We start from the raw sequence: 57,671 nt of genomic DNA, 5'->3' as shown, positions 1-57,671 counted from the left end.
TTATTCAATCTGATGAAATCATTTTTGTTCCCTATGCGCGTCCTTCGGGAATTTCGTACGATGATTATACGCAAAATGTAAAAGATGCTTTGCAAACGGTTGGAATTTCTGTAAAAGGTTTGCATACTTTCGAGAATAAAAAAGAAGCAATTTTGCATGCTAAAGCGATTTTTATTGGTGGAGGAAATACATTTTTATTGCTAAAAACGTTGTATGAACTTGGTTTGATAGAAGAATTGAGAAGCGTTGTACATAATGGAACACCATATATTGGAACGAGTGCAGGAAGTAATTTGACAGGTTTAACAATTGGAACAACAAATGATATGCCGATTGTTTATCCACCAAGTTTTGATGCGTTACAATTTTTACCTTTTAATATTAATCCGCATTATTTGGATCCTGATCCTAATTCTACGCACAAAGGAGAAACAAGAGAAACGCGTATCAATGAATTTCACAAGTTTAATCATCAAGTTGTAGTTGGATTGAGAGAAGGAAGTTGGCTTCGTGTAGAAAATGGAGTGGTGGAGTTGAAAGGAAAATTATCTGCCCGAATTTTTAGACAAAATGAACAACCAATTGAGTTTGAATCTGGTATTTTAGAGGAAAAAGTTTATAGAATATAGAAAAACCCTTCACTTTTCAGTGAAGGGTTTTTTGGTTATATTTGATTGATTTAAAATTGAATAATGAAATATTTGTTGATTCTCATAATTGGTTTAATGAGTTGTTCGCAACATAAAATATCTAAAAGTGTAAAGGACAAAGATTATATCTTTTTTCTCCATAATAAATATTTAGAAACACATAACGATGGTGATTATGATACAGTTTATAAAACTAAAATTGAATATTCTAAAGTTTTGAATTCATTCAGGAATGACGGATTTATTGTGATTAGCGAGAAAAGAAAGCCAAAAACAGACGGAATAATATATGCAAAAAAGGTTGTTAATCAAATTGATAGTTTGATTAATATAGGAGTTGAACCTAATCATATTACGGTTGTAGGAACTTCCAAAGGTGGTTATATTGCGCAATATATATCAACTTTTAAAAATAATCCTCAAATCAACTATGTATTTATTGGTTCGTTTCAAGAAAGTGATTTAGAAGAAATGCCTGACATAAATTTTTCTGGAAACGTTTTAACTATTTACGAAAAGTCTGATGTTTATGGTATTTCTGCTATAAAACGAAAAGAAAATTCAACCAATAAAATCAATCATTTCAAAGAAATTGAATTAAATAATGGCTTAAAGCATGGTTTTCTTTATAAAGCTCTTGATGAATGGATTGAACCAAGTAAAAAATGGGCGAGAAGAAATTATGATTTTAAATAAATAATTCATTAATAATTTACAAAGTAAAAATAGTACGATATTATCTTTTTTAACTATTTATAATTATTAAAATACAATTATTTGAAAAAAAGGCATATGGATTGATAGAGAGAGAAAAACAATCTACACCTATGCTTACCAAATTATACCCTTTTTACATTTTTTTGTTTGGTTTTAACTTTCTTTATGGACAACAAACAAGTTGTGATGTAACCAATCCAAGCCCTATTGATAATTATGTTTTTCCTGCAAATAAGAGAGTTTGTTTTACGGAAAACACGACTTTTAATGATGTGAAATTAGAAGATGGTGCAATAATACATATAGCACCAAACACTAAATTAATTTTTAATACCAATCTATCAACTACTACAGGTTTCAAAAATGGATTTGAGATTGAAGGTTCATTAGAATTTAATAATAATCCGAACTTTTCTTCCGATTTGGATATTAATATCTCAACGACAGGTACTTTAAGTAATCAATCTGGAATTACAATTCGTAATAATGCGACAAATCTTATTAATAATGGAACTGTAGATATCAGAAGTACCTTAAATTTTGGTTCTCCTACAGCAATTAATTACATCGAAAATAACAAAGAAATGAAGGTGGTTCGATTTAATTTGAGCGAAGGTAATAATACATTTTTGAACAAAGGGCGAATTGATGTTTCGAATACAATAGATAATAATGCGACAACTTTAATGGTGAATTGTGGCGAAATTTATTCATTATCAAGTTTTAATATGGGAGGTTCGCGTATTGTTAATACTGGAACAGTAACAATAGAAGGAGGAAATAGTGATTTGAGTGGAACAAGCCGAATTGAAAATTATGGAACATTTATTTTTAATAATGGAATAAATGGCAACACACAAGCGAGTATATACAATGCAGGTTTGGTAAAATTGAGTACAGTCAATATGAATGGAATGTCATTAGAAGGACCAAAAAATAATTCGAGCAAAGGATATTTTTATACAAGACAACCTTTAAATCCAAATGGTTCTAAAGTTGGTCCAAATCTTAACTTTACAAAATATGATTCTTATAATCCTGATCAAAAAAGTTATAATCAAGGTGAAAATTATGTTTTTAGTAATTTACCCAATTATGTAGATGCAAATGGAACAATTGTTAATTCAACTGTTGCCAATGTTACTTTTGATTGTGAATCGGCAGGAAATTGTAGTGCTCCAATGATAGCGCAATTAAAGAAATGTGCGGACAAAAATGGGGACTTTACTACAGAATGCGTCAAAATAGCCAATACATCATCTGTCGGAGATCCGAGTAAAATTGGGATAAGCACATACAAAAATAATAATGTAAATTGGCCTTCAAATATTCCAAATGGTGCAATTGTTTTGTCTTCTAAAGAAAAAGGATTCGTAATTAGTAGAGTTCTCAATACGGATCAAATTAAAACACCAGTAGAAGGAATGTTGATATATGACCAAACAGATTTATGTATTAAGTTGTACAATGGGACGACTTGGCATTGTATTGAACGAAGTTGTAATGAATAAAAAAATGATTTGAAATCTCAAATCTATTTCCAAAAATTCCAAACTTTACCATCATAAATGCAAATCGTTCTTGATTTTGTATCGTAACAAATCATGCCTGGATACGGAGATTTTACATTACTTACAGGATCATTAATACGTGGTAAAATCAATGATTTGTCATCCGACTCTAAGACCAAAACTCCTTTTGCATTAGACGTTTCAGAGCCTAAAATTACACCATCTCCTAAGTCATCAGATGGATTTGAAATTATATCAGATAAATTTCCTTCATATGAAAGATTTTTCCATTGATTGTTCTCAAAAACTTTTACTCTTTTATCAGATTGGTCTAAAATAAAAGTTCCATTTGTAGCATTTATAGGAGCTTGATCGTTCGCTGGTAAGATGATTCCGTTCGTATATCCATCTTCAAACTGCATTAATGTAGATTCAGAAAGTTGGACATTATTCTGATTATTTGCAATAATTAATTGCGCATTAACATTATTCATTGAAAAAATGAATAGGCTAACATAAATATATTTCTGCATGGTAGTATAGAATAAATATTTTAATGTTTTGTTTTAAGTTTATGAATTAAGTTGTTTTATATCAAATTGTTAAAAAATAAATTCTATTCGTAATTAAGATATTTAAAATGAAATCAATCGATAAATGATAAATACTTACATATTTTACTTAAAACTGTAGCTAAATTATTAATACATTATGTAACAATATATTATGAGAAGTGTTAAACTTTAAGTTAAAAATCAATCATTTATAACTGATTAACATAAAAATAGAAAGAGTTGAAAAAGAGTTTTAATTCAATTTGAACAAGAAATATCTTATACAAAAAAAGGTTAGACTCTAAAAATAGAATCTAACCCAAGTTTATTTTTGTTACTTAAATACTATAAAAAATAGTGATACTTTCTTATTTCAATTTTTTAGCAACATACATTTTTTCTGCTAATTGAACAGCTTTGTACGCATCAACGACACCGCCTGTTACAGAAATATCTGTTAAAGCAGGATTTTTATTGACAGATTCTAACAAAATTTGTTTGATATCTGTTGCAGTTAATTTGGGATAATGAGCCCAAACCAGAGCCGCAACTCCTGCTACAACTGGGGAAGCCATAGAAGTTCCACTTTCGTTTTTGTATTCCCCATCTTTATTAGGAACAGTAGAATATATTTCATTTCCTGGCGCAAAAACGTCTACAGACTTTTTACCAAAATTAGAGAAACTTGCTCTTAAATTGTTATTATCCATTGTGTTTGCTCCAACTGTAATTACGTTTTTAGAAACTTCTGCGCCTTTGTTATCATAAACAGTAGGGAAGTGAATTTCGTCATCAATATTTACGTTTTCATTTCCTGCAGCTTTAATCAATAAAAGACCTTTTTTCTCAGCATATTTAAATGCATCCCAAACAATTTGTTTATCTGGAGAATAAGCTTTTCCAAAAGACATGTTCAAGATTTTTGCTCCATTATCTGCAGCATAACGAATGGCATTTGCAACGTCTTTATCGCGTTCGTCACCATTTGGAACTGTACGAACTGACATGATTTTTACATAACCATTTCCTGCGATTCCATCCATTCCAATTCCGTTACCAGATTTTGCCGCAATAATTCCAGAAACGTGCGTTCCGTGCATAGAATCAGGACCGTCTACATCATTATTTCCGTAAAAACGTTCTGATTTATCAGCATAATTATCACCAACAATTGGACGAGGATCTAATTCTGTATTCAAGTTAATTTCAACTTGTTCTTTGTAATATTTTGTTCCTTCTGAAATTTCATTTCCAACTTCTGTTAAGAAATCTTTCATCGATTTTCCTTCCCAAGCTTCTTTCGGAACCATACCAAAAATAATCATCCCTTGTTGTGCCTCTTTAGAAGCAGGTTTAAAAGACATCATATTTTTTTCATTCAAATCTTTTTCGCCCCATTCTTTAATCAAAGCAGGAAATGCAACAGAGAAAATATCATTCATCTGTACATATTGCGCTGCATTTTGTTTTGCTTCGGCTAATTTATTTTCGAACTCAGGTTTTATTTTTTGATATTCTTCAAATTCTTTTGGGAATTTCGTTTTGTTTGAAGCAGCATCTTTACTTTTTTCGAATAAATCGCGGTATTTTACAAAAAGACGTGTTAACTCTAATGTATCTCCATCAACATTTTTACCATCTTTTCCTCCGATAAAATTCCAACCGTGAATATCATCTATATAACCATTTTTATCATCGTCAATTCCATTCCCAGCAATTTCTTTGCTATTTGTCCAAATATTATCTTTTAAATCTGGATGAGTAATCTCAACTCCAGAATCTAAAACACCAACAATTAACTGTGATGGTTTACGTTTTTTTGATTCTAAAAATTGTAACGCTTTTTGAGTATTAACACCATAAACACCACTTTCTTCGAAAGATTCGTGTTGCCAATATTTTTGATCAACTTTAGGTAAAGGTAGAGCAGTTGTCGTTTCTTGTGCGAACGATGTCACACCAACAAATATGGCAACTGATATACTTAATAAGAATTTTTTCATAATTGATTTTATCTATATGTCGAGAAACAACCGAAATTGTTACATCTAAAATTATCCCGAGTTTAAACGCAAAAAAGGCTCCAAAATTTGAAGCCTTTTTATAATGTTGTGTTAAATTTAAAATTATTTCAACTTACGTTGTTTGTAAATTTCTTCAGCTTTTTTTACAGCTTTGTAAGAATCTACAACACCTCCAGCAACAGAAATATCTTTTAATTGCTCGTTTTTATTTACTGTTTCCATTAAAATAGTACGAATATCTTCTGCCGTTAATTTTGGATAATGTGACCAAACTAACGCTGCAACACCAGCAACAGCAGGTGAGGCCATAGAAGTTCCGTTTAAGAAGCGATATTGATCAACCCCTGGATATGTTGCATAGATCTCTTGTCCTGGTCCAAAAACATCTACCGATTTTTTACCATAGTTTGAGAAACGAGCTTTTAAGGCATTTGGATCTTTAGTAGAAGCACCAACTGTAAGGACAGATTTAGAAACTGTATTTCCATTTCTGAAATTAGTTGGATAATGTACATGAACATCAATGTCTTCGTTGCTATTTCCTGCCGCTTTAACGATTAAAACACCTTTATCAGAAGCATATTTGAATGCATCCCAAACTAAATCTGCATCAGGAGAATAAGGTTTTCCGAAAGACATGTTCAAGATTTTTGCTCCATTGTCAACTGCGTAATAAATAGCATTTGCAACATCTTTATCGCGCTCATCTCCATTTGGAACTGTACGAACAGACATAATTTTTACATTATTTCCTCCTGTTGTTCCTTCAGAACCGATATTATTTCCTCTTACAGCACCGATAATTCCAGCAACGTGAGTTCCGTGAGAAGACTCAGGTCCGTTAGAATCTCCATTTCCATAAAAACGTTCTTTCTTATCATTTGGATTGTCAACATCTTTACGATCAACCAAATCTAGATTTAAGTGAGAAGATAAAGCATCTCCCTTCGCAGCACGACGAGCAGCTCCTAAATAGGTATTCGAAACTTCTTTCATCGTTTTTCCAACCCATTGCTCTTCTTTTAACTCACCAAAAATCCACAAAGCTTCTAAGATTTGAGAATCTGTTGGTTGATAATTCTTTAAAATATCTTTTGATAATTTAGTATCACCAAATTCAAGAACCATTTTATTTATACCACCTTCAACTGCATTCAATTTAGATTGAGCAACTTGTTGGTTATATTTTGCTTTTCCTACAGCACTTAAATATTCTTTTTCAATTTTTTGAAATTCAGCATATTCAGTAGGATTTTTTACAATAGCTTCGTGATTTTTCTTTTGATCAAAAGTTGCGTATTTAGATGATAAAGCTTTGTAAAGACGTGTTAATTCAGTTGTATCATCATTGTAATTGATTCCTTTTGCAGTTCCTAAAAAAGACCAACCATGTACGTCGTCAATGTAACCATTTTTGTCATCATCGATTCCGTTTCCTGGAATTTCTTTTGGATTTGTCCACATATTTGCTTTCAAATCTTCGTGAAAATTCTCAACACCACTGTCTAAAACTCCTACAATAATTGTATTCGCTTTTCTTTTGTTGTCTTTTAAGAATTGTAAAGCTTGATCGGTATTTACACCATAAATACCTGTTTGTTCAACACCTGCATGATACCATTTTTCTTTTGGTACTTCTGTTGTTTGTGCTTGAGCAAACCCTAATGTAAAGGCAAATCCTAAAGCAATAAATAATTTTCTCATGTTGTTATTTTATTAAGTTTTTTAAATATACTGCGGCACTTGGTCCTTCGCTAAAAAGTAAATCTAAGATACTCAAACCTTCTATAAACTCAAATTTATCATCAAAAACTTGCGCATATTCTGGTAAGTTATATTGAGGAGCTTTTTTAGCAGAAAATTGATTTCTGAAATCATTTTCAGGGTTTAGATCTTGATAGGTTTCAGTTTTAGAAATATCCAAATCTAAGCTTAATTTTTTGTTGATGAAATCAATTGTTTTTAGATTAAAATCTAAAAGAAATTTCTCTTTTTGTTCTAAAATCGGAATAACTTCATCTTCATAATATTCGAAATATGGAGAACTTTGATAAGCTGATTTTAATGATTTGATGTGTTCTTTTTGCCAATCATATTCGTAAGAAGGTTGCAAATCTTTGAACAAACGCGTTCCGTTGTGTAAGATTGGAATATTCAACATCAATTTACCATTTGCGCCCAAAATATACATGCGGTTACGGTAAGTTTGCTTTTGAAAATTTTCTTGAACTTCGATATCCAAAGTTTGGCTTTTTACCATTTCTGCATAGTAATCAATCGGTCCAAAATAAAAAGCTGCAAACGTATTTTTCATTCTATTATTTTATATGGAAATGTGCATTACAAGTAGCTTATAATGCACATTTATAGTGTTGTTAATTTTATAATTTAGAGGATTTTAATCGCTCTTTTTATTAATATTTGTTTTTCTTCTTCTCTTTACGAGCTTTTACAATATCGTATCCAATCCAACCAATTAAGGCAATTAAAACATAAATTCCGTACGAAGTTTTGTCTGGATTATCATTATTGATTGATGTAAAGAAACGGTTCCAAATAAATTTCTTAGGAGCAGCAGGCTCAAACATTCCGTTCATATTTGCCCAAATCATAATTGGACGACCAATGATATGATCTTCTCCAACATATCCAAAGAAACGCGCATCTAACGACTGATTTCTATTATCTCCCATCATGAAGTAATAGTTTTGTTTGATTTCGTATTTATTTGTTTTTTGATCGTTAATGTACACATCAAACTTACCATTCGCAGAATCTACACGCAAACTATTATGCTCGTATTTACGAATTACATTGATGTATTGTGCTAAGGTTTCTTTGTTTACATCAACTACATCACCTTTTTTCGGGATATATAAAGGTCCGTATTGATCTGTATTCCACGTTTTGTTTACAGGGAAAATAGTATTTGTACTATCAATTTTTCCATTTACAATGTGCTCTGTTTTTTCACCAACTGGTTGTAAAATTGGTTCAACAGAAACGACATTTGCATTAGATTTCATTGCTGTAACATGAGCATCAGTCAAAGCAGCAAATTGATAAATAAATGTTCCGTCACCTTGTTTTGCAGCATTATAATCTGTACTTATGATTCCAAAATTATCGTATAATAATTTATCGCTGAAAGGAGTTTTCACAATAACTGTATAAGCATGTTGAACTTGTGCATCTTTTTTCGGAATGAATTTTTTATCGTTTACATATAAAACTCCATTACGAATTTGTACAGTTTCTCCAGGTAAACCGATTAAACGTTTTACATATGCATCTTTACGATCAATAGCATTGTAAATAGAATCTGTAGGATAGTTGAAAACTACAATATCATTTGATTTTAAATCTCTCCAACCCGGAAGACGCATATAAGGTAAGCGTGCTTTGTTGATAAAACCATCACGGTAAATAAACTCAGAGAACGGAATTCCGATTGGCGTCATAGGAACACGCGCTCCGTGACTTACTTTTTCTACAAATAAAGCATCACCAATTTTGATTGTATTTTCCATCGATCCTGTTGGAACAATCATTGGTTGAATAAACCAGTTATGAACCAAAGTAGCCAGAACAAGGGCAAAAATCAATGAAGAAACAAACGTTGGTTTGCGTTTTTCTGGTCCTAAATATTTTGGATTATCAGAATAATTAACTGCAAAAATGTATAAACCTAAAGTCAAAACCATAATGACTTTGTCTTTTGTTTCAATTTTTCCGTAAGAATCTCCTAAATCAACAAAGAATACTAACCAAAAAATAGGACCAACAATTGGCAAATAAAATAGAATAATCCACCATTTTGGACGGTGAATAATTTCTAAACCTTTCCAAATATTTAGAAAAGGAATATAAGCTTGAATTGCTTGCTTTCCAGCATTTTTATATAATTTCCAAGTTGCAGCTCCAAAGATTATATTGGCAATAATAAAACCAATTAACCAGTAAATTAGTACATGCATAAGTTTTTGATATTTAGTATTTTAATTTAGTTTAGTTCAAGTACATCTTTCATTGTGAAAACACCTTGTTTATTCCAAATCCATTCTGCAGCAATCACGGCTCCAAGAGCAAAACCTTTGCGTGAATGTGCAGTATGAGAAATCTCAATAGTGTCTACATCAGAGTTATATTGTACGATATGTGTTCCGGGAACATCTTCAATTCTTTTTGCTTCAACTGGAATAATATCTTTTGCTTTTTCGTCCATCGACCAAGAATTATATGTTGAATTGTCAATAATTCCTTCTGCAATTGTAATTGCTGTTCCAGAAGGTGCATCAAGCTTTTGTGTATGATGAATTTCTTCCAAATTAATTTGGTATTCATTGCGGTATTTATTCATCATTCGAGCTAAAATAGAATTTAATTCGAAGAATAAATTAACGCCCAAACTAAAGTTAGAAGCATATAAAAAAGCGGTGTTATTTGAAATTGCTAAATGATTAATTTCTTCTTGTTTATCTAGCCATCCTGTTGTTCCACAAATTGTTGCGACTTTATTTTTAAGTAATACTTTAAGGTTGTCGTAAGCAAATTCTGGTCTAGAAAATTCTATTGCAACTTCAACATCATTTAATTCTTCCGCAAGTGGAGTACGAGATATTTTAAGTACAACTTCGTGTCCGCGTTGAACTAAAATTTCTTCAATGGCTTTTCCCATTTTTCCGTATCCTATTAATGCAATTTTCATCTTTAATTTCTAAAATTTTAAGTTAAATGCCAATCCTAAAACTGGCTCTAATGTCATTTCATCTTGAATGACTGTTGGTTTGAATGACATTTCAGTGTCATTACGAACTGTATATAAATGCGCATCAACAGTTGCATCAACAATATTTAATAAATAAGCTAATGCTGTTAAAGCGACACTATAATCGCGTTTTCGTTTGTAATCGTCTTGAATAACTGCCAATTGTTCTGCAGATAAAATTCCTGAGAATTCATTTGGTGTTCCTTCTCTTACTGCGATGTACGCTTTTCGGTATTTTTTGTACAAATTATTGTAATAAATAGTAAAACCAGTTCCTGTTCCTACTAAACCTAAAGCGATTGGCGCTTTCAACCATTTTTTGTTGTACAATTGTCCTGCACCAGGTAAAATAGCCGAATACAAAGAGGCTCTAATTGGACTTTTTTCCATCAAAACTTCTTTAGTCACGCTCATCGTATCATTTACAATAACATTATTTTCGACAACTACTAAAGAGTCAGTTTTAACTTGACCAAAAGCAAACGTCGATGAAATCGTTAATCCAAGTAAGAATGTTTTAATTTTCATTTAAGAATTTTCTTAATCGTTCAAACTCATCATCAGAAGTAAAATTCAAAATGATTTTACCTTTTCCATTATTTGCACGTTTTATTTCAACTTTTGTATTCAATGAATTTGAAATAGAACTTAACGCTTCCTTGTACAGAGAAGGCAATTCATTTGTTGCTTTTTTCTCTGGTTTTCCTTCTTTTATCGATTTGATTAAACGTTCTGTATCACGAACAGATAAATTATTTTTGACAATTTTTTCGTAAATATCAAATTGTAAATCAGTATCATCAATCGCCATCAAAGCACGACCGTGTCCCATTGAAATCATTCCGTCACGAATTCCTGTTTGGATGATTGGATCTAATTTCAATAAACGTAAATAATTGGTAATAGACGTTCTGTCTTTTCCAACACGTTTACTTAATTCTTCTTGTGTTAACTTGATTTCATCAATCAATTGTTGGTAAGAAAGTGCAATTTCGATCGCATCTAAATCTTGACGCTGAATATTTTCGACCAATGCCATTTCTAGCATTTCTTGGTCATTTGCTAAACGCACATAAGCTGGAATTGTTTTTTTACCAGCTAATTGCGAAGCGCGAAAACGTCTTTCACCAGAAATTAATTCATATTCTCCAGTTGGTTTTTTACGAATCGTAATCGGTTGAATAACGCCTAATGTTTGAATAGACGAAACCAGTTCCTCTAAAGCTTTTTTATCGAAATTAGTTCGTGGTTGCCAAGGATTCGCGGTGATTTTTTCTAAATCTATTTCCAAAATATTTCCAACCAATTTCTTAGCACCTTCATCTTGTGCTGTTTTTACAGTTGGTTCATCCTTTAATAGAGCAGATAATCCACGTCCCAAGCGATTATTTTTATTTGGCTTTGCCATTTTATTTAAACTGTATCGTTGTTGTTAATTAAAAATTCACGCGCTAAATTTAAGTAATTTTCTGCACCTTTACTTGCTGCATCGTACTGAATAATTGTTTCGCCAAAACTTGGTGCTTCAGACAAACGTACATTTCGAGTAATAATTGTTTTGAAAACCATTTGCGGAAAATGATTGTTTACCTCGTCTAAAACCTGATTAGAAAGGCGTAAGCGAGAATCATACATCGTTAACAATAAACCTTCGATATCCAATTCCTTGTTGTGATGTTGTTGAATTCCTTTTATCGTATTTAATAATTTTCCTAAACCTTCTAACGCGAAATATTCGCACTGAATAGGAATAATCACAGAATCAGCAGCAGTAAGCGCATTAAGTGTAATCAAACCAAGTGAGGGCGCGCAATCTATAATAATATAATCATATTGATCTTTGATTTCTGATAACGCGTTTTTTAACATGTATTCGCGGTTCTCGTAATCCACAATCTCAATCTCGGCAGCAACTAAATCTAAATGAGCAGGCATCATGTCTAGGTTTGGCGATTCTGATTGTAAAATAGCTTTGCTCGCAAGTACTTCATTTTCCAATACTTCATACGTTCCTGCTTCGATTTCATCCAAATCAAAACCCAAACCAGATGTTGCATTTGCTTGCGGATCTGCGTCAATTAATAAAACTTTTTTTTCTAAAACACCTAATGAAGCGGCAAGGTTTAACGAAGTTGTCGTTTTACCAACACCACCCTTTTGGTTAGCAATAGCAATAATTTTACCCATAATTTACGTTCAAAACGATTTCAAAAATACAATATTTAACCTTGCTAAACCTTAAAGAAAAAATAAATTTTTGAACAATTGTTGATTATTTGTCCTACATCATAAAACATCAGTTCTGTAAAGCTAAATTTTAATATTATTTTATCTTTTTAACAGAATTAAAAAACTTATATTTGCGACAAGTATTTTTATAATTTTTTTAATAAAAAAAGTTGATGAGTTTTAACCTTTTATTCGAAAGCGTTGAGAATAGAAAGAGCTTTAACGCAGTAGTTTTAATGAATAGAAACGAATTTAAGAATTATTCTTTCCCCTTATTGCTTCGCAATGTATATTATGCGATACGTCTGTAATACCCTAAATTTTTTCTCGCAAAATTTTTAGAATTATTCAACACACGTAACATTTATAAAGCATAATGAAAACTAAATACATAGATTTAATCACGCAATCATTTGACTTTCCACAAGATGAATTTGAATTAGATGGAGAGTACTTAAAATTTAATGGAATTGACCTAAAAGCTTTGGTCGAAGAACATGGTACGCCATTGAAATTTACTTATTTACCTAAAATTTCGCAAAATATACAAAAAGCGAAAGGTTGGTTTGAGAAAGCGCGTGAAGAGTTAAACTATGAAGGAACTTACAATTATTGTTATTGTACAAAAAGTTCTCACTTTCGTCACATTTTAGGCGAAGCATTAAAAAACGATATTCACATCGAAACATCTTCTGCATTTGACATTAATATTGTCGAAAATTTGATTGGAGAAGGTTTGATTACAGACGATCAATATGTTGTTTGTAACGGTTTCAAACGTGAGGAGTATGTAGAAAACATTGCTCGTTTGGTAAATAGCGGACATCGTAAAACAATCACAGTGATTGATAATTACGAAGAAGTTGATCTGTTTTCGGAAGCGATAGAAGGCGATTTTGAAATCGGAATTCGTATTGCATCGGAAGAAGAACCGAAATTTGAGTTTTATACCTCTCGTTTAGGAATTGGATACAAGGATATTGTACCGTTTTATCAAACAATGGTAAAACCAAATGAACGCATTAAATTGAAAATGCTTCATTTCTTCATTAATACAGGTATTAAAGATAATTCGTATTATTGGAATGAGTTGACAAAATGTTTGAGAGTTTATGTAAACCTTAAAAAAGTTTGTCCAGAATTAGATAGTTTGAATATTGGTGGTGGATTCCCAATCAAAAATTCGTTGAATTTCGAATACGATTACGAATACATGGCGAAAGAAATCTTGTTGCAAATTAAAATGATTTGTGATGAAGAAGGAATTCCTGTTCCAAACATTTTTACAGAATTTGGTTCGTTTACAGTAGGAGAAAGTGGAGGAGTAGTCTACAAAATTCTTTATCAAAAGAAACAAAATGATAAGGAATATTGGGATATGATCGATTCTTCTTTTATGACAACTTTGCCAGATGCTTGGGCAATTTCGAAACGATTTGTCATGTTGCCAATTAACCGTTGGTACGATAAGTATGAGCGTGTATTATTAGGAGGTTTAACGTGTGATTCTGATGATTATTACAATTCAGAACAACATGTAAATGCCATTTATCTTCCGAAATATGATCAAGCAAAACCATTGTACATTGGTTTCTTTAATACAGGAGCATATCAAGATAATATTAGTGGATTTGGTGGAATTAATCACTGTTTGATTCCTCAACCTAAATATATTTTGATTGACGAAAATTATGAAGCAAAAGTATATTCTGAAGAGCAAACGCATCAAGATGTGTTGAATACTTTGGGGTACAAATAATTAAATTTTAAATAAATAAAAAACAAATAAAATGAGTAAAGGACCAATCAGTCAGTTTATAGAACATAACTATAGACACTTTAATGCAGCTGCTTTAGTTGACGCTGCAAAAGGATATGAGCAACACTTGTTAGAAGGTGGTAAAATGTTAATTTCTTTGGGTGGAGCAATGTCTACTGCTGAATTAGGAATTTCATTAGCTGAAATGATTCGCCAAGATAAAGTGCACATCATTTCTTGTACAGGAGCAAATTTAGAAGAAGACGTAATGAATTTAGTTGCGCATTCTCACTATAAAAGAATTCCAAATTACCGTGATTTAACACCAGAGCAAGAGCGTGAATTGTTAGATACGCACTTTAACCGTGTTACAGATACTTGTATTCCAGAAGAGGAAGCTTTTCGTCGTTTACAAGAGCATTTAGAAAATGTTTGGCATGCAGCAGAAGAAAAAGGTGAACGTTATTTACCACACGAATTTTTATACCAAGTTGTAAATTCTGGAGTTCTAGAACAATACTACGAAATTGATCCTAAAGATTCTTGGATTGTTGCTGCAGCTGAGAAAAATTTACCTATCGTTTGTCCAGGTTGGGAAGATTCTACAACAGGAAACATTTTTGCATCTAATGTAATCAAAGGAAATTTAAAAGCGTCTACGGTAAAATCTGGAATTGAATACATGATTTACTTAACAGAATGGTATCGTGCAAATTCTGATGGTAAAGGTGTAGGTTTCTTCCAAATTGCAGGTGGTATCTCTGGAGATTTCCCTATTTGTGTTGTTCCAATGATGTATCAAGATTTAGAGTGGACAGATGTTCCTTTCTGGGCATATTTCTGTCAAATCTCTGACTCTACAACATCTTACGGATCTTATTCTGGAGCTGTTCCAAACGAGAAAATTACTTGGGGTAAATTAGATATCGATACACCAAAATACATGATCGAATCTGATGCAACAATCGTAGCACCATTGATTTTCAACTATATTTTAGGAAACTAATCAATAGAATATATAAACCAAAAAAACCACATCTCATGATGTGGTTTTTTTTATGCTATATTTTAGAATATTCTTCTAGAAAAAAGAGATAATATTTTTCTAGAGATTTAAATCGTTTTTTACTTAATAAACTATATAAATTTACATTTTTAGCTCTATTATCTTCATATATATTAATTTTGGATAAATACTCTTCGTTAAATTTATTCCAAAATTCATTTGCTTCATCAGATAAATTAGCAGTTTTAGAGGCTAAATAACACGATATTATTTTTTCTTGGCATTCTGATAATCTTTCTTTTGAGTTGCCTGAAGAAATATATAATTTTTCGACTAGTGAGCAGATTTTTTCATTATAATATTGAGACATAATTAATCTTTCATTGCTTCACCAGCTTTTCTATGTGTAAATTTTCCATAGATATGTCTTCTAGCAAAACGGCTTGGAGAGTCAGAATTTACCATTTTGATGTACGTGTTTTTAGGAACACCGAAATATTCGTAATGATTTCCATCTAAATGTTCTACTTTCAAAATTTGTTCATCCATATAAAAATCATGAATGTTGGATTTTGCAGTTGTAATCGTATATTCTTCTTTGTTTTTTTCGTGCGTTTCAGGATTAATACTTACTAAAAAGTGGTATGCTTCGATCACAACTTTACTTTTTTCTTCGGCTTCTATTTTACCTGCTTCGTCGTTGATAAATTTATCAGGATGCGCATCTTTCATCGTATTTCTGTAAATTGTTTTCAACTCTTTTAGAGTAACATTTTTATCAACTCCAAGTAATTTTCTGTGTTCTACAACGCTTTTCATAATTATAATCCTTTTTTCGGAGTGCAAAAGTACGGATTATAAATCACGAAATACGTTTAATATCCATAAGTTTCGTTAAGATTATGATAAATAATTTTCTTTTTGTTGAGAATTTGATATTCAATGCCAATACTATCCTTGTTTACAGAAACCAATTTAGCTTGTTGAATAGGTTCGTTTTCGTATTCATATAACTTTGGATCATCAAAATTAATATTTAATGTTTCAGAAACAATGTCACTATAATCTGGTCTCGCAATATTTTGTGATTTTTCTAAAATAAGAAATTTAGATTCAGAATTGTAGATATAGGCACGTTTCTTTGCCATAACTTTTTTCATAACCACTATTTTGTATTCGTCGTTCATTTTAATGGTTTGAATTGTATCCAAATTAAATAAAAAACTAAGGATTGCAATAAACGGAATTGCCATTGGTAAAATGCTTAATCCAACTAAAGCAAAAAGCAAAAATCCATAAATTTTGATATAGATGATTTTCCAAAATTTAATAATGATGTAAAAGGTGAAAATAATCCAAGTCCAAGCTAGAATTTGATAGGTATATTCTCCTTTTAAATTCAAACCAATAAGGCTTAAACTCAACAAAAAAAGAATGAAAAGAACAGAGGAAATGATGTAGGTTTTGAGTGATTTTGGCATTTAGGTTATGATTTATTTTTTCGAATATACATTATTTATATGATTTAATCGTTTTGGATAAAACGAATTTTCTCGAATATTTTTGTAATTTTAAACAAGCTAACAGCAAACAAAATAAGTATGAAATTGAAAGACGTTCCTGAATTGAAAAATTCTATTTTAGATCTTCCTTCAAAAGAAAAGGATAAACTTCTTTTACGTCTTATCAATAAAGATGAAACCTTGGTAGAGCATTTACATTTTCAATTATTAGAAGATGAAAGTGATTTGCAGGAACGTGTAAAAAATATTTATGAAAAGATTGATTTACAGTTTAAAAAGTCTCATCACTTAATTAATCAGATTAATATAAATAGAAGTCATCGTCAATTGTTGTTGACGCTAAAAACATTGAGTGGAATTGTGAATTATCATGTTCAAATTACGAAAGATAAAGTGTCAGAATTTGAATTGAGAAAATATATCATTCAAGAATCTTTTAGTCGTTATCCTTATCTTTTTGAAACTTATACAACGGGAGATAATGCAGAAAAATTATACAACTATCAACTTGGGAGATTGAAATTGATTTTTTCTATTTTTGAAAAATTTCATGAAGATTTAAAATTTGATTACCAGAACGATGTTGATGAAATTAATAATTTTTTAACAAAAACTCCTATAAATTTCAAACCTCAATAGCTCTTTAAAACAAAAGGTTGTTTATATAATATTGTGTAAAATAATAATTAATTATGCTATAATAGCTTTATTTTTAATTTGTTTGGTCTATTTTTTGTTAGGATTTTAGGTATGAATTAACAAATTATTAATTTAATTAATTGTTAAATATCGAAAAAAGTATAGTTAGTTCTGTGTAAACCGAACTAACTATTTTATATTTGCATGGTTTTGTAGATTATACACATTATGAATATAAAAAATCAAGCATGTAATTCGGATCTTTTTTGCAGCTTTAGCGCTTTTCTGGAGAGAACCTATAGTTTTCCTCCATTGACGGCTAAATTGCAAGCATACATGATTTTAGAATCGGATGAGGAGGGGTTTACGTTTGAAGAACTTCTTGAGATTTTTAATGTTAGTAAAAGTTCCTTATCAAACTCTATTAACTACTTACTATCGATGAAACACATCGAATACATAAATAAAATTAACTCTAGAAAAAGATATTTTAGATTAAATTTTAATTATTTGACAGAGAAATTAGATTTTTTATTTGAAATGATTTCTCAAGATATAGGTTATACAAATCGAATAAAAGAACATAAACTAGCGAATAATACGCTTTCTAAAAATGTTGAAAATAGAGTAGTTGATATCTATTTGGAACATCTTAATCAAACGAAAGTGATATTAGACGAAACAATACAAAAAATAAATAAAATTCAACTAGAAAATAAGTAAAAGTAATATGAAAAACGTTAACGTTATAATGGTTGGTGCTTTGGCAATAGCTTTGAGTTCTTGTGGAAAGAAAGACAATGCTGCTGCTCAACAAGCACAAGGTCCAACACCTTATCCGGTAGTTGATGTGCCTACGAAAGTGGTGACGAGTTATGATGAATACCCTGCAAATATTCAAGGTATCGTAAATAATGATGTTCGTGCAAAAATCCAAGGATACATTACAGAAGTTTATGTTGATGAAGGTCAATATGTACAAGCTGGTCAACCTTTGTTCAAATTAGAAACAAATGTTTTAACTCAAAATGCGGATGCTTTAAAATCTGGTGTTGGTGCAGCGCAAGCTAATGTAAAAGCGGCTCAGGCTAATGTAAGTGCAGCGCAAGCGGCAGTGCAAGCAGCTCAAGTAGAGGTGAACAAATTGACTCCGTTGGTACAAAAAAACATTATTAGTAATGTACAATTAGAAACTGCAAAAGCTAATCTAGCAAAAGCACAAGCGAGTTACAATCAAGCTTTAGCTGCTAAGTCTCAAGCGCAGGCTGGTGTTACTCAAGCTCAATCAAATTACAAAGGAGCTCAAGCAAATGTAGATTATTCTGTTGTTAGAGCACCTATTAGTGGAGTGGTTGGTTCTATTAATTCTCGTCAAGGGACATTAGTTGGTCCTACGGATCAAACTCCAATTACTACAGTCTCAAATACAAGTAGAGTATATGCTTATTTCTCTATGAATGAGAAAGAATATTTAAACTTTATTTCTAAATCAGAAGGAACTACTTTAAAAGATAAATTAAATAAAATTCCAGCAGTAGAATTAGTATTAGCTAATGGAGATGTTTATCCTGAGAAAGGTAAAATACAAACTGTAACTGGTCAAATTAACCCAACAACAGGAACAATCGATTTCCGTGTTACGTTTAACAACGAGGCTAAGCTTTTGGCAAATGGTAATTCAGGACGTATTCGTGTTCCAAAAACTTATGTTGATGTATTGGTTGTACCAGAAGCTGCAACATTTGAACAGCAAGGTATGACTTATGTTTACAAAGTAACAAAAGATACAGCTTATGCAACTCCAATTACTGTTGTAGAAAGAGCGAACAATATGGCAGTTGTAAAAGACGGAGTGAAGAAAGGTGATAAAGTTGTTGCACAAGGTGTAGGTAAATTACGTGATAAAACAGCTGTTAAACCAACTCCAGCAAACTTTGATCAAATCGTAGAATCTACAAAAACGGTATTCTAAATTGTAAATAGATATGTTAAAAAAGTTTATTGAAAGACCCGTACTATCTACGGTAATTTCTATCCTTATATTGATATTGGGGATACTGGGGCTTATATCGCTTCCAGTAACACAATATCCAGATATTGCACCCTCTACTGTAAAAATTTCTGCTTCGTATCCTGGAGCAAATGCAAAGACAGTAATGGAGTCTGTAATTATTCCGATAGAGGAACAGGTGAACGGGGTTGAAGGAATGGATTATATTTCTTCTACTGCCTCTAATAACGGTTCTGCTTCTATCGATGTTGTATTTAAACCAGGTGTAGATGGAGATATCGCACAGGTAAACGTACAAAACCGTGTGGCACGTGCTACACCATTATTACCTTCGGAGGTAACTCGTTCTGGGGTTGTGACACAAAAACAACAGACATCAGCATTGATGTTTGCTTCGTTTAGTTCAACAAACCCTAAATATGATGAGATTTATCTTCAGAATTATTTGAACATCAACATTATTCCAGCCTTAAAACGTGTAAACGGTGTAGGGGATGCAACTGTGTTTGGTGCGATGACTTATTCTATGCGTATTTGGTTAGATCCTTCTCGTATGGCTAGTTATGGTTTAGTTCCTTCTGAAGTTTCTGCAGCTTTATCTCAAGAATCTCTTGAAGCTGCTGCTGGTTCGTTAGGGGAAAACTCTGGACAATCATTCCAATATACAATCACATATTCTGGACGATACAAGACAGAAGATCAATATCGTAATATTGTTATTAAATCTTTACCAAACGGACAGGTTCTTAGATTAAAAGATGTAGCGAATGTAGAATTTGGTGCTCAATCTTATGCAGGACGTTCTGCAATGGATGGAGATCCTTCTGCTGTATTTGCTGTTTATCAAACGCCAGGATCTAATGCACAAGAAATTATTGTAAACTTAAGAGCTGAGTTAGAAAAAGCTTCTAAATTATTACCAGAAGGAGTTTCTTACACTATCTTAATGGATACAAATACATTCTTAGATGCGTCTATTTCTAAAGTTGTTCACACAATGATAGAGGCGTTTATCTTAGTATTTATTGTTGTATATATTTTCTTACAAGATTTCCGTTCTACATTAGTACCATTGATTGCGGTACCAGTGTCTATTATTGGTACATTCTTTTTCCTTAATTTGGCAGGATTCTCGTTAAACTTATTAACGTTATTTGCCTTAGTACTCGCCATTGGTATTGTGGTGGATGATGCCATTGTTGTTGTGGAAGCCGTGCATGCTCGAATGGAGTCTCATCACGAAGCTCCTATGGATGCAACGAAAAATGCGATGGATGAAATTTCTGGAGCGATTATCTCAATTACATTAGTAATGTGTGCGGTGTTCGTACCAGTAACATTTATCTCAGGACCTACTGGAGTATTCTACAAACAATTTGGTATTACTTTAATTGTTGCCATTTTAATTTCGGCATTAAATGCCTTGACATTATCTCCAGCATTGTGTGCTTTATTCTTAAAACCACATCAAGAAGGAGAGCAAAAACGTAACTTTATTCAACGATTCTTTGATGCTTTCAATGCTTCATTTGATCGTATGACACATAAATATGGTAATTCATTCAAATTTTTAATTAAACACAAATGGATTTCATTCTTATTAATTATTCTTAGTGGAGTAGGAATTTGGGGTATTGGAAAAATGATGCCAACAGGTTTCGTGCCAACTGAAGATAACGGATTTATTATTGGTAATATCGAATTACCAGCGGGTGCTTCTATGGACCGTGTGTATGAAGTTGAAAAAGAATTCCAGAAAAAAATTGAAAAAATTCCTGGATTAGATAAAGCAACAATTATCTCAGGTAACTCTATTATTTCTGGAGCTGGTTCTAATTATGGTATGATGTTCATTAAATTGAAACCATTCGAAGAACGTACAACAGATGCTTTATCAGTACAATCAATCATTGGACAATTATTTGGTGCTGCAGCTCAAATTCCTGATGCTCAAATGATTTTCTTCCAACCACCATCAATTCCAGGTTTTGGTATGTCTTCTGGTTTCGAATTGAAATTATTAGATAAAACAGGTGGAGACATTGCTGATTTTGATAAAGTTGCAAAGGAATATATTGGTGCATTAATGCAACGTCCAGAAATTATGTATGCTCAAACTTCTTTAAATACAGGTTTCCCTCAATACGAAATCGATGTTAATATTGAAAGAGCAAAACAATCTGGTGTTTCAGTAAGTTCTATTTTCTCAACTTTACAAGGATATATTGGAGGATTATATGCAGCTGACTTTACACGTTTTGGTAAACAATACCGTGTGTACATTCAAGCTTCGCCAGATGATCGTATCAATGAAACAAGTTTAAATAAAATGTTCGTGAAAACGGATGCAGGTTCAATGACACCAGTTTCACAATTTGTGACTTTAAAACGTGTATATGGTCCTAACTCTGTTAACCGTTTCAACTTATTTACATCAGCTAATATTACAGGAGCTGTAAAACCAGGATTTTCTACAGGTGATGCAATTACAGCAATTAATCAAGTTTCTGAACAAACATTATCTACTTCTTATAGTACTGACTTTACAGGTCTTACTCGTGAAGAGATTAATTCAGGTTCTCAAACAGCAATGATTTTTGCTTTATGTATCGTATTCGTGTACTTTATTTTATCTGCACAATATGAATCTTATGTTTTACCATTCGCAGTATTATTATCTGTTCCTTGTGGTATGATGGGTGCATATTTATCTCAATGGTTAGCTGGATTAGAAAATAATATTTATTTCCAAATTGCCTTAATCATGTTGGTTGGTTTACTCGCCAAAAATGCCATTTTGATTGTAGAGTTTGCATTACAAAGACGTGTACACGGAATGTCAATTATTCAGGCAGCTATAGATGGAGCGAAAGCTCGTTTACGTCCAATTTTGATGACATCTTTTGCCTTCATTTTAGGATTAATGCCATTAGTATTTGCAACAGGTGTATCATCTGCTGGTAACCGTTCTGTAGCAACAGGAGCAGCATTTGGTTTATTAGTAGGTACAATTTTAGGTTTATTTGTTATTCCAGTATTGTTTGTTGTTTTCCAAACATTACAAGAAAAAGTTAAACCAATTAAATTTGATCGTCCACAAGAAGAAATTGAACATAATAATTCAATCTAAAAATGAAAAAGTACAGAATATTTAATATTACTTTAATCGCAGCTGGATTGTTTGCTGTTCAGTCTTGTTTCGTAGCAAAAGATTATCATCGTCCTGAAGCTGTTGTAAATGAAGCAAATTTCAGAACAGATGTTATTGCAAAAGACAGTGCAAGTGTTGCAACTGTTTCTTGGAAACAAATTTTTACAGACACTCAATTACAAGCTTTGATTAATCAAGGTTTACAAAATAATTTAGATATACGTTCAGCACTGCAAAATATTGCAGTCGCTGAAGCGTATGCTAAACAAGGTAAAGCAGGTTATTTACCAACTTTATCTGTTGGGCCAAAATATACGTTTACAGAAAACTCTCGTAACACTCAGTTTGGTGCATTGATGTCAAAACGTGCACAAAGTCAATACGAAGTTTCAGGGAACTTAAGTTGGGAAGCAGATATTTGGGGTAAAATTAGAAGTAATCAACGTGCATCAGCTGCAACTTATTTGCAAACTGTAGAAGCGCACAAAGCGGTTAAAACACAAATTGTTGCTTCTATTGCAAATACGTATTACAACTTATTGGCTTTAGATGAGCAAAAAAGAATTTTAGATAAAACTTTAATCAACCGCGAGCAAAGTTTAGAAACAACGAAAGCTTTGAAAGAAGCTGGTAATGTTACAGAAGTTGCAGTTAACCAAACGGAAGCGCAATTGTTCAATGTGAAATCATTATTGGTTGACGTTGAAAATGGAATTAAGATGAACGAAAATGTGATGAGTATTTTGTTAGGAACAAATCCTCAATCTATTAATCGTACAAACTTAGCTTCTCAAAAAATTGACGAAAAATTATCTGTTGGTGTTCCAGCTCAATTATTAGAAAATCGTCCTGATATCAAAGCTGCAGAGTTTGGATTGATGAACGCTTTTGAGAATGTTAACGTTGCGAATGCAAGTTTTTATCCTTCTCTTTCTATTACTGCAACTGGTGGTGTACAAGGAATTGATATCGATAAATTGTTTAGTGCGCAATCTTTATTTGCGACGGTTATCGGTAGCTTAACTCAACCTTTATTACAACAACGTAAATTGCGTACGCAAAAAGAAGTCGCTTTAGCAAATCAAGAAAATGCTTTGATTAATTACAAAAGCAAAATCTTAAATGCAAGTAAAGAGGTTTCTGATGCGTTATACACATACAATGCAGCAACGAAGAAAGCTGAATATAAACAAAAAGAATATCAATTATACAATCAAGCAATTACCTATTCTGAAGAATTGTTAAACTACGGTATGGCAAACTATTTAGAAGTAATTACAGCAAGAGACAATGGGTTAAATGCTGAATTGAATGTTGTTGATGCGAAATTATCATCTTTATCATCAATGGTCGAATTGTATCGTGCTGTTGGAGGTGGATGGCAATAAGCAATTCTAATCTTAATAAAAAAACCTCTCAAATATTTGAGAGGTTTTTTTATTTTTTCAATATTTCATCAAAAAAATCTTTCGAATCGTTATCAAACGTAGGTTTTTGTAACAATAATTGAGAGATCTTTACAATTTTATCAAAATCTTGTTGAGTAAAATATTCACCAAAATGCTCGTTGCAAAAATCACCTAAATTTCCTAAAACGATATTCACTTCCTCTTCGCTCAACTCACCTTTTTGTTTCCAACGTTCACGGAACAAACTTGCTGCTAAATAAGAAGAAATATCGATCAAATCATCTATTGAAATGTTAGATCCGTTTTTCAATTTTGCCATAATCAACGTATCCATATCGCGATAAATCACTTCTCGTATTGTCAAATCTTTATTTTCCATTCTTTGTATTCTTTCACAAAATTAGAGATTAAAATTTGGTTCTACCTGAAATTTCATCAATTCTTTCGTTTTTGGATGTGTAAATTCCAAAGATTCTGCATGTAAATGTAAACGATTTGCTTTTTTTCCATATAAATCATCGCCAATAATTGGCGCATTTAGTCCTAAACGATGCGAAGCATGCATGCGCAATTGATGTGTACGACCAGTAATTGGATAAAAATAAACAAGTGTTTTATTGTCTTTTCTTAAAATGACTTCATATTTTGTTTGCGCCGTTTTTCCATATTCATAACAAACCATTTGTCGTGGTCTGTCGTCCAAATCGACACGCAAAGGCAAATCTATAAAACCGTTATCATGTTCGATATTTCCGTCTAAAAGGGCAATATAACGTTTATGAACTTTACGTTTAATGAATTGTTGTTGAAGAATTTTATGACTCTCTTTATTTAAAGCTAAAACAAGAATTCCAGAAGTTGACATATCCAAACGATGAACAATAATTGGACCTGTAGCCAACGGAAATTGATGTTTAATTCTAAGATAAACCGAATCTTTAATCTCAATTCCAGGAACCGAAAGAAACTCTTCTGGTTTATTGATAACAACCAGATCATCATCTTGATATAAAATTTCTAACTCTTCAATAATTGAATTTTGCTTCAACAATAAGTTTTCATTCAGTTCAATTCCTTGCAACATATGTCCTAAAATAGGCTCACATTTTCCTGTACAAGCTGGATAAAATTGTCCATGTTTTCTAACTTCAGACTTAGGTGAATCTCCCCACCAAAACTCAGCCATACAAATTGGTTCTAAATCATTTTGAAACGCATATTGCAATAATTTGGGTGCAGCACATTCTCCGGCAGCAGCTGGAGGTTGTTGAAAAACAGTGTTCGAAAAAATCTCTAATAATCCTTTTTCTTGCTTAAACTTATTCAAGAACTGATATTGATTAAATAATTGATTTTGAAGTGAATTAGATTTTGTTTTTCGTTCTTCTTTTAAAGAACTGATTTTATTCTCAAAAACATTTATTTCGTTTAATAAAAGCTGTTTTTCAGCATCAAGTTTTTCACTCAAAACTCTGAATTCATATTTATCACGTAAACTTTGTTTTACTAAATCTTCTTCAAAAAATTTAATTTCTTCTTCAGATAAAGTTGATAAAATTGTTTCGCGTTGAGCTTTTCGATCTTTTTTATTTGATTTTAAAAGTTGTTTTCCTTCTTCAATTTTTAATTTAGAATTGATTTCAAATTGAAGAAAATCTTCTTTAAGTTGTAGATAGTTTTGATTATTCTCTAATGATTCTAAAATACGATTGATTTCATTCAAACGTTCTTCTTGTTCTAAGAAAAAACCATTTTTATTCAACATATCAAAAACAGGTGGAACAAAAACTTTGTGCTGATTAGTATTAGCCAATTTCCCCGAAACAGCTGCTAAATAACCAATTTTGTTCTCCTGATTTCGAACAACTAAAACTCCAAACATTTTACCAATTGGAGTAGAAAATACGTCATTTTCTAAACCAAAATTATGTTCAAAATCGATTTGATTTTCCAAGTATTCTTGTACCTCTTTACATGCTTGTTTTGCAATTTCAGTTGGTTCATAATAAAATGGATAATCAAACTTTTCGGGAAGTTCGTATGTTGTAATTGATTGTTTAAAATATTGAAAATAACTGGACATTTGTTTCTTTAAAATCGATGCAAAGATACAGTTTAAGGTATAATTTTAGAAAAGAATAGTTATAAAACACGAAAAAGAGCTTGATTTATCAAGCTCTTTTTTTAATCATCTATCGTATCTTTTTTAATAACTTTTGTATTATTTGGGACTTTTCCGTATAAAAAGTCGAGATATATTTTACTATAAGAATTAAATAATTGGAGTAATTTGAAATAATTTACATCATTCAATTCTATTTTAGATTCGGTATTCGTTAATGCATTATCAATGAAATCTCTGATTTTGAATTTCGGAATTTTTAAATCATTTGTGAAATAATCATCACCAAAATAATTTTTGATTTTTGTAATTTTATCATACTTATCTTCATAATCTAGTAATGCTTTTCGTTGTTTTGCTTTGCCAGAAAAAACATCATAAATACGTCCAATATCCAACCTCGTCAACGTAATATCTCCACTCAAAAATCCAGCTTTCAACGAAGATGTATCTTTTATAGGTTTGATATCAGGATTAACGCCAAGACTTTTATAAAGTTTTGTTACAACATCAGCTTTTTTTCCATTTTTTACATCTTTTTCAAGAATACCTGTCAACTTTTGACCAATATATGCGGTATTCAATTGAATTGTCTGAACAGCTAAATGGACTACAATTGTTTGTTTATTGAACAAATTTGGTCTTAAGATAATTAGTCGATTTTCATACCAATCAGATTGTATTTTTAGCGTGTCATTTACTTTTGCTTGAATAAGAAAAGTTCCTGTAAAATTAGAAATTGTTGTATGATTTGTTCTCAGATTTGTAACGTAAACTCCTTCTGCTGTATCGTCAGAATCATCAATAATAATGTTTCCCTGAACCCATTTTTCTTGTGCAAAAATAAAATTCGATAACAGCAATATTAGAATGGTAAATAGTGATTTCAATTGTTCTTGATTATACGTTTAATTATTTGTACGAAGATAAGTCTTAATAAATTAGCATCAATTTTGTTAACGTTTATTGGCTAAATTTTAAAAATCTATTAAGAATTATTGATTTTTGTTTTGATTTAATTCATTCAAATAATCTTTCGCATAAGATTCTAAATCAATCATTATCGTACCAAATTGTCTACTCAAAACTTTTTCTTGGAGCGGATAACGCGCATTAACATAATATAAAAATTCTTCTATTTTATATTCAGGAATTTGTAATTGATTTGTATAAAAATCTGTTGGATAATAATGTTTAACTTCTTGAACAAGAGAAAGTTTTGTTTCGTAGTTACGTACACGGCGTTGCTCACGATAAAAACCATTCATATGACCAATTAATCGAACAGGATTTAAAACATCCATTGGTTTGAATTTGGCAATATCTCTTTTAGGTTCTAAATCTCGTAAACGTTGATCAAGTCCCATTTTATCGTACAAATCTGTTTTATTATCCGTATGATATTTGGGTTGTAAAGGACCTTTACCAATTGTTGCACCACTCAATTCAATTGTTTCAATATCCAAATGTGCTTGTAAAAAACCTTTGTTGTAAATATTTTGATTGATTACAATTTTTCTAGGAATCAAAAAATCTGCTTCAAACAAAATTGTATCGCCAACATTTGCTTGGATAGAATAATAGCCCGAAGGGCTTGTATATGTCTTACTTTCTGATGTCAGATTTTCTATACGAGCACCAGAAACCGAGGAAATATAATCGTTTCCTTCGTCTACAACCACAGAACCAGTAATCAACTTATTTTGCGCAAAGCTGATGAATGGAAAGATAAATAGCGTGTATGTTAACCAATATCGCATGTTAGATTTAACCTTTTATTTTTTGTTTCATTTTCGACCAACGATAATTTCGGATGAATTTCTCTTGATCTCGATTTACCATTTTTTTTGTACCATTGGTTTTAGCTTCAAAAAAACCTTTCAAATAATACAAAATATATGTGGGTTTCTTTTTACGTAAAGCCAATTTTGTGCCAGCAATTAATGTAATCCAAAATCCATAACCTAATGCATAATAAGCTGCACCTTGTTTGTAAAGCGCCGATTTATTGTAACTAGCACCAGTTGGTTTTAGATGTTTGATGTGTAAAGATTCGTCTGTAACAACTTTCCAACCATAATATTTGCACAACAATTCGTCTACTGTATCCCAACCCATATGCGCGCGTAATCCACCAATTTTTTCGTAACATTTTTTTCGATAACCCTTAAATGCACCACGAATATGGTCTTTATCTGTCAGATTTTCTAGAATCCAATTCCCGTCTTTGTCAATATACGCAAAACCACCAACCATTGCAATGTCTTCATCTTGATTAAAATGAGTTAAAATAGTCTCAAAATAATTAAACGGAATATCTAAATCTGCATCCAATTTAACAATAATATCATAATTTGGATCAATGATTTCATAACCTTTCAAGAAAGCTTGTATCACTTTACTTCCAGGCTGATGTTCACCTTTCGATAAGATATTTCTTAATTTGATGAACGGATATTTAGCTGTAAATTCTTCTACAATTTGTTGTGTTTTATCAGTTGAATGATCGTTTACAACAATCACTTCATAGGGCAAAACAGTTTGATTAACGAGAGAATTTAGCGTAATCGCAATAAAATCTTCTTCGTTATGTGCAGGTATAACAATAGAGTATTTAGTAAGTAAAGTCTTTTTTTCGTTCTGCGTAGACAGCATAATATCTTGGTGTAATTCTTCTTAATAAGGGTCTTATTCCCAGTTTGTTTGATGGATGCGTCCATTTGTGACGATGTATCACATTCCATCCAGCTTTTTCCATTAACATGTCAAATTGCCAATCTTCAAATTCGTGATAATGTACATCTCGCACATCATTTTGATTACGATAAGCAGGCGAAAACCACAAACGCATCGGAATTGAAGCTAATAATTTATCTCCAGGCAAATTTCTCAACACTTCCATTGGATTGACTAAATGTTCTAAAATTTCTAAAGCCGTCACAAAGTTAGCATCATAATTTTGCAAATCCTTATAATAATAGTCCAAATCGTCGCCATTTGTATTTTTTACATCAAAACCATTTTCTAACATCACATCTGTAAAAGGATTTTTGATTCCCAAATCAAGGATTTTATCAGTAGGTTGAGCAAATTTTTTCAGCAAAGCTAAGGTTTCATTGTATCTTTTTTGTGGATATACTTTGTACATTGTGTTAGTTGTTTTCGGATGATAAATTTAATCATCTATTTTAATATTGTTCGTTTCTATTTTAATTTTTTTTATTGCAAATTTGTCAGATGAAAACGATCGGATATTATCGATTACGAAACAAAAATAAAGTAGAAGGTTTTGCGAAGGAGATTGATGGAGTAACCTATTTTAAAGGTTATAATGAATTTTCTTGGCACGAAAATGCTTTGCAATTTGATACCATAGATATTGGAATAGATATATTGGATAAACGAAATCGACGATTATTTACCAATGATATTGTGTTATATAAAGTTTCTAAAAAGCCATTTTTACGTACAGGTTTTGTCGTTTACGAACCAAAACTGAAAGAATTTGGAATCGTAGATCAACAAAGTTTTCATTTTACACCTTTCTATGTTGAAGGTTTGTGTTTGTTCGATCATGATAAACTCGAAGTGATTTCTCATTTATTTACGAAGAAAGAAAAGACTAAATAACTTATTCGGATAGATTTTTGATAATAGATTTTAAAAATCTATTATAATGAAAAAAATAATCACGCCTTTATTATTTTGTTCAGCAGTTTTGCTTTCTATTCAAATGATGAGTTGCACGAAGAATACTGAACCTAAAACTGAATCTGCGAAAGTTAATTCAAATTCTGAAATTGAATCAAACAAAAAAATCGTTCTTGATTTTTACCAACAAATGTTTGGTGATAAGGATTTAACGGCGGTTGATAAATATATTGCTCCAGAATATATTCAGCACAATCCTAATGTAGCAGATGGTTCTGAAGCATTCAAAAAAGCTGCAGAAGGGTGGTTCAAAGGAGCTCCAAAAACCAAAATTGATGTACAACATATTGCAGCAGAAGGAGATTTGGTTTTCTTGCATATCAAAAATATAAATCCAGATGGTTCGCTAAAATCAACAATTGATATTTTTAGACTAAAAGATGGTAAAATTGTTGAACATTGGGATGTGCATCAAGATGTTCCGAAAGAATCTGCCAATCCACATCCAATGTTCTAAATGACGCTTAAAAGATAAATAAATCTCCCAAAAGGGAGATTTTAGTTTATATAATATTGTCAAATATTTGAAAATTATCATTTTATGATAAATGTTCTCTTATTTTTTTGATTAAAAAGCTTCCCTTAGTTTTGCAAAAAAAATAGTTTGTCTTTTCGATTTCGAGTCCATTTATCTAATAAATCCATTTATGTTATAGCGCTTATTGTAAGTGTTATTGCTGTTTTTGCTCTTGTTATATTGAGTTTTTTAATTAATAAAGAAAGTCAAAAAAATAATGATGAGTTTGTCAAAAAAAGTTTTTTGAGGAAATATGAAGCAGTTGAATTTGAGTTTAAAAACATCGAAGAATATCAAGAAGTTTTAAAAAAAGTTGTTAAAAAGACAAATGAAAAAAATGTAGCAGATCATTTTTTGGTTTTGAATGAATTAAATTCAAATCGAAAGTTAATTCGCCATGATTGGTTTTCTATTCATTCTCCAGAAACAAATTATTTTCCTGATGAATCAATCCTTTCAAAAGCTATCAATCAACCAAATATTAAAGAATTTCAATCGATATATACTACAAAAAATCAACAGATTGATAATTTTTTATTGGATTATAAAGACACGTTGTATTGGGTAAATTACGATTCTATTAAGTTGTCTAATGGACAAAATATGTATTACGGTTCGACGATTAATCTGTTTGATTTGTATAATTTTTTTACGACAGTTGATGCAACTTCGTCCAATTATATGTATGTTTTCAATAAAGATGGAATTTGTATTACGCATCCTGATGAAAAATTTATTGGGAAAAATGTTTTCGATTTTACAGATATCCAGCCAAACGATACGATAACGAGCACAATTAATTCTAATTTTTCACAAGATTTATATACGTTGAATGATGCTTCGTCCGAATTTATAAAGGATACGGATATTAAGCGTTATATAAAACCTTTACACACCAAAAATTTTGATGGATATATTGTCGTGAATCATTTGAGTTATATCATTGATGAAAATGTAGAACGAACTAAATTTTATATAGGTTTTATTTTCTTAGGGACTGTTTTTTTAATTATCATTATCTTTTTGTTATTCAATAAAATAACATCTAAAACATACAAGGAAAAAGCGTTTGTAATCGAAGAAAAAAATAGGTTGTTAATTGAAAACGAAAAGATTAAAAACGCGAATACTCTAACGCAATTACAACAATTAAAGAATCAAATTAATCCACATTTTTTATTCAATTCCTTGAATTCTCTTTATATGTTAATTGGTTTGAATAAAGAGAATGCGCAGAAATTCACGATGAATCTTTCTAAAATTTACCGATATCTTATTGTTCCGCCAAAGGAAAATATAGTGCTTGTAAAAAAGGAATTAGATTTTATTGCGCAATACATGGATTTGCATAAAAGTAGATTTTCGGAAGAATTGATTTTTGATTTACAAATCGAAGATTCGAAAAGCTTAGAAAAAAACATTCCATATTTGGCATTACAGATTGTTGTAGAAAATGCAATAAAACATAATATTGCTACAATTGATCAACCTTTGACTATAAATATTGTTGTAAAATCTGATTTGATTATCGTCAAAAATACTTTTCAGAAAAAAAATAAAGCGACAGAAAATGAGAAATTTGGTTTAAACTATTTACAAAAAATCTATCATTTTTATCAAGTTGATAATTTCTCAACAAAAGTAGAAAATGAAGAATTTATTTGTTTTTTACCTTATATCGAACCAAAATATCCATTCACTCCAAAAAACTAACCACTCACTCCAAAAAACTATTATTATAAGAAAACTGCGCTTAAGTTTATGCCATAATTAATGATAATTTAATGTTCGAATGAGTCATAATAAGGAAAGAAAGAATTATAAATTAGCACTATATCTTGGTTTGGCAATGTCTTCGGCTGTTGTTTATGGACAAAAGAAAGAGGATAAAAAAGCTGAAAAAGATAAAACAGAGAAAAAGGATTCTACTGTAACGAAAGTTAAAAAAATAGATGAATTAATCAAGAAAGGAAGCTACAAGAAAGGTTTGTTTAATACCATTCAAGTAAAAACTGATATCTATTTCGAAATTCCAGATAGTTTATTTGGACGCCAATTTTTGGTTGTGAATAAATTGTCTCAAGTTCCAATGGAAGTTAACGAAGCGGGCTTGAACAAAGGAATGAATTACGAAAACAAAGTGATTTCTTTTTATCATGATAAAGTAGCTAAAAAAGTGTGGGTAAAAACAATTGTTCCACAAGTTTCTTCGCCTAAAAATGACGCAATCACAGCTTCTGTAAAGGATAATTTCTCAGAATCGATTATTGAGGTTTTTGATATAGAAGCTCAAAATAACGATTCGACAGCTGTTGCGATTAAAGTGAACAAAATTTTTGATGGAAATCAAAAAAGTTTTAATGATGTATTAACGAACATAGGTTTAGGAGGTTCGGTAAAGGCAAATCTATCGTATGTGGAAAATGTGAAAACGTTTCCAGAAAACATTGTGGTTAAGTCTCAGTTAACGACAAGTGTAAATGAAGGAGGGGTAGATTTGGCCGTTACCTTAGGTGTTACAAGTAATATTGTTTTACTTTCGACAACTCCTATGCAACCTAGGTTAGCAGATAATCGTGTGGGATATTTCACAGAAAAACATTGGTTTTTTAATGATGCTCAACACAAAATGGAAGATCAACGCTTTATTACAAAATGGCGTTTGGAACCAAAAGACGAGGATAAGGAAAAATATCTAAAAGGAGAATTAGTAGAACCTAAGAAACCAATTATTTATTACATCGATCCTTCGACACCAAAACAATGGCGCCAAAAAATTATTGCTGGTGTACACGATTGGCAAGTTGCTTTTGAGCAAGCTGGTTTCAAAAATGCGATTATAGCAAAAGAACCAACTGCTGATGACAAAGATTTTGATATTGATGATGTACGTTACTCAGTAATTACGTATGCAGCTTCACCAAAGTCAAATGCAATGGGACCTTCTGTGGTTGATCCGCGTAGTGGTGAAATTTTAGAGGCGGATATTATTTGGTGGCACAATGTAATGACTTCTTTGCATGATTGGATGCGTATTCAAACAGGTCCAATTGATCCAAAAGCAAGAGGAAATAAATTTAGTGATGAACATATGGGAGAAGCAATTCGATTTGTATCATCTCACGAAGTTGGTCATACATTTGGTCTGAAACATAATATGGGCGCTTCTTTTTCTTATCCAGTAGAATCTTTACGTTCGAAAGAATTTACGGATAAAATGGGTGGAACTGCGCCATCTATTATGGATTATGCGCGTTACAATTATGTAGCACAGCCAGAAGATGGTGTTACAGCGATTACTCCAAAAATCGGTTTGTATGATAAATATGCAATCGAGTGGGGATATCGTTGGTTCCCGAATCAAGAAACAGAGAAAGCTTTGCTTCGTAAAATGATTGAAAAGCACGAAGATGATCCAATGTACTTCTATGGAGAACAACAAAGCTATTTAAGTACAATTGATCCGCGTTCTCAATCTGAAGATTTAGGTGATGATGCTATTTTGGCAAGTGAATATGGTATGAAAAATCTAAAACGTGTCTCAGAAAATATTTTGAAATGGACGTATGAAGATGGAAAAAGCTATATCAATACAGGGAAATTATATTACCAAACAATAGGGCAGTGGGATTTATATTCTAATCATGTTTTAGCAAATGTTGGTGGGATTTATTTAAACAACACTTATTTCGGAATTGATAAAAAAGCATACGAACCGGTTCCTGCAGATATGCAACGTAAAGCGGTTAATTATTTAAACGAAAACGTAATTCAATTACCAAAATGGTTATTCTTTAATGATATTTTAGATAAAACGTATGCAATCAAAAATTCGCCAATGGGACCATATGAGCAAACGCCGTACACATTAGCGAGAGAAATGCAATATGGATTGATTTATAATTTATTTACTGACGATCGCTTATTGCGCATGTTAGAAAATGAATTGAAACACCAAGAATTAAAATCTAATGAAAAAATTTATACAGTTGAAAATTTATTTGATCAAGTAAGAAGTGCAGCTTTTGATAAAAAATCAAACTTAACTATTCTTGAAAAAATGACTCAAAAAAATTACGTTGATGCCTTAATCGTTTCAACAAACAAATTATTTGAAAAAACAACTGTAGCAGGACTTACAATTGACCAAAACCTACAAGTACCAACTATCTGTAATTATTTAGACGAAGAAAAAATGGCGCGTAACATTAACTATTCTTCTATGAAAAGGGTGTCGGAAGTGACAACCTATAAAAGAGCAGAATTGCAACGTGTGTTGACTTTGTTAAACAAGAAAAAGAATAATGGAGATGCGTCTACAAAAGCGCATTATGCCGATTTAATCATTCGTATTAAAGAAGCTTTAAAGTAAGATATAGAAATGAAAAAGACACTCATTCTTTTGCCACTTTTTGCGGCAAGTATTGCGTTTTCTCAAGAAAAGAGAGTGATTACAGGTTCGGTTCAAGACGAAAAATCGTTGGTTGGAATTGCTGGTGCGTCTGTTAAAATTGAAGCTCAATCAATTTCGACAAAAACAGATCAAAAAGGAATTATAGAAAGTGTAACGGTTGGTACTGTTACAGATGAAGATGGTTTCTTTTCATTAGAAGTACCTGCAGGTACAAAATCTGTATTAATTAGTTATTTAGGTTACGATTCTAAATTAGTTGAACTTTCTACAGATTTATCAACATATCATGTAAGCTTAAAATCAACTTTAGGTGAAGTTCTTCCAGAAAATAATGATTTAAAAGAAGTTGTTGTTACAGGTTATCAAAAAATTGAAAAACGGAAACTAACATCGGCAGTATCAACTGTAAAAATGGATGATATTCAACAAGCTGGTGTTGCTAGTGTTGATCAATTGTTAAGCGGACAAATTGCTGGTGTAGCTGTTTCTACAGAAACTGGTTCGCCTGGTTCACCAAGTAAAATTAGAATTCGTGGTACGGCTTCTCTTTCTGGTCCACAAGATCCGTTATGGGTGATTGATGGTTTACCATTAGAAGGAAATGATGTGCCAAACTTTAACGATAAAGATAACATCGATCAATTGCAAAACTTTTCTATCGCTGGATTAAATCCAAACGATATCGAAGATATTACAATCCTTAAAGATGCTGCTGCAACAGCTATTTATGGTGCAAGAGCTGCAAATGGTGTAATTTCGATTACAACAAAACGCGGTAAAAAAGGCGCTATGACGGTTAATTTTTCTGCGAATACATTTGTAACAGCTCGTCCAGATTTTGGTCGTTTAAATTTACTAAATGCTTCTCAGAAAGTTGATCTTGAATTAATGCTTGCTAGTCGCGATGATTTAACGTATCGTACTGATAAAGGCGAAGTAATGCGAATTTTGCAAAAGAATGGTCAATTAAATGCTTTACGAAATGGAGGTTTTAATTCTTTAGATCTTATCACGCAAAATCAAATTAATTCTTTACGAAATAACACAACCGATTGGGGAAAATTATTGTATCGTAATGCAATTAATACACAATACGGTTTGAGTATTTCAGGAGGAAATGATCGTTCTGATTATTACTTCTCATTAGGATATTATGATGAGCAAGGAACAACGATCGGAACAGGTTTTGAACGTTATAATCTTACTTTAAAAAACAATTATAAACTTAACGATAAATTAGATGTAGGGATTTCTATTTTTGCAACTTCAAGTGATAAAAAATCTTTTGTAACAGATGCAGATGCGTCTATCAATCCGATTAATTATTCACGAAATGCGAATCCATATTTATCTCCATTCAATGCAGATGGTTCTTATCGTTATGACAACGATATTGATGGATTTGAAGATCGTTCTGTTCCATTCAATTTTATCGAAGAAAGAGAAAACACAAATTATACATTAAAAAACCGTTCGTTAAAAGGTATTATTGATCTTAATTATCAATTAGCAAAAGGTTTAAAATTAACATCTCAATTCGGAATTCAGTACGATAGTAACAAAACAGAAAAATACGCTGAGCAAGAAACTTATTTTACGCGTAAAATGAAAGAAGGAACGCGTTATTATAAATCTGGACAATATTTGTATTTCTTACCTGACGGAGGAGTTAAACAAAATTGGGATAACGAATTTTTTCAATATAACTGGAAGTTACAAGGAACATATAGTACTACGATTAACAATCGTCACGAAATTGATTTGATGGCTGGGACAGAAATTCGTCATACACAAAACGAAACGACTTTAACACGTGCTTTTGGTTACAATAAAACGACGAAAACAGGAACGCCAATCGTTTTCCCAAATTCAAGTTTTGCAGCAGAAAAACGTTACGAAACGTACAGAGAAATGCCTACGGATGAGAATGCTTATGTATCTACATTTGCAACAGCTTCGTATACATTAGACAGAAAATATACAGTTTTTGGTAGTGTTCGTTATGATGGTACAAATTTATTCGGAGTTAATAAAAAATATAAATACTTACCAATTTGGGCAGTTTCTGCTTCTTGGTTAGTTTCGAAAGAATCGTTTATGGAGAATGTTGATTTTATTTCGAATCTTCGTTTACGCGCTTCTTATGGTTTACAAGGAAATATTGATCGTAATACTTCTCCTTTCTTTATTGGAGAATATAACGATGCAACAATTTTGCCAGGTAATAAAGAAGATATTATCAATGCGATTAATTTACCGAATGATTTGTTGCGTTGGGAAAAAACAACGAATACAAATGTTGGATTAGATTTAGGTCTTTTCAAAAATCGTATCAACCTTGCCGTTGATGTTTACAATCGTAAAGGAACAGATATGATTAGTATGCGCGAAACGCCATTAGAAACAGGTTTTGAGTATACAATGGTGAACTGGGGAGAGTTGACAAACAAAGGTTTTGAGATTGCTTTAACAACACGCAACATTGATAAGAAAAACTTTAAATGGTCGACAACAATTAATTTTGCGCACAATAAGAGTAAAGTTCTTAAAGAGCAAGAACGTGAAAATAGTTTAATTCCATCTCGCGAAGGTTTACCTGTAAATGCAATTTTTGCTTTAAAAACAGCTGGATTTGATGAATACGGAAATCCAATGTTTTGGAAAGGAGATGAAAAAGTATCAGCAAAAGAATTCTTTGCTTTATATGATTTATACGAAGATTTTTTACCAGGAGAATTTGTTGATTCCAAATTAACAAGCGAAGAAAAACGTAAATTATTTACATACATCGGAGATCGCGATCCTAAATTTACAGGAGGTATTATCAATAATTTCAAAATTCACAATTTTGATTTAACGATTTCTGCAGCGTTCAATTTAAAACAAACGGTAATGAAAACGCCTTCTTATCGTGGAATGGAATTGGATCCAGGTCGTAATTATACACAAGATATTTTCGAGGCAGGTTCTACACTTCCAGGAATTACAAGTCCAATTAAAGGCGATAACGATAGCTGGATGGCGAACAAATGGTTTGCAGGAAACAATGCAAATGCGTACAATTTATTAGACATTTGGGCGAAAGAAATTAGTTATATGCGAATCAGTAGCATTCGTCTTGGTTATACTTTACCAAACAAATATGCTGAGGTTGTTGGTTTCAAAAGTGCTCGTTTTAGTTTAGAAGGACGTAATTTATTTGTATTTAGTAATGGATACAAAGGTTATTTTGATCCAGAAACTTATGGAAATATTTATGCACAACCAATTGCAAAATCTGTAACAGTAGGACTTAATGTTTCTTTCTAAATTTTAAATCAAATGAAAAAAATATTTTTATTATTAAGCATAGTTGCAGTTAGCTTTACAGCAGTTAGTTGTGACAATTATTTGGATATTGAACCAGATGGAAAAGTGATTCCAAAAACGGTAGAAGATTATCGAATGGTATTAACAAATGCTTATTCAAAATATCCAACACACAAGTCGTTGACAGCTTTACGCACGGATGATGTTACATTGAATGAATATTCAAATGACTTTATTTCATACCGTGAAATTGCACAATGGAAGGATACAAATCCGGATCAAATCTCAATTCAATTTCCTTGGGTTAGTTTTTATACAGTGATTTTTTATGCCAATCAAATCATCAATGAAGGACCAAAAACAATGGAAAATTCTGCTGAAAAAGATCAATTATTAGCAGAAGCTTATGCGTTACGTGCGTATGCGTATTTTGATTTGGTGAATTTATACGGAAAACCATACAATTCGGCAACAGCAAGTACAGACAAAGGTGTTCCTTTAAATTTAAAAGTAGATTTAGAAGCAACGCTTAAGCCATCATCTGTTCAAGAAGTTTATAATCATATTGAGTCTGATTTAGCACAAGCAACAGAGTTGATGAAAATGGATCAGGAATTAGCTGGATTAAACTATAGATTCTCAAATGTAGCTCTAAATGCTTTAGAAGCAAGAATCGCGTTGTATAAAAATGAATGGCAAAAAGCGATTGATTTTTCTGATTCAACACTAAAAATCAAAGGTGATTTAGTAAATTTGAACACAACAAAACAAGTTCCAAATCACTACACATCTGCCGAATCTATTTTAGCTTTAGACAATACATTGAATCCCGCTGTACAATATATGGCGTATGTCTCGCCAGAATTATTAAGCAGTTATGATACTCAAAATGATTTACGTTTTTCACTTTATTTTGAGAAAAGTGGTTCAAAATATAAAGTGATTAAAGGTGGAAATTCAGAGTTCAAAACGTCTTTCCGTGTGGCTGAATTATATTTTATCAAAGCTGAGTCATATTTGAAATTAAACAAGATAGATCAAGCAAAAGCAACTTTGTTTTCGGTTTTACAAAATCGTTATACAACAACTGGTTTTGCAAAATTACAAACTGAAATTTCTGCGATGAATTCTACTGAATTGATGAAGTTTATTTTAGATGAACGTTTCAGAGAATTTGCTTTGGAAGGACAGCGTTGGTACGATTTACGTCGAGCAAATCAAAAACAAATTATACATCAAATTTCAGGTAAAGAATATATTTTACAAGAAAATGATGTTCGTTATACAATAGAAATTCCACAAGCAGCTAAGCTCAATAATCCTCATTTATAACATTTTTAGACCGTCTTTATTCATCATTTAGACGGTTTTTTTTATACTTTTGCATTCATGAAAATTGCAATTGTAGAGGACGAATTATTGGCAGTTACTTATCTAAAAAATCTGTTAGAGGAGCAATCTATTGTTGCTGTTTCTTCGATTACAATTTTGCGTTCAACAAAGCAAGCAACAGAGTTTTTTAGAGAAAATTCGGTTGATTTAATCTTCATGGATATTCATTTGGGTGATGGGAAAAGTTTCGAGATTTTTCAGGAAGTTGAGATTCTAACGCCAATTATTTTTATCACTGCTTATGATGAATATGCGATGAAAGTTTTCAAACATTTTACAATTGATTATATTCTGAAACCCTTTGAAGTAGAGGAGTTGCATATTGCTTTGCAAAAATTTGAAACAATTCGTACAAGTTTTGATATTTCGCCAACATTACAATCTATTGCTGTTTTAGAAAATTCTCCGTCCGAGATAATGCATCGTTTTTTGGTAACTAACGGAAATAAATTACGTTCTGTCGAAGAACACGAGATTGCTTATTTTTTTGCTTCGGGGAAACATCTTTTTATAAAAACGAAAGATGAGCAAACCTATATTTATGATGACACAATAAAGGATATTATAAATAAATTGGATGAGACTATTTTCTTCAAAATCAATCGAAAGTTTATTGTTCACATTGATGCAATTACTGAAATAATAAAACATTCAAGTCAAAAAATTGAAATTCATCTTCAACCAAAATCAGAAGCTGAACACGCTATTTTTATCAGTAAAACACAGATTAATAGTTGGATGGATTGGATGAATAGATAAAAAAATCTCACATTTGTGAGATTTTAATTAACTTATAATGTTACTTTTTATTAAAATCGTCATTTCTAGTGAAATTCTTTTAGAATTTTGTATCGAGAAAAAGATTTTAAAATATTAGTTTATAAATTCTCTAACATCAAGATAATTTCACTTTCGATGCGTTGCATCATTTCAGGCGAAATTTCTATTTGATGTTTTACATTTTCGATAGTATTGTACGTCAATTCTCCCGTTTTCAAATTTAAATTATATTCAATTTGTCCTTCCCAAGAATTACTCGATTCGTAAAATGAAACCATTGCAAAAGGTAATCTTGGCAAAAGTTCACCAAAATGTTCTTCTAATTTGATCCTATTTTCTTGATTAATTGTTAGTTTTTCCATGATTTAATAATCATTGCATTAGCAGAAGTTTCGTAGAAAATAATCGCTAATAATTGTAAAAATTCAGCATGATTTAGCTTTCCAGCAACCACTTCATCAATATCTGCCTCGTAATACTCTTCAATTGTTTTAGTCATCAAGGCCTTAAAATTCTCCAACGGAATATTTTGATCTTTCAATTCATTTAATAAATAATTATTCGAAGCTAAAAAGTCTGCACGAGTTCCGAAAATTGGAGATTTACGAATATTTAATGCATTATGAAAAGTTTGCGAAATCAAAACGCCACGTTCCAATTCTTCAAATTCCCAACCTTTACGAACTTTTCTCGGATTATTTTCATAAAAAATATGGTTGTGAAAAGCGTGAACATGTTTCGCAATATCCGTGTTGGTATGTAAATAAAGAAACTGCAAAATCGAACTAAACAAATGATTTGCGTTCAAATTCGCTGGATAATATGTGTACAATAATGGATAATGAAACAATGTTGTGTACAAAGGCGAAAAACTATCAATGATGTTCAAATTCAATACATTTATTCCTTCAAAATCTACTTTCTGATTCGTTTGATAATAATTAATTCCAGCCAAATAAATATCCTCATAACTCAATTCAAACTGATTAAGATACGCTCCAATCTGTTTGAAAAAAGAAGTATTTAAGTTATGATTTGTAACTAATTTATATTGTTTATTTTCAAATTCTTTAATAAAATCTAACTTAAACTCAGACTTTAAATTATCATTGATAACTTTATCAAAATCAAATGATTTCTTTCTAATTACATTAACGTAAATTTCGTTGTATGTATAAATAATTTGCTTGATTGGTGCTGTGTCTAAAGCTTCAAAAGGATTGATGTCAGCATTTGGCGTAGCATACAACGTAAACAAACGATGAAATTCTTGCTGAATCTTTTCTTCTTCCGCAAACATATTCATCAATTGATTGGTGTTCGCAGCAATAATACTTTCACCTAAAAAAAATAAAATACCAGCTTTCAAATCTTCATCAAAACCACATCTTTCAAGGGTTTGATCAAAATAAGTTTTGAATGGATTTTCAGGATTTTGGCTCATATCGAATAATTTTATTTTATCATTTTAAAAAGTAAAAGTATTGATTTTTTAAAGATTTAAAACGAAAAAACCTCTGTAAAACAGAGGTTTTTAAAATTTATTTTAGTGAATTCGTTTAACTTGTTAAAATTCAACCATTGAAGGATTCAATCCAGAAAAACCATCAGCAGGCATTTCATCAATCGCTTTTACATCTTCTGCGCTCAATTTAAAATTATTTGAAGTCAAATTCGCTTCAATATTCTTTTCTGAAGAGGAGCGAGGAAGTGGTAAAATATCTTTAGCCAAACAATAATTTATACAAATTTGACCAACTGAAACATTGTATTTATCCGCCAAAGAATTAATTAATTCATTCTCCAAAATTCTTCCCGAACCTAGTGGACTCCATGCTTCAACCAATAAATTGTGTTGTTTACAAAAATCCACTAATTCTGGTTGTGAATGCCCTGGATGAATTTCAATTTGATTAACCATTGGTTTGATTTCAGCCGTTTCAAATAAAGCTTCCAAATGATTGATATTGAAATTACTCACGCCAATCGCCTTTGCTTTTCCAGATTTGTAAATTTCCTCAAAAGCTCGCCAAGTTCCAGCATTCAATTCTGCCCAAGTATCAGGAAATTGCGTTTCATTTGCAGGCCAATGAATCAAATATAAATCCAAATAATCAGTTTGTAAATCAGCTAAAGTTTGCTCAAATGCAGCCATTGCTTTTTCGTATCCACGCTCAGAATTCCAACATTTAGATGTAATGAATAATTTGCTACGATCTACATTTTCAGCTTTCAAAACTGTTCCAATTTCTTTTTCATTTTTGTAGATTGCTGCCGTGTCAATATGTGTATATCCTTTTGTTAATGCTATTTTTAGAGGTTCTATAACTTTTTCACCTTCTAATAACCATGTTCCAAATCCAATTGCAGGAATTTCGATTACGTTTGATAGTTTAAAGTTTTCCATTTTTTCAATATTTATGTATTCAAATTTATCTTAAAACAACCAATTTCAATAATTAGTAGACGTTAATTCTTATGTTAAAACTCATTTATAGAAATCTTAAATTTAATTGTTTGTTAATAAAATAGTTCTACATTTATTCTCGAAAAATGTTAGGTAAAAAGTTAGAAAAATGACACAATTTACAGGTACGATTGAGGATTTTATGAATACGCATGAAGAATTTATTAATGCTTTGATTCTGAAAAAAATCAATCAACAAGTTGTATTAGATAAGAAAAATGCAGAAGAAATTCAGCAAAATGAATTTATTCAACAAAAATTAGATGATTTGAAAGAACATATGACTGATTTGTTCGAAAATGAATTTGGTGATTGGGAAATTACAATGGATTTAGAATCTTTTGAGCAAGAATTTGACAAACATTTTCAAATTTCGAAGCAAGAATTAGAAGATAATGTGTTGTTGAAGTAGGAGGTTATGGAAGAAAAACAGATTTTATATGTAGATTTCGCAACTTTGAGACAATCGTATATAGAAGTCAAAAAATTTATAGAAAAAGCATCTTATGAAAAGGTTGATAATTCTAATATCCTAATTGAACAAGATTTAGGATTTTGTGGTGATGACACTTATTTTTTAATTGAAGAGTTTGTTGAGAAATATAATTTGGATTTTTCTAAATTTAATTTTTTAGAACATTTTTTGTCAGAAGGAGAATTAGCAAATGGATTCCAAGTTGTCTTAAATATGGTTTTTCTTCCGTTATATTTTCTGTTTTGGTTAGTAAAAGAATTTACTTTTGATTTGATTAACCTAAATAAATATTTGATAAAGATTGTGAAATTATTTTCAACTAATCAAAGAGAAACTTTTGATATGAGTTTTGGAGATTTGTTAACTTCTTATCTTAATAAAAAATATACTTTAAGAGATTCAACAGTATTTGTGTTAAAATAGTTTCTCTAAACCCTCATAAAATCTTCTTCCAACAAGTCTTCTAAAGGGCTTTGCATCAAAGATTGTGGTAAATTTCGGAAAGCAAAATTTCGTATATTCATCAAAAATTTATTGTCTACTTGAGCAACTTTTCCAGCCAAACGAGAAGTATCGATAATATAATGTGTTCGTTTCAAACGACGTAAATTATAATGTTCAAAAGCTAACAAAATATCAGTATCTTTTTTGATTAATTCATCATACAAAACGCAAACATCTTCAACCGCCATGCATGCGCCTTGCCCCATGTTTGGTGTGGTTGCATGTGCTGCATCTCCAATTAATAAAACACGATTAAATGCATAATTATTAATCGGTTTTATATCCATAATTGGCGTAGCAATTATACTTTCTGGATTCGTTTTTTGTAAAGTATTTCTGATTTGTCCCGAATAATCTTTGAACTGATTTTTAATATCACTTAAAGCGTAGTTGTAAACTTCAGAATTTAGTTTTGTATTGACACAAGCGTACCAATATATTTGATGATTGATAAGAGGAGTCAAACCAAATCGACCATTTGGTCCCCATGTTTCGATACTTTTCTTTGAGTTATACGATTTATCTTCCACAATGGCACGCCAACAAATATATCCCGCATAACGAGGTGTCGACTGTTTTAACAATTGTTGACGAATTGTAGAATTTATCCCATCAGCACCAATTAAATAATCACCTTCTGTAGAAATTCCATCTTCAAAATGAAGGACAACTTTCTCAAAAGATTGTTCGAAAAGCTTCACTTTTTTTGAAGTTTTAATTTTATTCGAATCAATTTTAGAAACTAAATAATGATGTAAATCTGCACGATGAATGGCAAAATTTTCGTTGTTGTAGTTTTTTCTTAATCGTTCGGTATCCGCTTTCAGAATTGTTTTTTCTTTCCAATCTTGAATTTCAAAATCTTCTAACATATGTCCCAAAGGCGCAACTTCTTCTGCTAAACCAAGAATTTCAAACGCTTTCATTGCATTAGAAGCCAAGCCAAAACCAGCACCAATTCCACGAACTTCTGGCGAAGCCTCGAAAATTTCGTAGTCATAATTTAAATCTTGCAAAACTTTTGCTAAAGTTAAACCTGCAATTCCTGCACCGGCGATTAAGAATTTTTTACTCATTGATAAAAATAAAGTTCAAAATTAATCATTCTACTATAAACCAAAAAGAAAAGCGAATCAATTTGATTCGCTTTTCAGAAGTTATTTTGTCGAAAATTATTGTTCGTTAAAATATTTGTAGAAATATGGAATAGTTTCGATTCCTTTGTAGAAATTGAATAAACCATAATGTTCGTTAGGAGAGTGGATAACGTCAGAGTTTAACCCAAATCCCATTAAAACAGATTTTGTTCCTAATTCTTCTTCGAATAAAGCAACAATTGGAATAGATCCTCCAGCTCTTTCAGCTAACGCTTCTTTCTCAAAAGTTTCAGCTAATGCTTTTTTAGCAGCGATAAAACCTGGGTGATTTGTTGGTAAAATATAAGGTTTACCTCCGTGATGTGGCTTTACTTTAACTTCTACTGAAGATGGCGCTAATGTTGGGAAATAATCTGCAAATTGTTTTGTTACAACCTCAGGGTCTTGTCCTGGAACCAAACGCATTGAAATTTTAGCATAAGCATGAGAAGGAATAACTGTTTTAGCACCTTCGCCAATGTATCCTCCCCAAATTCCGTTTACATCTAAAGTAGGACGAATAGACGCTCTCTCGATTGTAGAAAAACCTTCTTCTCCTTGAATATCAGCAATACCGATAGATTTTTTGTATTCTTCAACATCAAATGGAATTTTAGCTAAATCAGCTCTTTCATCTTCTGTTAATTCAAGAATTGGCTCGTAAAAACCTGGAATTGTAATGTGACCTTTTTCATTGATTAATTTTCCAATCATTGTTGCTAAAACATTAATCGGATTTGGAACAGCTCCACCATAAACACCAGAGTGCATATCGCGATTAGCTCCTTTTACCTCAACTTCTACATAAGATAAACCACGTAAACCAACTGAAATAGAAGGTTGTTCGTTTGAAATCATAGAAGTATCAGAAATCAAAATCACATCATTTTTTAATTTCTCTTTATTGTTTTTAACGAAATTTACTAATGAAGGAGAACCAACTTCTTCTTCACCTTCGATCATAAATTTAACGTTACAAGGTAATTCGTTTGATTTGTTTAAAGCCTCAAAAGCTTTAACGTGCATAAACATTTGACCTTTATCATCAGCAGAACCACGAGCGAAAATTGCTCCGTCAGGATGAATTTCTGTCTTTTTGATTACTGGCTCGTATGGTCCAGATTCCCATAATTCTAAAGGATCAGCTGGTTGTACATCGTAATGTCCGTAAACTAAAACAGTTGGTTTTGAAGCGTCAACTATTTTTTCTCCGTAAACAACAGGAAAACCTTCTGTTTCGCATACTTCAACATTATCAGCACCTGCTTCTTTTAAATATTTTGCAACCATTTCGGCAGCATCATTTACGTCTTGTGTGTAGGCTGGATCAGCACTAACTGAAGGAATTTTAAGTAATTCGATTAATTCATCAAGAAAACGTTGTTTATTCTCTTGTATAAATTGTTGCGTATTGTTCATCTTTGTTTGTTATGAATAATAGGTAAATTTAAAAATAAAATCTTGATTAGACTTTCTTTTTCAAGAAAAATATAATGCGAAAACCTTTGTATCTTTGCAAAAAATTAGAGAATGATATTATATAATACAACTTTTATTGTTGAACAAGAGGTGCATGACGATTGGTTTGAGTGGATTCAGAAAGAGCATATTAATGATTATTTGAAATCAAATTGTTTTATTGGCGCTCGTTTAGGAAAAATAACTTCTCATGTAGAACCAGGAGCGGTTTCTTATTCTTTACAATTATTTGTGAATGATGAATTGACTTTAGATAAATTCAAGAATAATTTTTTATCAGAAATCAAGCAAAAAAGTTTGCAAAAATATGCGACAAAAGTGCTAAGTTTCGAAAGTGAAATGGAACATATTGGAGATTATAATTAAACAAAAAAATGCAGTAGTTTTCTACTGCATTTTTTGTTTATGATTAACCTTCGAAGCTTCTTACAGCGTCTAATGTTTTATTGATTTCTGTATCTTTAATCGCATCAGAAATAAACCAAGTTTCGTATCCAGAAGGAGCAATATAAACTTCGTTTGTCAACAAATGATGGAAAAATTTATTGAATCTTTCGTGGTTACATTTTTTTACATCTGTAAAGTTTTTGATTTCTGTTTGTTCAGTAAAGAACACAGACATCATCGATCCTAAACGATTGATATGATTTGGAATTCCTTTTTCTGTAAAGATTTTAGAAATTTCATTATCCAAAGTTTCTGTAGCGTTATCAATACGATTAAATAATTCTCTATCATTATTAATAATATTCAAAGTTGTGATACCCGCACGCATCGCAATTGGATTCCCAGATAATGTTCCCGCTTGATAAACAGGACCAAGAGGAGCAAGGTGATTCATGATTTCGCGACGAGCAGCAAAAGCTCCAACAGGGAAACCTCCACCAATTACTTTACCAAATGTTACGATATCCGCATTGATGTTTAAACGTTCTTGCGAACCTCCCATTGCTTGACGGAAACCTGTCATTACCTCATCAAAAATTAATAAAGCACCGTTCGCATCACAGATTTGTCTCAAACCTTCTAAGAATCCTTTTTCTGGAACAATACATCCCATGTTTCCTGCAATTGGCTCAACAATAATAGCTGCAATTTCGTCTTTATTTTGTTCGAATAAAGCTTTTACATCTTCCAAATTATTGTATTCTGCCAACAACGTATCTTTCGCTGTTCCTTGCGTTACACCTGGAGAATTTGGATTTCCAAAAGTTGCAGCACCAGAACCAGCTTTAATCAAAAATGAATCAGAATGTCCGTGGTAACAACCTTCAAATTTTACAATTTTATCACGATTTGTATAACCTCTTGCCAAACGAATTGCCGACATACATGCTTCTGTACCAGAGTTCACCATACGAACCATGTCAATATTTGGAACAACAGACGTGATTAATTTCGCAATTTCAGTTTCCAATTCAGTTGGTGTACCAAAAGAAAAACCATTTTTCATTTGTTCAACAGTCGCATTCAAAACTCGCGGATCTGTATGTCCAATAATCATTGGTCCCCAAGAATTGATGTAATCCACATAAGCACGTCCATCTTCATCATAAATATAAGCACCTTCGGCTTTTTTGATAAAAATCGGCGTTCCTCCAACAGATTTGAATGCACGAACAGGAGAATTTACACCTCCCGGAATATATTCTTGCGCGTCTTTGAATAATGCGCTACTTCTTTGATACAACATAATTTTCTAAAAATAGTTGCACAAATTTACTGAATCTTAAATGAATTAAGAAGTGATTTTAATTAGATTGTCAGTTTATGAGTAGATTTATTTTCTAAATAATCAATTAAGGTTTTAATTAAATGATTTTCTTTCAAAATGGCTTGATTTCCAATCAAAAATAATTGTTCTTTTGCACGCGTTAACGCAACATTCAGCTTTCTATCTACATTTCCTTGATCGTTCATATTCACCAAGGCGTTCAATTGCGAATGATACGTCACAGCAAAACTATACAGAATAATATCGCGCTGACTCCCTTGATAACGTTCCACTGTATCAACCGTAATTTGTTCCTGATTTGGAATATTTGCTAATTCTAATTTTTGTTTAATCAACGCAATTTGATTTCTAAAAGGCGCAATAATTCCAATTGTTTTCTTTGGATCAAATGGTTTTTGATTGATTTCGTATAAATGAATAATTTCTTGTACAAATTTCACAATCAAATCGGCTTCTTGCACATTCGTTGAAGGCAAATAAGGATTTTCGTCAACATTGATAAACGCAAAACGATGATTTGTAATAAAGTTTTGTAAATCATTTGCTTGATTATAATGTTCAAAATGTAAATCTGCACGTTGACGATTTAAGCTTTGTTTTATTTCATCGTTCAAATTTGGAATATCAAAAGCTACATTTAATTTTCCATCATAAAAATAATTGTTCGGAAAATCTGCGATTTCAGCATGCATTCTTCCTTGATACGTTAATTGATCAAAAGCATTTTCGTAATTATTTCGTTCACAGAATTCATACAAACGCTCGAAAATAGAGTTTTTACGGTTAATTAAACCAATATTTTCTAATAATTCGTTATTCGTTTTTGCTAATTCAGGATTCTGTAAAACGATTGCAGGTAATTGTTTGTGGTCACCAATCATGATAAAACGTTCTGCTTTTGGTAGAATTCCAACAATTTGTGGTTCTAAAATTTGTGAAGCTTCATCAATAATAATTGTATCAAATTTCTTTAATTTTAGAATATCATTTTTACTTGAAATTGAAGCAACTGTCGAAACAAAAATGCGTTGTTTACGAATAATATCTTGAATCGTTTTTCTCGAAAATTTTTCTCCTTTTTGTTCTAAATCAGCATCTTTTTGCTCGATGATTTTATTCAATAAGTTTGAATGAAATTCGGGAGAAGTAGACAATTCATTCCCAATTCTGATAAATTTTTGTTCAATTTGATTAGAAATCGCCGAATTGATTGATTCACATAATTCATCAACCGCACGATTTGTATACGCCAAAAGCAAAATATTACAATCCTGTTTTTCATAAATTTCTTTTACCAATTCTTTGATGATAATCGATGTTTTTCCTGTTCCCGGAGGTCCATTCAACAAAAAATAATCTTTTGCGGAAAGTGCTTTTTTCAGAATTCGATTTTGTTCATCCGAAAGATTTGAATTAAAATAATCATAATCCATTTGACTTTTTGGAATAGACTGTGTTAAAATCAAATCTTTTTTCGCTTTAGAAGAATGAATTAATCCATACAAATTTCGGTACATCGAAACAAAAGAAGAATCCATAAAATCTCGTTCTAATGCCCATTTTCCTGTTGAATCAAACGAATCAAAAAAGCGTGTATTAGGTTGTTGATAACGAAAACGCAACACAATAAATTCTCTCGAAATACTTTTGATCGTACATTTAAAAACCTGATTTGTTAAAACAGAATCTTTTGATTCATTTCTTGGGTACAAAATACAAATATCACCTTCGCGAATCGAAATAAAATCATTCGCAGGATTGGTTCTTTTTAGCTTGATTTCACGTTTTGGGCCAGAAATATGATTTTCTACAATTTCTAAATCATAAATAATCTCGAAATTATTGTTTTTTTCTTCGAAAGTATTCAGCCACAAACTCGCCAAACCATTGTTGGAAGTCGATTGTCCCAAACCAAGTTTCGCCATATATTGCTCTTTCGCAATGAAATTCGTAAAAGAGTAGAAGTAAGCCTTTTCTAATGGCGAACTATTTTTGATCGGATAGATAAATTTATCCAATTGCTCTTCTAAAATTTCTTTGAAACGAGGATTAATTTTTCGCTTGATAAAATTCGCAGGTTTTATCGAATAAATCGTTGATTCAATATCGGTTAATGTATGATTTGCTAAACGATTTTCATTGATAATTATTCGATTTCGTAAATCAAAAATACGTTGAACTCGCGCTAAAGTTGGCACATCAAAACGTAAATTTCCTTGATATACTTTCGAATAGAAAATATAACCTTCGGTGTTTTTTGTGACATCTTTAAACTCTAAATCATACAAAACACCAATAATTTGGTAATATAAAAAGAGCTGCGTCGCATGATTTGGCTTGACACTTTTTCCGTCATCAGGAAAAGGTGCACCACCAGATTTCAGCTCGATAATTTTATTTTTTCCTTCGGGGTTAATATCCAATAAATCCAAACGACCTTGAATTCCGTATTGTTCGCACAAAAATGAAGGTTCAATTAATGCGCGATCCAACGAAATATCATATTGTGGAAAATCCTCGGTCAACACTTTTTGAATACGATTAAAATGACCTTTTGCTTCCAAGTAATAATCTTTCAAATCTTGCGGATTCGTCAAATCGTTGCAAGCCGTATATTCTAATGGGTAATTTTTAAAATCATTCTTAAAAATCTCATTAAAATCAGTATTTTCAATGTTTTCCGTTGAAAAATGATCGACAACTGAATTGGCAAAATTTCCTAATCGAATATGTTTGCTGTTTGGCGCTTCTTCAAATTTTTTCTGAATATAATGTAATTCGGAAGTTCCATAATCTTGAAAACATTCAGCAATTGCCGAAATATCAACCAAATAATCAGGTTCGAGAATGATAAAACGTGGATGATAAATTCCTTCTTCATCAATCGTCGAATTGACTAAATTTAATTGCGCACCAATCCAAAAATCCTCAATAGAAGTAAAGTTTTCGTTTACACCATCTTCATCAATTTGAACTGTAATATTTTCTTCTGTTTCATTGTCTTCATGATCGCAAATCAAACAATCTCGCTTGATTTCAATCACTTGAACACGCAATTTTTTTACTCGATTTCGAGTAAGAATTTTGTTGGTATAAAATTCTTTTTCAGGAAAATAATAAATAATTTCTGCCGGAATCATTACTTCATATATCGAGGAAATAAAATCCGCAACATATTTATAATGTGTAAAATATTCGTGTTCTGTCGGTTCGTATTTCTCGCTCAGAATTCGTTGAGCCGTTTTACGAAACGAATGAATTTTAGTTGAAACTTGATATTGATTACAGATAAAAGATAGTTTCGAGAAAAAGTTAGAAAACTGTAAGGCTTCGTTTTTTGTCAACTCAAACGCAATATTTTCAACCAAACGTTTTAAATCTAAATATTTAGAATTGATTGGTTTATTGGCAAGTTGAATGTTTAAAACTTCATTTAGCAGTTGATTTCCTATTTCTTCTCGATTCACGGCGATTAATTTGGTGTAAAATTAAGATTTATTCTTCATTAAATTTTAACTCAATTTAATATAGACGTTGTAATAAATACTTAAAAACGTTTATTAATGATTATAAATTTTATATTTGATTAAAGCCTAAAAATATTATTATGAAACAAGTTTTATTTTCTTTAATTACAATTGTATCTATAAATGCTATAGCTCAAAATCAGTCGATTGAATGGGTAAAAAAAAATTGATGAATCTATATTTAATCAATTAGAATTTACAAAAATTTATCAATCTCAAACCAATAAATCCTTTTATTTTAATCAGTTTTATAGTGAAAGGTTTGGTCCAGATGGAAATCCTGTACAATATGGTATTTTGACAAAAGTAAGTGCAAATGGAAATTTAGAGTGGACTAAAAAACAAGACAATTTGCGGTATCTAGATTTTGTAATTACCAATAATGAATTATTTACTTTAAGCACTCCATTAAATCAAAATTCATCTCAAAATTTTAATATTTACAGATACAATCTTGATGGTCATTTAATTTCTAGTTTGCCAATAAATGTTACTAATGATATTACTTTAACTAGTGTAGTTTTAACAAATGATAATAGCTATTTATTAGCAGGACAAAAAGTAGATTCGCAATATGAAAAGGTGAAAGTTTATTTGATGAAAGTTAATAAGAAGGGACAAAAAGTATGGGAGAAAGTAATAGGGGATGCTGATGATAATGCGATAACTTCAATATCTTCATCAAAAAATGGTGATATCTTTTTTAGTGGATATATTTATAATAGTTCACAAGTAAATCCTACTAATTTAGAATGGACTGTTAAATTGTCAAATAAAGGAGATATTATTTGGAGTAAAGTCACAGCAGGAATACATCCAGAAATTAATAAAGTTATTGTTACAGAAAGTAAAGATGGTGGTTGTATTACATTAACAACATCTTTAGAAGGTAAAGCAGAAGTAAATAAATATGATAAGAATGGAAATCAACAATGGATAAAATCATTTGACACTGGTTATTCATCTGTTAAATTTAACCCTAGCAATATATTTGAAGATAATAATAAAATTGTATTCGGAGGTATTTTTGAAAGTAATAATGAAAGTAAGATTGAAGCACTTTATTTAGATCAGAATGGTAATTTATTGAATAATTTCACTTTAGGTATAAAAGAACCTTCTTATTATATGAATGCAATTCTTTCAAATACATTTGATGAAGGATTATCTATCTTAGATAAAAATTATAATGGTGACATTAATTTAAGCAAAATAAATTCAAAAAAACAGGATCAAAATATTAAGAATATTACAATCGCTCCTAATCCTGCTACAGATTATATAAATATTCAACCTTTAAGTGGAAAAAATACAATTTTGATAAAAAATTCTATAGGTAAAGAAGTATTAAAAATAGAATCAAATAAAGAAAAAGAAAATATTAATATTTCGAAACTTCAAAAAGGAATTTATTTTATTTCAATTAGTGGAGAAAGTAAATTAGAAAATTATTTATTAATGAAAAAATAAGATGATTTTAAGAACTCGAAATACTTTCGAGTTCTTATTTTTTTACCACGTTTTCCAATCATCACTTGTAAACAACCATTCTGGAGTTTTAATTTTACCTTGTTGCACTTTATACCAAGGATTTAATTTTTTATCCATCGGATTATTAAGAATCTGAATTTCTTGCGCAGGCATATAACTTTGAGCAAGTAAAACAATTTTTTCACCTTGTTTATTCTTTGCTAAATCGACTACCATAATCGCGTGTCCATAAGGATTTCCTTGTTGCAAAAGAATATCTCCAATTTTTATCTGTTCAAAATTCACCGATTTCAATTGACTTTTCAAAGAAGCTGTATTCGCATAACTGAACACATTTTCTAAATATTTCCAATAATTTTCTGGTGAATAATCTCCATTTGCAAAATCAGTAAATTTGCGTGGTTTTCCGTCCGATAAAAAGTTGAAAGAGATTTCATCATAACGCTTTTGTTGGTAGAGATAATCAGCTCTCAAACGCATTGTTGCATCTGCACATTGATGTAAATCTTTGTTTCCAATCGGTAAATCAATCACCGCATTGTACACATTATTTTCAGGTTTTTCTTTTCCATTATAATATTTTACAAGTGTTCCAAAGTCTTTTAATTGCAAATGTTGTAGAAAATAGCCGAATTCATTTTGATTATAATTTTCTCTTTGAAAACCTTTTGGTACGGAATATCGATCAATTATTTTATTCTCTTTTTCGTTGATAAAACTTTCTTTCTCAACAATTTTTTGAATTGAATCTTGATGATTTTTAGAATTCGTTGAATTTTCATCTTTACAACTGAAGATGAAAAATGGAAATATGAAGCAGATATATTTTTTCAATTATTTAATTCTAATAGATGAGACAATGACAACAAATCCATCAGGATCTAAGAATGAAATTCCGTTATCATTCCAATATGGATTTTTAGATTTTATTGGTTTGATATGATGAAGTTCTAAACGCTCAATTATTTCGTCATATTCTTGTTGTGTCGTTGGATAAAATACCAAACAATCATCCTCATCAAAGTGATGATCGATATTTTCGTGAGTTGTTGTAAATTCTAAATGCCAGCTTAAATCTGGTTTTCCAATAAAAATACCATCATAACCATTGTGATTTTGAAATTCTCCAAGGATTTCAAAATTCAAAACTTTAATATAGAAATCTTTTATTTCTTTGAGTTGATTGATATGTCGAGCGACTCTAAATTGCATAAAATTCACTATTATTATTGATTGAAAATTAGTATATTTTATTGAATTTTATGGAAATATTTAATGATGCTCAAACAAAATCGATATACAAAACTTTTTATCTGTTCGCTCTGTGTTTTTATTATAGGAATATTCTCGACTGGATATGGCTATAATTTGGATTATAACAAAAACGATTATGCTGTATATTTTTTACTAGTTGGATTTCTTTTTATCATTATGGGATTTATAATCGGTGTATTTAGTTTAATAAAAGGATTTGTAAAAATATATCGAAAATAAACACTCTAATTTTACTCATATAGTTTATATAAAATATTGATTTAGATGAAAAAAATAATATTCTTTTTCGTACTTGTTACATTTTCTGTGATGACTTCTTTTGCTCAGAAAAATGACAAAGTTAAAAGTGAAGAAATTAAAGTAATCAGAGCAAATTTTAGTCGAATTAATTCGATTAAAAATTGGACAAAAATAAAAGAAGTTGAAACTGATGATTCTACGGAAGGTGGTTTTATAAATTATTATTTTTTGAACGATAAATTAGAAAAAATTGTGGTACGAAAATTTGGAGAATCTGGTCAATATTTGGCTGAGTATTATTTGTTGAATAATAAATTGTCTTTCGTTTTTGAACAAGATACAACTTATAATTTTCCTTTGTATTGGAAAGAATTTAATGATAAAAAATCGAAAATTGAAGAATTTCGTTATTATTTTGAAGATAGAAAATTGATTCTTTTTATAGGAAAATCTAAAAATTATAAGACTGAAAGTGAAAATACTTTAGTTGAATTTGATGAATTAATTAAGATGAAAAATAATTCTAAATAAATGATTTATAATAGTTATATTACAATTTGATTAACTTGTTTTATGTTCAAACTATATCCGTATCATTCTTGTTCTTTAGTGTTATTGTTTCTATTAATTAATACACAACATTTTTGGATTCATGAAACTGGAATTTTCGCGATTGTTTTATATTTAATAGAACTTATTTTATTCATAGGATTAATTATTTCTACAATACTAAAGTTGTATAAATATTTTGATGATGATGAAAGAAATTTCAAAAAAGGAATACCTGTCTTTATTAGCATTATTGTTTTGACTTTAATTTTTCTATATCCATCAGGAATAATTACTGATAATACAATTTATGGTAAGGATAAATTATTTGCTTTTAGTGAAGGAACAGCAAGTTGCGGTATCAGCTATCATTTTAAATCAGATAGTATTTATATTGTAAATTCGTTTTGCTTTTTCCCATCACGAGAAATTGGTAAATACTATCTGAAAAATGACACAATATATTTTGATACTATTACTAATAAACAATATAAATTTGGAACAATAAATAGAAAAGATTCCATTTTAGAATTATATTATTTAGAACCTCGAACATTCAATTTTGACACATTGAAAGTAGATTCCACTATTATTAAAAGGAAAATTGAAAATTCAAAAAGTCATAGTTTTAATATCTCAGAAATAAATAATCTTGAATAAAAAAATCCGTCAATTGACGGATTTTATCTTTTTAATACACTTCTTCTTTTTTGAAGAAAACTGTGTCATTTCCTTTTCTAAATTTCAGTTCCGAATATCGAATCGTGTAATCATCAGACATTCCGTAAGTTTCTAAAATAAAATTATCTTTGAAACGATAATTTCTATTGGTTCTATGTTTTGCATTCGAGCCTAATTCTTCTTTCAAACTCAGTGTTTCTGGAGAAATTTTGAAACGTGGATCAGTTTCTATTCTATTAATAATGGTATTGACATCGGCAGAATCCATAATCAAAACTGTTTCTTGTTTCATGTTTTTAATTCCAGAAATATCTGTCGAAACAATTTTTAGATTTCCTTTAAACCCAATTCCAGCTTGGTGTAAATCGGTTTTCAAATCATCATTAGAATACATTTGACTTCTGTAACCATATTTCACCATCGGAATCATCACAATAAAAAATATCGCAAGTGAAACTATCATTGCAGATTTGTTGTAGCCTGCCATTCGCAATCCATAATAGATAAATGGAATCAAAATCAATAATACAATTCCGAATATAATGACAGCAATTAATCCTGATTCCATTAGCCGTTAATCATATTTAAAAATTCGTCTTCTGTCAACACGACAACTGTTCCAATTTCTTCTGCTTTTTTCAATTTACTTCCAGCTTTATCGCCAGCAACCAAGAAATTTAAGTTTTTAGAAACTGCAGAAATATTTTTCCCGCCATGATCTTCCACCATTTTTTGTGCATCAGTACGATTGAATTTAGTCAAAGTTCCTGTAAACAAAAACGTTTTGCCTTCCAAAGAATCTGACAAAGGTTTTGCTTCTTCGCCAATCTCGAAATTCAATCCATAATCGCGTAAACGTTGAATCAAAATCTGATGTTGTTCTTCTTTAAAATATTCCTTAATCGAAATTGCAATTTTTTCTCCAACATCCGTTACAGAAACCAATTCTTCCATTGTAGCATTCATCAAACGATCAATAGTTTGAAAATGTTTGACTAATTTTTTTGCAACCGTTTCACCAACATGACGAATTCCAATCGCATACAATACCTTTTCGAAAGGTTGCTCTTTAGATTTTTCGACAGAATTAATAATATTTTGAGCAGATTTTTCAGCCATTCTTTCTAAAGGCAAAATATCTTCTTTTTGTAAAGTATAAAAATCAGCAATGTTATTTAACAAATTTGCTTTGTGTAACAAAACCGCTGTTTCGCCACCAATACTCTCAATATCCATTGCTTTTCGAGAAACAAAATGTTCTAATTTTCCAATAATTTGCGGTTCGCAACCATTCTCATTTGGACAATAATGTTGCGCTTCGCCTTCGTTACGAATTAATTCTGTTCCGCAAGAAGGACAATTTTTAATGAATTCGATTTCTTCCGTTCCAGGTTGACGAACATCAGTATTAACACCGACAATTTTCGGAATAATTTCGCCACCTTTTTCCACATAAACCATATCACCAATGCGGATATCCAACTTTTTGATGATATCTTCGTTGTGGACAGAAGCACGTTTTACGATTGTTCCAGCCAAAGAAACAGGCGCAAGATTCGCAACAGGCGTAATCGCTCCAGTACGACCAACTTGATAATCGATGCTCAATAATTCGGTTTCGGCAGCTTCAGCTTTGAATTTATATGCCATTGCCCAACGTGGAGATTTCGCAGTATAACCTAATTCATCTTGTTGCGAAAAAGAATTCACTTTGATCACAATTCCGTCCGTTTCGTAAGGTAAATTTTTGCGTTCGATATCCCAATGATCAACAAAAGCCAAAACTTCTTCCAAAGAAGTACATAATTTTGACGTATGCGGAATCTTAAATCCTAATTCATCAGCGGCTTGTAGCATTTCCCATTGCGTAGAATAAGGCAAATTATTTCCGATAAAATAATACGGAAAACATTGTA

At 31.0% G+C, this 57,671-nt stretch carries 52 protein-coding genes (1 of these 52 only partly in view); 23 read left to right on the top strand and 29 right to left on the bottom strand.

The features are described 5' to 3' along the window. The 3 genes from pepE to B2217_RS10785 all read left to right on the top strand — a co-directional run. Positions 1-629: the 3' portion of a dipeptidase PepE gene (pepE, locus tag B2217_RS10795; RefSeq protein WP_180904460.1), read on the top strand. It extends 94 nt beyond the left edge of the window; 629 of the gene's 723 nt are visible here — the last part of the coding sequence; its start codon lies off the left edge, out of view; the stop codon is at positions 627-629. A gap of 63 nt (positions 630-692) precedes the next feature. Continuing rightward, the gene (locus tag B2217_RS10790) at positions 693-1,346 is read left to right on the top strand and encodes an alpha/beta hydrolase (protein ID WP_180904459.1); all 654 of its coding nucleotides are present in this window, start codon (positions 693-695) and stop codon (positions 1,344-1,346) included. Between the two features lie 131 nt (positions 1,347-1,477). Further along, a complete protein-coding gene (locus B2217_RS10785) occupies positions 1,478-2,878 on the top strand; it encodes a hypothetical protein (RefSeq protein WP_180904458.1) in 1,401 nt (466 codons plus the stop codon). A gap of 23 nt (positions 2,879-2,901) precedes the next feature. Here the strand turns inward: B2217_RS10785 and B2217_RS10780 are convergent, their stop codons facing one another. From B2217_RS10780 to B2217_RS10740, 9 genes are all read right to left on the bottom strand, one after another. Beyond that, on the bottom strand, positions 2,902-3,372 hold the full coding sequence (locus B2217_RS10780) for a hypothetical protein (protein WP_180904457.1): 471 nt from the start codon (positions 3,370-3,372) through the stop codon (positions 2,902-2,904). Between the two features lie 428 nt (positions 3,373-3,800). Beyond that, positions 3,801-5,435, bottom strand: coding sequence for a S8 family peptidase (locus tag B2217_RS10775; protein WP_291122556.1), 1,635 nt, complete (start codon positions 5,433-5,435; stop codon positions 3,801-3,803). 123 nt (positions 5,436-5,558) lie between these two features. After that, a complete protein-coding gene (locus B2217_RS10770) occupies positions 5,559-7,160 on the bottom strand; it encodes a S8 family serine peptidase (RefSeq protein WP_291122554.1) in 1,602 nt (533 codons plus the stop codon). Positions 7,161-7,164: 4 nt separating this feature from the next. Then, positions 7,165-7,770, bottom strand: coding sequence for a WbqC family protein (locus tag B2217_RS10765; RefSeq protein ID WP_280045574.1), 606 nt, complete (start codon positions 7,768-7,770; stop codon positions 7,165-7,167). A gap of 100 nt (positions 7,771-7,870) precedes the next feature. Further along, a complete protein-coding gene (gene lepB / locus B2217_RS10760) occupies positions 7,871-9,433 on the bottom strand; it encodes a signal peptidase I (RefSeq protein ID WP_280045575.1) in 1,563 nt (520 codons plus the stop codon). 26 nt (positions 9,434-9,459) lie between these two features. After that, the gene (gene dapB / locus B2217_RS10755) at positions 9,460-10,164 is read right to left on the bottom strand and encodes a 4-hydroxy-tetrahydrodipicolinate reductase (RefSeq protein WP_280045577.1); all 705 of its coding nucleotides are present in this window, start codon (positions 10,162-10,164) and stop codon (positions 9,460-9,462) included. A gap of 9 nt (positions 10,165-10,173) precedes the next feature. Continuing rightward, positions 10,174-10,752 (bottom strand): DUF5683 domain-containing protein, encoded by a 579-nt coding sequence (locus B2217_RS10750; protein ID WP_280045578.1) that lies wholly within the window; start codon positions 10,750-10,752, stop codon positions 10,174-10,176. Beyond that, the gene (locus B2217_RS10745) at positions 10,742-11,632 is read right to left on the bottom strand and encodes a ParB/RepB/Spo0J family partition protein (protein ID WP_280045580.1); all 891 of its coding nucleotides are present in this window, start codon (positions 11,630-11,632) and stop codon (positions 10,742-10,744) included. The genes B2217_RS10750 and B2217_RS10745 overlap by 11 nt, the downstream gene beginning before the upstream one ends. 5 nt (positions 11,633-11,637) lie before the next feature. Further along, a complete protein-coding gene (locus B2217_RS10740) occupies positions 11,638-12,411 on the bottom strand; it encodes a ParA family protein (RefSeq protein ID WP_291122550.1) in 774 nt (257 codons plus the stop codon). A gap of 418 nt (positions 12,412-12,829) precedes the next feature. On the opposite strand from B2217_RS10740, the gene B2217_RS10735 reads away from it, so the two are divergent. Together B2217_RS10735 and B2217_RS10730 are read left to right on the top strand one after the other, a co-directional pair. After that, positions 12,830-14,212 carry an arginine decarboxylase gene (locus tag B2217_RS10735; RefSeq protein WP_180904450.1) on the top strand — a complete coding sequence of 461 codons (1,383 nt, stop codon included), beginning with the start codon at positions 12,830-12,832 and terminating at the stop codon, positions 14,210-14,212. A 31-nt stretch (positions 14,213-14,243) separates the two neighbouring features. After that, positions 14,244-15,218: a deoxyhypusine synthase family protein gene (locus B2217_RS10730; protein WP_180904449.1), complete on the top strand. Its 975-nt coding sequence runs from the start codon at positions 14,244-14,246 to the stop codon at positions 15,216-15,218. Between the two features lie 55 nt (positions 15,219-15,273). Here the strand turns inward: B2217_RS10730 and B2217_RS10725 are convergent, their stop codons facing one another. The 3 genes from B2217_RS10725 to B2217_RS10715 are packed head-to-tail and all read right to left on the bottom strand — an operon-like array spanning position 15,274 to position 16,699. Then, a complete protein-coding gene (locus tag B2217_RS10725) occupies positions 15,274-15,588 on the bottom strand; it encodes a hypothetical protein (RefSeq protein WP_180904448.1) in 315 nt (104 codons plus the stop codon). Between the two features lie 2 nt (positions 15,589-15,590). Next, on the bottom strand, positions 15,591-16,037 hold the full coding sequence (locus B2217_RS10720) for a KTSC domain-containing protein (RefSeq protein WP_038330588.1): 447 nt from the start codon (positions 16,035-16,037) through the stop codon (positions 15,591-15,593). A gap of 56 nt (positions 16,038-16,093) precedes the next feature. Then, positions 16,094-16,699, bottom strand: coding sequence for a hypothetical protein (locus B2217_RS10715; protein WP_180904447.1), 606 nt, complete (start codon positions 16,697-16,699; stop codon positions 16,094-16,096). 120 nt (positions 16,700-16,819) lie between these two features. On the opposite strand from B2217_RS10715, the gene B2217_RS10710 reads away from it, so the two are divergent. From B2217_RS10710 to B2217_RS10690, 5 genes are all read left to right on the top strand, one after another. After that, positions 16,820-17,380 carry a hypothetical protein gene (locus tag B2217_RS10710; RefSeq protein WP_180904446.1) on the top strand — a complete coding sequence of 187 codons (561 nt, stop codon included), beginning with the start codon at positions 16,820-16,822 and terminating at the stop codon, positions 17,378-17,380. A gap of 228 nt (positions 17,381-17,608) precedes the next feature. After that, on the top strand, positions 17,609-18,103 hold the full coding sequence (locus B2217_RS10705; RefSeq protein WP_038330593.1) for a GbsR/MarR family transcriptional regulator: 495 nt from the start codon (positions 17,609-17,611) through the stop codon (positions 18,101-18,103). Positions 18,104-18,110: 7 nt separating this feature from the next. Further along, complete coding sequence (locus B2217_RS10700) at positions 18,111-19,352, top strand: efflux RND transporter periplasmic adaptor subunit (protein WP_180904445.1); 1,242 nt, start codon at positions 18,111-18,113, stop codon at positions 19,350-19,352. 13 nt (positions 19,353-19,365) lie between these two features. Beyond that, positions 19,366-22,521, top strand: a complete 3,156-nt coding sequence (locus tag B2217_RS10695) for an efflux RND transporter permease subunit (protein WP_180904444.1) — start codon at positions 19,366-19,368, stop codon at positions 22,519-22,521. Between the two features lie 2 nt (positions 22,522-22,523). After that, positions 22,524-23,930 carry an efflux transporter outer membrane subunit gene (locus tag B2217_RS10690; RefSeq protein ID WP_180904443.1) on the top strand — a complete coding sequence of 469 codons (1,407 nt, stop codon included), beginning with the start codon at positions 22,524-22,526 and terminating at the stop codon, positions 23,928-23,930. 49 nt (positions 23,931-23,979) lie between these two features. On the opposite strand, the gene B2217_RS10685 is transcribed toward B2217_RS10690, so the two are convergent. The 6 genes from B2217_RS10685 to B2217_RS10660 all read right to left on the bottom strand — a co-directional run bounded on the left by B2217_RS10685 (position 23,980) and on the right by B2217_RS10660 (position 29,221). Next, positions 23,980-24,330 carry a hypothetical protein gene (locus tag B2217_RS10685; RefSeq protein ID WP_180904442.1) on the bottom strand — a complete coding sequence of 117 codons (351 nt, stop codon included), beginning with the start codon at positions 24,328-24,330 and terminating at the stop codon, positions 23,980-23,982. Positions 24,331-24,351: 21 nt separating this feature from the next. Further along, the gene (locus B2217_RS10680; RefSeq protein ID WP_180904441.1) at positions 24,352-26,034 is read right to left on the bottom strand and encodes an RluA family pseudouridine synthase; all 1,683 of its coding nucleotides are present in this window, start codon (positions 26,032-26,034) and stop codon (positions 24,352-24,354) included. Between the two features lie 101 nt (positions 26,035-26,135). Further along, on the bottom strand, positions 26,136-26,963 hold the full coding sequence (locus B2217_RS10675) for a hypothetical protein (RefSeq protein ID WP_236688212.1): 828 nt from the start codon (positions 26,961-26,963) through the stop codon (positions 26,136-26,138). A 105-nt stretch (positions 26,964-27,068) separates the two neighbouring features. Then, the gene (locus B2217_RS10670; RefSeq protein WP_180904440.1) at positions 27,069-27,833 is read right to left on the bottom strand and encodes a hypothetical protein; all 765 of its coding nucleotides are present in this window, start codon (positions 27,831-27,833) and stop codon (positions 27,069-27,071) included. Positions 27,834-27,840: 7 nt separating this feature from the next. Beyond that, positions 27,841-28,728 (bottom strand): glycosyltransferase, encoded by an 888-nt coding sequence (locus tag B2217_RS10665; RefSeq protein ID WP_180904439.1) that lies wholly within the window; start codon positions 28,726-28,728, stop codon positions 27,841-27,843. Continuing rightward, positions 28,688-29,221 carry a methyltransferase gene (locus B2217_RS10660; protein WP_180904438.1) on the bottom strand — a complete coding sequence of 178 codons (534 nt, stop codon included), beginning with the start codon at positions 29,219-29,221 and terminating at the stop codon, positions 28,688-28,690. Before B2217_RS10660 ends, B2217_RS10665 begins: the two co-directional genes overlap by 41 nt. 89 nt (positions 29,222-29,310) lie before the next feature. Here B2217_RS10660 and B2217_RS10655 point away from each other — a divergent pair, with 89 nt between their 5' ends. The 7 genes from B2217_RS10655 (at position 29,311) to B2217_RS10625 (ending at position 40,175) form a co-directional block, all read left to right on the top strand. After that, positions 29,311-29,703 carry a hypothetical protein gene (locus B2217_RS10655; RefSeq protein WP_038335734.1) on the top strand — a complete coding sequence of 131 codons (393 nt, stop codon included), beginning with the start codon at positions 29,311-29,313 and terminating at the stop codon, positions 29,701-29,703. 46 nt (positions 29,704-29,749) lie between these two features. Beyond that, positions 29,750-30,241 (top strand): nuclear transport factor 2 family protein, encoded by a 492-nt coding sequence (locus tag B2217_RS10650; RefSeq protein WP_180904437.1) that lies wholly within the window; start codon positions 29,750-29,752, stop codon positions 30,239-30,241. A 303-nt stretch (positions 30,242-30,544) separates the two neighbouring features. Beyond that, positions 30,545-32,014, top strand: a complete 1,470-nt coding sequence (locus B2217_RS10645; protein WP_291066766.1) for a histidine kinase — start codon at positions 30,545-30,547, stop codon at positions 32,012-32,014. 79 nt (positions 32,015-32,093) lie between these two features. Continuing rightward, complete coding sequence (locus B2217_RS10640) at positions 32,094-34,673, top strand: zinc-dependent metalloprotease (protein WP_414647363.1); 2,580 nt, start codon at positions 32,094-32,096, stop codon at positions 34,671-34,673. 9 nt (positions 34,674-34,682) lie between these two features. Then, positions 34,683-38,024: a SusC/RagA family TonB-linked outer membrane protein gene (locus tag B2217_RS10635; protein ID WP_291122547.1), complete on the top strand. Its 3,342-nt coding sequence runs from the start codon at positions 34,683-34,685 to the stop codon at positions 38,022-38,024. Positions 38,025-38,036: 12 nt separating this feature from the next. Further along, a complete protein-coding gene (locus B2217_RS10630) occupies positions 38,037-39,356 on the top strand; it encodes a RagB/SusD family nutrient uptake outer membrane protein (RefSeq protein ID WP_180904433.1) in 1,320 nt (439 codons plus the stop codon). Between the two features lie 57 nt (positions 39,357-39,413). Further along, on the top strand, positions 39,414-40,175 hold the full coding sequence (locus B2217_RS10625) for a LytR/AlgR family response regulator transcription factor (protein WP_291122544.1): 762 nt from the start codon (positions 39,414-39,416) through the stop codon (positions 40,173-40,175). 119 nt (positions 40,176-40,294) lie between these two features. Here the strand turns inward: B2217_RS10625 and B2217_RS10620 are convergent, their stop codons facing one another. The 3 genes from B2217_RS10620 to B2217_RS10610 all read right to left on the bottom strand — a co-directional run bounded on the left by B2217_RS10620 (position 40,295) and on the right by B2217_RS10610 (position 42,603). Further along, entirely contained in the window at positions 40,295-40,558 is a 264-nt protein-coding gene (locus B2217_RS10620; protein ID WP_280045593.1) for a hypothetical protein, read from the bottom strand. Beyond that, positions 40,546-41,640 carry a hypothetical protein gene (locus B2217_RS10615; RefSeq protein WP_291122542.1) on the bottom strand — a complete coding sequence of 365 codons (1,095 nt, stop codon included), beginning with the start codon at positions 41,638-41,640 and terminating at the stop codon, positions 40,546-40,548. The genes B2217_RS10620 and B2217_RS10615 overlap by 13 nt, the downstream gene beginning before the upstream one ends. A gap of 123 nt (positions 41,641-41,763) precedes the next feature. Further along, positions 41,764-42,603, bottom strand: coding sequence for an aldo/keto reductase (locus tag B2217_RS10610; RefSeq protein WP_291122540.1), 840 nt, complete (start codon positions 42,601-42,603; stop codon positions 41,764-41,766). Positions 42,604-42,772: 169 nt separating this feature from the next. Here B2217_RS10610 and B2217_RS10605 point away from each other — a divergent pair, with 169 nt between their 5' ends. Together B2217_RS10605 and B2217_RS10600 are read left to right on the top strand one after the other, a co-directional pair. Next, positions 42,773-43,075, top strand: coding sequence for a hypothetical protein (locus B2217_RS10605; protein WP_291122538.1), 303 nt, complete (start codon positions 42,773-42,775; stop codon positions 43,073-43,075). Positions 43,076-43,081: 6 nt separating this feature from the next. After that, positions 43,082-43,561: a hypothetical protein gene (locus tag B2217_RS10600; protein ID WP_291122536.1), complete on the top strand. Its 480-nt coding sequence runs from the start codon at positions 43,082-43,084 to the stop codon at positions 43,559-43,561. Positions 43,562-43,566: 5 nt separating this feature from the next. Here B2217_RS10600 and B2217_RS10595 read toward each other — a convergent pair whose 3' ends face one another. After that, entirely contained in the window at positions 43,567-44,718 is a 1,152-nt protein-coding gene (locus tag B2217_RS10595) for an FAD-dependent monooxygenase (RefSeq protein WP_291122534.1), read from the bottom strand. Between the two features lie 96 nt (positions 44,719-44,814). Then, positions 44,815-46,197 carry a dipeptidase gene (locus B2217_RS10590; protein WP_038334410.1) on the bottom strand — a complete coding sequence of 461 codons (1,383 nt, stop codon included), beginning with the start codon at positions 46,195-46,197 and terminating at the stop codon, positions 44,815-44,817. 111 nt (positions 46,198-46,308) lie between these two features. Between B2217_RS10590 and B2217_RS10585 the strand changes: the two genes are divergently transcribed. Beyond that, on the top strand, positions 46,309-46,623 hold the full coding sequence (locus tag B2217_RS10585; protein WP_180904424.1) for a DUF4286 family protein: 315 nt from the start codon (positions 46,309-46,311) through the stop codon (positions 46,621-46,623). Between the two features lie 43 nt (positions 46,624-46,666). On the opposite strand, the gene hemL is transcribed toward B2217_RS10585, so the two are convergent. Continuing rightward, positions 46,667-47,950 carry a glutamate-1-semialdehyde 2,1-aminomutase gene (hemL, locus tag B2217_RS10580; RefSeq protein WP_180904423.1) on the bottom strand — a complete coding sequence of 428 codons (1,284 nt, stop codon included), beginning with the start codon at positions 47,948-47,950 and terminating at the stop codon, positions 46,667-46,669. Positions 47,951-48,012: 62 nt separating this feature from the next. Next, positions 48,013-51,459, bottom strand: coding sequence for an ATP-dependent helicase (locus B2217_RS10575; RefSeq protein WP_180904422.1), 3,447 nt, complete (start codon positions 51,457-51,459; stop codon positions 48,013-48,015). Positions 51,460-51,816: 357 nt separating this feature from the next. Here B2217_RS10575 and B2217_RS10570 point away from each other — a divergent pair, with 357 nt between their 5' ends. After that, a complete protein-coding gene (locus tag B2217_RS10570; protein WP_180904421.1) occupies positions 51,817-52,989 on the top strand; it encodes a T9SS type A sorting domain-containing protein in 1,173 nt (390 codons plus the stop codon). A gap of 42 nt (positions 52,990-53,031) precedes the next feature. On the opposite strand, the gene B2217_RS10565 is transcribed toward B2217_RS10570, so the two are convergent. After that, positions 53,032-53,844: a DUF4846 domain-containing protein gene (locus B2217_RS10565; RefSeq protein ID WP_180904420.1), complete on the bottom strand. Its 813-nt coding sequence runs from the start codon at positions 53,842-53,844 to the stop codon at positions 53,032-53,034. Further along, positions 53,845-54,222, bottom strand: a complete 378-nt coding sequence (locus tag B2217_RS10560) for a VOC family protein (protein WP_180904419.1) — start codon at positions 54,220-54,222, stop codon at positions 53,845-53,847. It lies immediately after the preceding gene. 327 nt (positions 54,223-54,549) lie between these two features. On the opposite strand from B2217_RS10560, the gene B2217_RS10555 reads away from it, so the two are divergent. Both B2217_RS10555 and B2217_RS10550 read left to right on the top strand, forming a co-directional pair. Beyond that, entirely contained in the window at positions 54,550-55,056 is a 507-nt protein-coding gene (locus B2217_RS10555; protein ID WP_180904418.1) for a hypothetical protein, read from the top strand. A gap of 204 nt (positions 55,057-55,260) precedes the next feature. Continuing rightward, on the top strand, positions 55,261-55,734 hold the full coding sequence (locus B2217_RS10550) for a hypothetical protein (protein ID WP_180904417.1): 474 nt from the start codon (positions 55,261-55,263) through the stop codon (positions 55,732-55,734). Positions 55,735-55,765: 31 nt separating this feature from the next. Here the strand turns inward: B2217_RS10550 and B2217_RS10545 are convergent, their stop codons facing one another. Together B2217_RS10545 and ligA are read right to left on the bottom strand one after the other, a co-directional pair. Continuing rightward, complete coding sequence (locus B2217_RS10545) at positions 55,766-56,323, bottom strand: hypothetical protein (RefSeq protein WP_180904416.1); 558 nt, start codon at positions 56,321-56,323, stop codon at positions 55,766-55,768. Next, a partial coding sequence (gene ligA, locus B2217_RS10540) for an NAD-dependent DNA ligase LigA (RefSeq protein WP_291122532.1) occupies positions 56,323-57,671 on the bottom strand: 1,349 nt, incomplete at its 5' end. The genes ligA and B2217_RS10545, both read right to left, overlap by 1 nt.

This window comes from Empedobacter sp. UBA7620, assembly GCF_002484185.1.
GTDB lineage: Bacteria > Bacteroidota > Bacteroidia > Flavobacteriales > Weeksellaceae > Empedobacter > Empedobacter falsenii_C.
This window is presented reverse-complemented; position numbering and strand designations above follow the sequence as displayed.

What these genes read in the sequence shown, in the direction of transcription:
- B2217_RS10790 (WP_180904459.1), top strand. Translation starts at nt 693, where the DNA reads ATGAAATATTTGTTGATTCTCATAATTGGTTTAATGAGTTGTTCGCAA.
- B2217_RS10785 (WP_180904458.1), top strand. Translation starts at nt 1,478, where the DNA reads ATGCTTACCAAATTATACCCTTTTTACATTTTTTTGTTTGGTTTTAAC.
- B2217_RS10780 (WP_180904457.1), bottom strand. Translation starts at nt 3,372, where the DNA reads ATGAATAATGTTAATGCGCAATTAATTATTGCAAATAATCAGAATAAT.
- B2217_RS10775 (WP_291122556.1), bottom strand. Translation starts at nt 5,435, where the DNA reads ATGAAAAAATTCTTATTAAGTATATCAGTTGCCATATTTGTTGGTGTG.
- B2217_RS10770 (WP_291122554.1), bottom strand. Translation starts at nt 7,160, where the DNA reads ATGAGAAAATTATTTATTGCTTTAGGATTTGCCTTTACATTAGGGTTT.
- B2217_RS10765 (WP_280045574.1), bottom strand. Translation starts at nt 7,770, where the DNA reads ATGAAAAATACGTTTGCAGCTTTTTATTTTGGACCGATTGATTACTAT.
- lepB (WP_280045575.1), bottom strand. Translation starts at nt 9,433, where the DNA reads ATGCATGTACTAATTTACTGGTTAATTGGTTTTATTATTGCCAATATA.
- dapB (WP_280045577.1), bottom strand. Translation starts at nt 10,164, where the DNA reads ATGAAAATTGCATTAATAGGATACGGAAAAATGGGAAAAGCCATTGAA.
- B2217_RS10750 (WP_280045578.1), bottom strand. Translation starts at nt 10,752, where the DNA reads ATGAAAATTAAAACATTCTTACTTGGATTAACGATTTCATCGACGTTT.
- B2217_RS10745 (WP_280045580.1), bottom strand. Translation starts at nt 11,632, where the DNA reads ATGGCAAAGCCAAATAAAAATAATCGCTTGGGACGTGGATTATCTGCT.
- B2217_RS10740 (WP_291122550.1), bottom strand. Translation starts at nt 12,411, where the DNA reads ATGGGTAAAATTATTGCTATTGCTAACCAAAAGGGTGGTGTTGGTAAA.
- B2217_RS10735 (WP_180904450.1), top strand. Translation starts at nt 12,830, where the DNA reads ATGAAAACTAAATACATAGATTTAATCACGCAATCATTTGACTTTCCA.
- B2217_RS10730 (WP_180904449.1), top strand. Translation starts at nt 14,244, where the DNA reads ATGAGTAAAGGACCAATCAGTCAGTTTATAGAACATAACTATAGACAC.
- B2217_RS10725 (WP_180904448.1), bottom strand. Translation starts at nt 15,588, where the DNA reads ATGTCTCAATATTATAATGAAAAAATCTGCTCACTAGTCGAAAAATTA.
- B2217_RS10720 (WP_038330588.1), bottom strand. Translation starts at nt 16,037, where the DNA reads ATGAAAAGCGTTGTAGAACACAGAAAATTACTTGGAGTTGATAAAAAT.
- B2217_RS10715 (WP_180904447.1), bottom strand. Translation starts at nt 16,699, where the DNA reads ATGCCAAAATCACTCAAAACCTACATCATTTCCTCTGTTCTTTTCATT.
- B2217_RS10710 (WP_180904446.1), top strand. Translation starts at nt 16,820, where the DNA reads ATGAAATTGAAAGACGTTCCTGAATTGAAAAATTCTATTTTAGATCTT.
- B2217_RS10705 (WP_038330593.1), top strand. Translation starts at nt 17,609, where the DNA reads ATGAATATAAAAAATCAAGCATGTAATTCGGATCTTTTTTGCAGCTTT.
- B2217_RS10700 (WP_180904445.1), top strand. Translation starts at nt 18,111, where the DNA reads ATGAAAAACGTTAACGTTATAATGGTTGGTGCTTTGGCAATAGCTTTG.
- B2217_RS10695 (WP_180904444.1), top strand. Translation starts at nt 19,366, where the DNA reads ATGTTAAAAAAGTTTATTGAAAGACCCGTACTATCTACGGTAATTTCT.
- B2217_RS10690 (WP_180904443.1), top strand. Translation starts at nt 22,524, where the DNA reads ATGAAAAAGTACAGAATATTTAATATTACTTTAATCGCAGCTGGATTG.
- B2217_RS10685 (WP_180904442.1), bottom strand. Translation starts at nt 24,330, where the DNA reads ATGGAAAATAAAGATTTGACAATACGAGAAGTGATTTATCGCGATATG.
- B2217_RS10680 (WP_180904441.1), bottom strand. Translation starts at nt 26,034, where the DNA reads ATGTCCAGTTATTTTCAATATTTTAAACAATCAATTACAACATACGAA.
- B2217_RS10670 (WP_180904440.1), bottom strand. Translation starts at nt 27,833, where the DNA reads ATGCGATATTGGTTAACATACACGCTATTTATCTTTCCATTCATCAGC.
- B2217_RS10665 (WP_180904439.1), bottom strand. Translation starts at nt 28,728, where the DNA reads ATGCTGTCTACGCAGAACGAAAAAAAGACTTTACTTACTAAATACTCT.
- B2217_RS10660 (WP_180904438.1), bottom strand. Translation starts at nt 29,221, where the DNA reads ATGTACAAAGTATATCCACAAAAAAGATACAATGAAACCTTAGCTTTG.
- B2217_RS10655 (WP_038335734.1), top strand. Translation starts at nt 29,311, where the DNA reads ATGAAAACGATCGGATATTATCGATTACGAAACAAAAATAAAGTAGAA.
- B2217_RS10650 (WP_180904437.1), top strand. Translation starts at nt 29,750, where the DNA reads ATGAAAAAAATAATCACGCCTTTATTATTTTGTTCAGCAGTTTTGCTT.
- B2217_RS10640 (WP_414647363.1), top strand. Translation starts at nt 32,094, where the DNA reads ATGAGTCATAATAAGGAAAGAAAGAATTATAAATTAGCACTATATCTT.
- B2217_RS10635 (WP_291122547.1), top strand. Translation starts at nt 34,683, where the DNA reads ATGAAAAAGACACTCATTCTTTTGCCACTTTTTGCGGCAAGTATTGCG.
- B2217_RS10630 (WP_180904433.1), top strand. Translation starts at nt 38,037, where the DNA reads ATGAAAAAAATATTTTTATTATTAAGCATAGTTGCAGTTAGCTTTACA.
- B2217_RS10625 (WP_291122544.1), top strand. Translation starts at nt 39,414, where the DNA reads ATGAAAATTGCAATTGTAGAGGACGAATTATTGGCAGTTACTTATCTA.
- B2217_RS10620 (WP_280045593.1), bottom strand. Translation starts at nt 40,558, where the DNA reads ATGGAAAAACTAACAATTAATCAAGAAAATAGGATCAAATTAGAAGAA.
- B2217_RS10615 (WP_291122542.1), bottom strand. Translation starts at nt 41,640, where the DNA reads ATGAGCCAAAATCCTGAAAATCCATTCAAAACTTATTTTGATCAAACC.
- B2217_RS10610 (WP_291122540.1), bottom strand. Translation starts at nt 42,603, where the DNA reads ATGGAAAACTTTAAACTATCAAACGTAATCGAAATTCCTGCAATTGGA.
- B2217_RS10605 (WP_291122538.1), top strand. Translation starts at nt 42,773, where the DNA reads ATGACACAATTTACAGGTACGATTGAGGATTTTATGAATACGCATGAA.
- B2217_RS10600 (WP_291122536.1), top strand. Translation starts at nt 43,082, where the DNA reads ATGGAAGAAAAACAGATTTTATATGTAGATTTCGCAACTTTGAGACAA.
- B2217_RS10595 (WP_291122534.1), bottom strand. Translation starts at nt 44,718, where the DNA reads ATGAGTAAAAAATTCTTAATCGCCGGTGCAGGAATTGCAGGTTTAACT.
- B2217_RS10590 (WP_038334410.1), bottom strand. Translation starts at nt 46,197, where the DNA reads ATGAACAATACGCAACAATTTATACAAGAGAATAAACAACGTTTTCTT.
- B2217_RS10585 (WP_180904424.1), top strand. Translation starts at nt 46,309, where the DNA reads ATGATATTATATAATACAACTTTTATTGTTGAACAAGAGGTGCATGAC.
- hemL (WP_180904423.1), bottom strand. Translation starts at nt 47,950, where the DNA reads ATGTTGTATCAAAGAAGTAGCGCATTATTCAAAGACGCGCAAGAATAT.
- B2217_RS10560 (WP_180904419.1), bottom strand. Translation starts at nt 54,222, where the DNA reads ATGCAATTTAGAGTCGCTCGACATATCAATCAACTCAAAGAAATAAAA.
- B2217_RS10555 (WP_180904418.1), top strand. Translation starts at nt 54,550, where the DNA reads ATGAAAAAAATAATATTCTTTTTCGTACTTGTTACATTTTCTGTGATG.
- B2217_RS10545 (WP_180904416.1), bottom strand. Translation starts at nt 56,323, where the DNA reads ATGGAATCAGGATTAATTGCTGTCATTATATTCGGAATTGTATTATTG.